Raw genomic sequence first — 57026 nt, 5'->3', positions numbered from 1 at the left:
CCCCAGCCCAACAGGCCGAGCGCCTGACGGTTGAAGTGCTGCCGAAGAAACTCGACGAAGAAGTGGCCCTGGAAATGGTCCGCGGCTTCGGCGGCGTGGTCACCCAACTGACCTCACAGCAAGCCGAATACATCGGCGTGACTGTCGAAGGGCCGTTCAAGCCACACGCCTACCGCTACTGATGGGCCAGAGCCGGTGACGCCACACAGCGTCACCGGCTTTTTTCTGTGTATTCGGTTTACCAGGATTTCGTTATGTCTCAGGAACGTCGCTACAGCTTCGAGTTCTTCCCGACCAAGACCGATGCTGGACATGAAAAACTGCTCGCCACCGCCCGTACGCTGGCCAGCTACAACCCGGATTTCTTCTCCTGCACCTACGGTGCCGGTGGCTCGACCCGCGACCGCACGCTGAACACCGTGCTGCAGCTGGAGAGCGAAGTGAAAATCCCTGCTGCCCCGCACCTGTCGTGCGTCGGTGACAGCAAGGAAGACCTGCGCAGCCTGCTGGCCCAATACAAGGCCGCCGGGATCAAGCGCATCGTCGCCCTGCGCGGCGACCTGCCATCGGGCATGGGCATGGCCAGCGGCGAGCTGCGCTACGCCAATGACCTGGTCGAGTTCATCCGCCAGGAAAGCGGTGATCACTTCCATATCGAAGTGGCCGCCTACCCGGAGATGCACCCGCAGGCGCGCAACTTCGAAGACGACCTGCGCAACTTCGCGCGCAAGGCCAACGCCGGCGCCAACAGCGCGATCACCCAGTACTTCTTCAACGCCGACAGCTATTTCTACTTTGTCGAGCGCGTGCAGAAGCTGGGCGTGAACATCCCGGTGGTGCCCGGCATCATGCCGATCACCAACTACAGCAAGCTGGCACGCTTCTCCGACGCCTGCGGCGCCGAGCTGCCACGCTGGATCCGCAAGCAGCTGGAAGCCTACGGCGACGATGTGCAGAGCATCCAGGCCTTTGGCGAAGAAGTGATCAGCACCATGTGCGAGCAACTGCTGCAAGGCGGCGCACCGGGCCTGCACTTCTACACCCTGAACCAGGCCGATCCTAGCCTGGCGATCTGGAACAACCTCAAGCTGCCACGCTGACGGTTGCGGCACTGCCCCGCTTTTTTTGCCGGGGCAGTCGCCACTTCTCCACCGCAGCACTAGCCTTGGCGCAGTGCTCCGTCGTACTCTCCCGCCATGCCCGATTTCGCTCGTCTGCTGACAGCCCTGCTCTTCACTTGCCTGAGTACCTTCGCTCATGGCGAGAAGCTGCGCATCGTTACCGATGCCTGGCCGCCGTATGTCTACGAAGAACTCGGCGAGGTCAAAGGCATCGACTACGAAGTCACCGCCGAGGTGTTCCGTCGTTTGGGTGTCGAGGTGGACTGGCAACTGCTGCCGTGGAAGCGCTGTCTGGCGATGCTCAACCAGGGCCTGGCCGATGGCGTGCTGGACATCTTCCAGACCGAGGAGCGCGATAGCCAGCTGTTCTACCCCAACGAGCCGCTGTCCGAGGTCGAGTTCGTGCTGTACCAGGCCACTGCCCGGCCGCACCCGGTGAAAACCCTGAGCGACCTGGACAACCTTACCGTCGGCACCTCGCCCGGCTACACCTATGACCCGGCCTTCAGCGAGTCCAGCGCGTTTCGCCGCGAACCTGCCCCTACCCATGAAGCCAACTTCGGCAAGCTGCTGCTGGGGCGCATTGACCTGTTGATCACCGACCGCCGCGTCGGCCGCTACCTGATCAAGCAACTTGGCCTGCAAGGCCAGGTCACTGAGCTACCCTTGGTGGTAGACAGCAAGAGCCAGTACCTTGCGGTGCGCCGCAATGTCGCCATGGACCTGCTGGCCCAGCGATTCGCCGCCGAGCTCAAGCGCTTCAAGCGTGAGCCGGCCTATGCAGAGCTGAGCGCACGCTATGCCAATGCCGATATTGCCTTTCCACGCACCGTTGAGCAGCAGGAAAGCAGCACGCCCTGAATGCTCTGTTATACTCCGGCCTTCCCGCCAGGCTTACGCCCGGACGCTCGGCCTTGCAAAAGGCATCCTGACAGGCAGGAGCGCGTGCCAAGAGCCCGCCCGCCACCCCCGGATGCGCATTGAAAGCCCAGCTGGACCGGACGCGATAGCATCAGCCGATGCCCGTCGCGCCAGGCAAGATCATCCCATAGGGCAAAGCCCCCATTAGAACAGGATTACTCATGTCCTTTGCTTCCCTCGGTCTCTCCGAGGCTCTAGTCCGCGCTATTGAGGCGGCGGGCTATACCCAGCCTACTCCGGTGCAACAGCGGGCCATTCCCGCCGTGTTGCAAGGTCGCGACCTGATGGTCGCGGCACAGACAGGTACTGGTAAAACCGGCGGTTTCGCGCTGCCGATCCTTGAACGCCTGTTCCCCGGTGGTCACCCAGACAAATCCCAGCGTCACGGCCCGCGCCAACCGCGCGTGCTGGTCCTGACGCCGACCCGCGAGCTGGCTGCCCAGGTGCACGAAAGCTTCAAGGTCTACGCCCGCGAACTGAAGTTCGTCAGTGCCTGCATCTTCGGCGGCGTCGGCATGAACCCGCAGGTTCAGGCCATGTCCCGTGGTGTTGACGTGCTGGTGGCCTGCCCGGGCCGCCTGCTCGACCTGGCCGGCCAAGGCAGTGTCGACCTGAGCCACGTCGAGACCCTGGTACTGGACGAAGCCGACCGCATGCTCGACATGGGCTTCATCCATGACGTGAAGAAGGTCCTCGCGCGCCTGCCAAGCAAGCGCCAGAACCTGCTGTTCTCGGCGACGTTCTCCAAGGACATCACCGACCTGGCCGACAAGCTCCTGCACAACCCGGAGCGCATCGAGGTCACGCCGCCGAACACCACGGTCGAGCGCATCGAACAGCGTGTCTATCGCCTGCCATCCAGCCACAAGCGTGCCCTGCTCGCTCACCTGATCACTCAGGGTGCCTGGGAGCAAGTGCTGGTCTTCACCCGCACCAAGCACGGCGCCAACCGCCTGGCCGAGTACCTGGAAAAGCACGGCCTGACCGCTGCTGCGATCCACGGCAACAAGAGCCAGAACGCCCGCACCAAAGCCCTGGCCGACTTCAAGGCCGGCACTGTGCGGATCATGGTTGCCACCGACATCGCCGCCCGTGGCCTGGACATCGACCAACTGCCGCACGTGGTCAACTTCGAGCTGCCGAACGTCGAGGAAGACTACGTTCACCGTATCGGCCGTACCGGCCGTGCCGGTCGCTCGGGTGAAGCCATCTCGCTGGTAGCCCCGGACGAAGAGAAACTGCTCAAGAGCATCGAGCGTGTCACCCGCCAGAAGATCCCGGATGGCGACCTGATGGGCTTCGATTCCTCGGCAGTAGAAGCCGAGAAGCCGGAAACCCGTGAGCCGCGTCCGCAGAACAACCCGCGTGGTGGCCGTGGCCAGCGCGCCGATGGCGGAAGTGCCGGCAGCGGTGGTCGCAAGGACAAGGGCAAAGACAAAGGTAAGGAAAAGGACAAACCGGCAGGCGATAAGTCTTCTGAAAAGGCCGCAAGTGGCCGTCAGGAGCGCAAGCCGCGTGACAATAAGCCTCGTCAGCCCCAGTCTGCCCAGGCCGCTACCAACCCAGCACAAGGCGCTCGCGCGTCGGGCAATCGTGATCCGGAAGAATTCCTGGATGACGACGTCGACAACTTCGGCAACCGTGCCGACTACGTCAGCCCTTACCAAGGTAAAGGCGGCCAGGGCCGCAACCGCCGTCCGGGCGCACCTGCCCAGGCCGGTGCTGGCAGCCAACCTGCCGCTGGTCAACCGCCACGTGCGGGTCAACCGCGCAGCAACGGCGGTGGCGCCCCACGTGGCGGCGCTGGTGCTGCTGGCAGTACTGGCGAGAAGCGTGGTGGTGGCGGTGCTCGCAATGGCGGCGCCGGTGGCGCACGCGATGGCCAGCCACGTCGCGAAAGCAGCAACAACCGCAATCGCCGCCCGGCCCGTGACGACCAGCCGCGTCAGGAGCCAGCGGTGCGCAATCCGCGTGAAGGCCAGCCGCAGCCGAAGATCATGCACAAGGAATCGAAGATCGACCGGTTCCCGACTGCTGAGCAACTCGAGCAGTTGCCAAGCCGCCCACGCGGCGAGAAGCCTGCATTGCTGACCCGCAACCGCTGATTCCAGTGATTGCGTAAACGACAACGCCGCCCCTAGGGGCGGCGTTGTCGTTTGTGGCAGCACTGTCTTCACAATTTTGTAGCCGCTGCCGACAGGCTGCGCTGGAGCCCGTGAGGGCTCCCAAAAACGGCGCCTGCTGTGCAGGCGAGCGCAGCCTGGCGGCAGCGGCTACGTGGATCAAGTGCACAGCACTTGCATGACGCTCTCGGCCGCATCGCCGGCAAGGCCGGCTCCCACAAGATCAGCTACAGCTGGGTGTTACTTCTGCTTCACGCCTTCCAGCGAGATGTCCAGGTCCAGGGTCTGCGAAGCAGGGCCTGGGCCTTTGATGCCGAAGTCGTTCAGGTTCAGCGTGGTGGTGGCGTTGAAGCCAGCGCGCTCGCCACCCCATGGGTCCTTGCCTTCGCCAACGAAGGTTGCCTTGAACACTACCGGCTTGGTCACGCCGTGCAGGGTCAGGTCACCGCTCACATCAGCCGTCTTCTCGCCAGTCGTCTTGACGCTGGTGGAGACGAACTTGGCCTCTGGGTACTTGCTGACGTCCAGGAAGTCCTTGCTGGCGATGTGCTTGTCACGCTCTGCGTGGTTGGACCAGACGCTGGCGGTCTTCAGGTCGACAGCGATCTTGCTGGCTTCAGGCTTGGCCGCATCCCAGCTGAAGGAGCCGTCGAAGTCCTTGAAGGTACCGTGGATGAAGCTGTAGCCCAGGTGGCTGATTTTCCAGTCAACGAAGGCGTGTTGGCCTTCCTTGTCGATCTTGTAGTCTGCCGCCATCGCCTGACCGGCCGAGAACAGTGCGGTACCGAGCGCCAGCGCGGCAAAAGTCTTTTTCAACATGCGTCTATTCCTTTGAAGTTGAGGTTGAACATCAAGCTTTGCGGCCCAGCATGCGGGTCAGGGTCGCGTCACGGTCGATAAAGTGGTGCTTCAATGCTGCCAGGCCATGCAGGCCGGCGAAAATCACCAACCCCCACGCCAGGTAGAAATGGACTTCCCCGGCAACGTCTGCCTGGTCAGGCAGGTTGCTGATCAGTGCCGGTACTTCGAACAGGCCGAACACCGGAATACCGGCACCGTCGGCGGTGGAAATCAGGTAACCGGCGATCATCACGCCAAACAGGCCCAGGTACAGTAGCCCATGGCCCGCCTTGGCGGCGAAACGGGTGAAGGCGCCATGGTTGGCGGGCGCGGGTGGCGGCGGGCTGACAAAGCGCCAGAGCAGGCGCAGCAGCATCACGGCCAGCAGGGTCAGGCCAATGCTCTTGTGCAGGTCAGGTGCGGTGTGGCGCCACGAGCTGTAGTAGTCCAGCCCGACCATCCACAGGCCCACGCCAAACAGACCGAACACTACAAGGGCCACGCCCCAGTGCAGGACGATACTGACCAGACCGTAGCGAGAAGAAGAGTTGCGCAGTTGCATAGCCGTGTTTCCCTGTAAGACCTGTGCTCAAGACTAACGACTTATCTATCGAATTAAAGCGGAAAATTTCGCTTTGAAGTATCGAGAAATATGATGATAAGTGTGCTGCGAACGGGTTAAGGAAACATTAACGGCGATGGGAAGGTGGTAATGGGGCTGCTGCGCAGCCCTTCGCGGGACCAGCCCGCTCCTACAGATGATGCCTGTGGGAGCGGGCTGGTCCCGCGATGAGGCCTTGGACTATTGCGCCTTGGCCTGAGCATCAGCCGCCGGTTTTTTCACCGGCTGCGCTTTTACCTGAGCCTTGGCCGGGGCTGGCTTGGCCGGGGCCTTTTTCGCCGGTTCAGCCTTGGCGACCGGCTTCTTCACGGGTGCGGCCTTGGCTGGCGCTGCCTTGACCGGCGCAGCTTTCACCGGCTCCTCTTTCGCCACAGGAGCCACTGGCGCCGCAGGTACTGGCGCTGGTGCCGGCGCAACTGCCGCTTCAGCCGGTTTCACCGCGGCCTTGGCAGGCTGCTCATCGCCACCGCCAAACAGCCGCGAGAAGAAGCCTGGCTTGCTTTCCTGTGCTTTCGCTTCGGTCTTCACCGGCTCCGCCTTGGGCTTGTCGGACGAGCCGCCGAACAGGTTGGAGAAGAACCCGCCCTTGTTCGCCGCCACTGCGCCAGCAGCCGCTGCTGCTGCAACCGGTGCCGCCTTGGCCACGTCGAACGACTTGCCAGCGGCCATTTCCTGTACCTGGATGGCCGCACGCTGACCGCTGCGCAGCGCGCCTTCGAGGGTGCCTGGGTACAACGCATCGGTGTGTTCGCCAGCGAAGGTAACGCGCTGCACCGGGCGCTCCCACAGGCGCCAGAACTTGCTGATCTGCCCTGGGCCGTAAGCCAGGTAAGCACCGCCAGTACCCGCATCGGTGCTGTAGCGGCGCACTTCATAACCGGTAAACGCACCACGTGCCTGCGGGTAGAACGCATGCAGGCGGATCAGCACCTGATCGACCATCTGCTTATCGCCGAAGGCCTGCAGCAGGCGCGCATTGTCACCCGACAGGTTGATCACCACGTTGGCGCCACCCTTGAGTGCAGGCTCGATCCACAGCATGCCCAGGCCGGTGTTGCTGTAGATCTCCCCGGACATCCGCGCGCGGCTTTCCCAGACCGGGGTCTTGAACTTCAGCATCAGCTGGTCGCGCCAGCCGTAGTTGGTGCCCTTCAGCGCCGCCAGGTGCTGGTTGTCCAGGCCCGGGGTCATCTGGATCTTCGACAGTGCGCGCAGCGGCACGGCCATCACCAGGTAATCCGCCTGGTAGCCGACACCACCGACCTTGACGGTGACGCCGTCCTTGTCCTGGACGATGGCGGTGACCGGCGAGCTGGTCTTGATGGTTTTCAGCTGCTTGACGAAGGCCTGGGCCAGCACCGTGCTGCCGCCGGGCAGACGGGCGGCGCGCAGGTCACGGTCGTCGATGCCACGGTAGACGCGGGTCTGCTGGGCGAAGTAGAGCAGCGACAGACGCGATGGCTCGTCATAGCGCGTGCGGATCTGCTGGTTGACCAGCTGGCGCGCGGTGGCTGGCAGTTGCAGCTTGTCCAGCCAGTTGGAGACGTTGATCTGGTCGAGGGCGAACAGGGTGCTGTTGGCGGCCGGGTTTTCCGGGTCGCTGATCGAGCGGGCCAGATCGTCCAGGGTCTTTTCGTAGCGCTTGAGCGCTTCGGCGGTGGCCGGCTGCTTGGTGGCCAGGTCGCTGGCGCTGAAGTACTCGCCGTCGATCAGGTAGCCGGGGCTGCGGACAAATTCCGGGGCCGGCAGGGTGCTGAGCTTGAAGGTGTCGAGGTACTTGTTCAGGACCGGTTGGGTCTTGCTGTTGCCGATCCATTCGCTGGTGGCCAGGCCGGAACGTCCGCCCATGCCCGGCTTGGCTTCCAGCAGGGTGACCTGCCAGCCCTTGTTCTGCAGCTCATAGGCCGCCGTAAGGCCGGCCAGGCCGCCGCCGATGACGATGGCCGTTGGTGGCTTGGAGGCCGCCATGGCCCCCGCGCTGAACAACCCTATTACAACCAGCGCACAGGCGCGTAGCCAACCAGCAGACATGGGGTGAACTCCGGATCAAAAAAGGGCAGATAACGCGGGGAAGAACACCCCGAAAAAAGCTGTGCGAAGAATACGCCAGGGCGGGCAACCCCGCCAGTAAGCTCAGCGCCCAAGCTGACCACCTGTTATTTCTACCAGGTAGTCACGGGCACTCATTTGGATAACTATCTCCCTGCATGCCGGCACCTTTTCACCAGGAGAGACGGAAATGGAAATTACCGGATTCGAAGGATTTGAAGGAAACGTAAAGACAAATTTCAACACAGGGGAGACCTACACTTCTCGCATTGGCTTGAAATACACCTTGACCACGGATACTGGGAATGGTGCCACCCCCTCGGGATTCCGCGACCCTGTCAAAGATGGCTTCGGTGATACTGAGCTAGTCGTTGGAGACCTGAGCAGGGTAAAAATAGGATTTGGCAGAAACGTAGAAAAATTCAGCCTTAAATACTATGTAATCACTGACTACACTGAAAAAGACCTAGCAGACGAGTTCCCCGATCAGGTAGGGAAAATTGACCTTAGTAAAATAACAACAAAAAATTTCGACTTATTCTACACCCTCAGATTTATTGGCAATAAAAACGATGAAACCTATACAGGCCCGATCGCAACATTACCCTCAGAAGTCACATTCAACGAATTCCCCTTTCATACACTTGAGATCAGCACAACACGCGCCGGCACTGCTCATTTCGATGTTTTGAGATGGACCCAATCGGCGAGTATCTGATGATGGAATTTCGAATGGCATGACATTACGTTCATGTACGCCACGCTGCCTTCTGCCTTGGCTATTTTAGGCATACCAGTGCTCTGGCTTCCACGACGCCCAAGCATGCGCTAACCGATGAGCACTGGCAATAACTAGGCACCTGGTATTTCTACCAGTAGCCGCAAAATAATTTCTGCGCAAATATTAACTCAGCCACTTACTTTCTCACCAATAGAAAGTAACGGCCACAAACGTGCAAGTACTCACCCTATTCTTAGCGAGAAATCAAACCATGATCGTTTCCTCTCCACGCTGTAACCAGCACCCGCACAACACCCCAGTAAAACGTGCCACCGCGATCTTTGGCAAAAAGTACAAGTTCAATGAAATCAACACCGATTTCGACATCGTCCGCGACACCATCTTTCTGACCCTCATCCTCGACGACTCGGCTGATGATATGGTTGAGCTCAGCTTTGACGCTAACAGCCGCAACGGTGCACCTCACTCCGTAGAGGACCCAGGTGTCGGTGTGTATGTAAGGGTCCGCAATGAGCGATGGGGCAACTTTGGCGGCACTGTCTCCTGCACCTACAACGCAGCAACTTCCCAGGCCAAAGGCACATTCAAACTCTTCAACAAAGACAGTACGCAACCGTATGACTTGATTGAAGGCGAGTATGATATTTTCGTGGCACGGTAAGATTAAACATTGGCCGTAGGTCTTTGTAAGTCTCGCCCATTTCACAACATCACCCCAGGCACTCATCGGTCCCTGGGGTGATGTTTTTAATAACCACGCCGCACACCATCCCTTGTCCTCTCCCCTCGCATTGCATAGGCTTGCCCGTTCAGCCAAACCCGCGTCACCAGGAGAGAGCCCATGGGCCTGAATCAACAGTGGATGCAGCGCGACCTCAAGGTCCTGTGGCACCCCTGCACCCAGATGAAAGACCACGAGCAACTGCCGCTGATCCCGATCAAGCGCGGTGAAGGGGTCTGGCTGGAAGATTTCGAGGGCAAGCGCTACCTCGACGCGGTCAGCTCCTGGTGGGTCAACGTGTTCGGCCATGCCAACCCGCGCATCAACCAGCGCATCAAGGACCAGGTCGACCAACTGGAACACGTGATCCTCGCAGGCTTCAGCCATCAACCGGTGATCGAGTTGTCCGAGCGCCTGGTGAAGCTCACGCCCGACGGGCTGACCCGGTGCTTCTACGCCGACAATGGCTCGTCCTGCATCGAAGTGGCGCTGAAAATGAGCTTCCACTACTGGCTGAACAAGGGCCTGCCGGAGAAGAAGCGCTTCGTCACCCTGAGCAACAGCTACCACGGCGAAACCATTGCCGCGATGTCGGTGGGCGACGTGCCGCTGTTCACCGAGACCTACAAGGCGTTGCTGCTCGACACCATCAAGGTGCCCAGCCCCGACTGCTATTTGCGCCCCGAAGGGGTGAGCTGGGAAGAACACTCGCGCACGATGTTCCTGGCCATGGAACAGACCCTCGCCGAACACCACGACACCCTCGCTGCGGTGATCGTCGAGCCGCTTATCCAGGGCGCTGGCGGCATGCGCATGTACCACCCGGTGTACCTCAAGCTGCTGCGCGAGGCCTGCGACCGCTATGGCGTGCACCTGATCCATGACGAGATCGCCGTCGGCTTCGGCCGTACCGGCTCGATGTTCGCCTGCGAACAGGCCGGCATCCGCCCGGACTTCCTGTGCCTGTCCAAGGCCCTGACCGGTGGTTACCTGCCACTGGCTGCGTGCCTGACCACCGATGACGTGTACAACGCCTTCTACGACGACTATTCGACCCTGCGCGCCTTCCTCCACTCGCACAGCTATACCGGCAACCCGCTGGCCTGTGCGGCGGCGCTGGCGACCCTGGATATCTTCGAGCAAGACAACGTCATCGAGAACAACAAGGCCCTGGCCCAGCGCATGGCTACGTCCACCGCGCACCTGGTGGACCATCCGCATGTCGCCGAAGTGCGCCAAACCGGCATGGCCCTGGCCATCGAGATGGTTCAGGACAAAGCCAGCAAGACCGCCTACCCGTGGCAGGAGCGCCGCGGCCTGAAGGTCTTCGAGCATGCATTGACGCGCGGCGCGCTGCTGCGCCCGCTGGGCAGCGTGGTGTACTTCCTGCCGCCGTACGTAATCACCCCGGAGCAGATTGATTTCCTGGCTGAAGTGGCCAGTGAGGGCATCGACATCGCGACACGCACCAGCGTGAGCGTGGCGGTGCCGAGTGATTTCCACCCCGATTTTCGCGATCCGGGCTAGAAGCATCGCCGGCAAGGCCGGCTCCCACAAGGAGCGTACTGTGGGAGCTGGCCTTGCCAGCGATGAGGCCCAACCTGACACACATTATCCAGAGCCTGCCATGAGACTTTCCCGCTTTTTCATCGATGCCCCGCTAAGCCTTGGCGAGCACGACCTGCCTGAAACCCAGGCCCACTACATTGGCCGCGTGCTGCGCATGGCCAGCGGCGATGCGGTGCAGCTGTTCGACGGCAGCGGCCAGGAGTTCCTCGGCCAACTGCTCGAAGTCGGCAAGAAGACCGTCCGCGTCAGCCTCACCCAAGCGCTGCCCGGCCAGGCCGACTCCAGCCTGAACATCCACCTCGGCCAGGGCCTGTCACGTGGCGAGCGAATGGACTGGGCGATCCAGAAAGCCACCGAACTGGGCGTCAACACCATCACCCCGATCGTCAGCGAGCGCTGCGAAGTACGCCTGAAGGATGAACGCGCCGACAAGCGCCTGGCCCACTGGCGCCAGGTCGCTGTCAGCGCCTGCGAGCAATGTGGCCGCTCGAGCGTACCGTTGATCAACCCGCCGGTAACCCTTGCCGAATGGCTCAAGGCTGCCGACGAGGAGCTGAAGCTGGTCCTGCACCCGGTTGCCGAGCCACTGGTCAGCCACGCCAAGCCCGCCAGCCTGGCCTTTCTGATCGGCCCTGAAGGGGGCTTGTCCGACGCGGAAGTCGAGCAGGCCAAGGCCGCTGGTTTCCATGCCGCCCGCCTCGGCCCGCGCGTGCTGCGCACCGAGACTGCGCCGGTGGTGGCACTGGCCGTGGCCCAGCAGCTATGGGGCGACTTCTAAAGCACGTAGAAGAACACCGCGATGAAGTGCAGCAGGCTGCCGGCGATCACGAACAGGTGCCAGATGCCGTGCCAGTGGCGAAAGCGGCTGTCATAGGCAAAGAAGATGATGCCGATGGTGTAGAACGCACCGCCCGCCGCCAGCCAGGCGAAGCCGGCGGTGCCCAGGCTGGCCAGCAATGGCTTGACCGCCACCAGCACGATCCAGCCCATCACTGCATAGATCACGATCGACAGCACCCGCGCTTCCGAGCGCGGCTTGATCTCTTGCAGCATGCCGATCACCGCCAGCCCCCAGACCACTCCGAACAGGCTCCAGCCCCACGGCCCACGCAGGCTGACCAGGCAAAACGGGGTGTAGCTGCCGGCAATCAACAGGTAGATCGACAGGTGATCGAGCTTGCGCATGATCACCTTCGCCCGGCCCCGCACGCTGTGGTACAGCGTTGAAATGCTGTAGAGCAGCAACAGGGTAAAGCCGTAGATGGACAGGCTGACGATCTTCCAGGGGTCGCCTTCGAAGCTTGCGACCACCAATAGCCAGACCGCGCCGATACTCGCCAATACCGCACCGACCAGGTGGGTCCAGGCGTTGAAACGTTCACCGTGATACATGCAGCAAAATCCTCCTGCGGGTTGCCTGGCGACCACCCTACAGCATGGACTGCGTCAGGTGCATTACGCGCCGGCGGTCTGCAACAGCTGTTCCAGCGCGACCAGGTCCGGCACTCGGGCCACCTGGTCACCCACCTGCACCGCCGCCAGCTCCAGCGCAGACAACGGCACGTCGACGTAATTGAGCTGGCTGTCGAGCTTGCAGGAGCGCGGGATGCCCTGCACCAGCAAGGCGAAGAAGCGCCGTGGCGTATCGCCCAGGGCATTGAGCACGACCACCCGGGCGCGCTCGCCAACCACGATCGGCTCGCCGCAGGCCGCCTCGAAGTTGAGCAGCGGCAGGCGCTGGCCGCGCCAGTCGATCCAGCCCATCAGCCACTGCGCCTGGTCCGGCGCCGCACTGCCCGGCGGATAACCGATCAGCTCGGCCACCGCAACATTGGGCAGCACCAGGCTGCGGTCACTCAAGGGCAACAGCAGGCCGGTGAGGCTGCTGCGACGGCCATAACGGGCCGGTTGTTCAAGCATGTGAAGTGCTCCAGCGGGCGATGCTCTCCAGCAGCACCGACTCGTGATACGGCTTGCCCAGGTAGTCGTTGACGCCAATGGCCATGGCCCGGTCGCGGTGCTTCTGCCCGGTACGCGAAGTGATCATGATGATCGGCAGGTCCTTGAGTTGCGGGTCCTGGCGCACCTGGGTGGCCACCTCGAAACCGTCCATGCGCGGCATCTCGATGTCCAGCAGCATGACGTCGGGGCGGTGCTCTTCCAGCACGGCCATGGCATCGACACCGTCCTTGGCGGTCAGCACGTTCATGCCATGGCGCTCCAGCAGGCGCCCGGTCACCTTGCGCACAGTGACCGAGTCGTCCACCACCAGCACCAGCAATGGCCGCGCCGGCCCGCTGCCCGGTTCATCGCCGCGCAAACGCGCCGCCTTGCCCTGCAAGGACAAGCGCAGGTGCAGGCTGCGCAGCTGGGTCAGCAGGTCCAGAATCAGCACCACCCGGCCATCGCCCAGCAGGGTCGCGCCGGCCAGCCCCTGCACGGCGGCGAACTGCGGGCCGAGGCTTTTCACCACGATCTCGCGGCTGGCGGTAAGGCTGTCGACCTGCACTGCAAACGACTGGTCGTGCGCATGCACCAGCAACACCGGCAACGGCAGGCTCTGCCCGAGCAGGCGTGGTTGCGCCTCCCCTTGCAGCATCTGGCCCAGGTAACGCAGTTCGTAGCGATGGCCCGCGTACTCGTAGCGCGGCGGGTCGAGTTGATAGCACGCCTCAAGCTCCGCCGGCAGCACCCGCACCACGCCTTCGATGGTATTGAGCGGCACCGCGTACTGCTCATCGGCGTAATGCACCATCAGCGCGCGGTTCACCGACACGGTGAACGGCAGGCGGATCAGGAAGCGCGCGCCCTTGCCCGGCACCGAGTCGATCACCATCGAGCCGCCCAGTTGCTTCACCTCTTCATGGACCACGTCCATGCCCAGGCCACGCCCGGAAATCTGGGTGATTTTCTCCGCCGTGGAGAAGCCCGGCTGAAGAATGAACTGCATGACTTCGTAGTCACTGAGCTCGCTGGCCGGGTCGAGCAGGCCACGCTTGATCGCCTTGCTGCGCACGGCCTCCAGCGGTACGCCGGCACCGTCGTCAGACATTTCGATAACGATGTCGGCACCTTCATGCAGCAGGTTCAGGGCAATCATGCCCTGCTCCGGCTTGCCGGCCTTGAGCCGCCCTTCGCGGCTTTCCATGCCGTGGTCGACGGCGTTGCGCAGCATGTGTTCCAGCGGCGCAACCATGCGTTCCAGCACGCTGCGGTCCATCTCGCCTTCGGCATTGCCGACCACCAGTTCAACCTGCTTGCCCAGCTCACTGGCCACTTGCCGTACCACCCGCTGCAAACGCGGCACCAGGCGCTCGAACGGCACCATGCGCGTACGCATCAAGCCTTCCTGCAACTCGCTGTTCACCCGCGCCTGCTGCTGCAACAGGCTGTGCGCGTCATGGGTGCGCACGCTCAGGGTTTCCTTCAGGTCGAGCAGGTCGGAGGCCGATTCGAACAACGCGCGTGAAAGCTGCTGCAACTGCGAATGGCGGTCCATCTCCAGCGGGTCGAAATCGTCATAGCCCAGGGCATCGCCTTCGCTCTGCTGGCGGCTGAGGATGCGCCCCTGGGTTTCGGTGTCGAGCCGGCGCAACTGGTCGCGCATGCGCTCCAGCGTGGTTTCCATCTCGTTCAGGGCGACCTGGGCATCGTTGACCTGCTGCTCGATGCGCCCGCGAATGATCGAGTCTTCACCTGCCAGGTTGCCCAGATCATCCAGCAACTCGGCGGCCACCTTGACCATGTCTGCCGGGGCGCGCTCCGGCGCCGGGGTCAGCGCTTCGGGCAAGGCGCTTTCGTTGCTCGGCACGGTAGCCGCCGTGTCGCTCAGGGCAGCACTGCTGAAATTGCGGATGTAGTCGATCAGCGCCGTGGCCGCATGCAACGGCTGGTGCAGGCGCACCGCGTCGAGCATGTGGGCCAGGCGGTCGTGGCAGTTCTGCAGCAGGCTGAACAGCGCGGAGCTTGGCTGCAACTGGCCCGCCGCCAGGTGTTCGTAGAGGAATTCCAGTTCGTGGGCCAGGTCGCCGATGGGGGCGATCTCGACCATCCGCGCGCCGCCCTTGAGGGTGTGCAGGTCGCGCAGCAGGTTTTCCACTTCAACCGTATTGCGTGGCTCGGCCTGCCAACGTATCAGCGCGGCGCCGGTGCTTTCGACAATGTCGAAACCTTCTTCGAGGAAGATTTCCAGCAGTTCCTTGTCCGCCTCCTGGGCGGGCGCGATGGTCGCTTTTTCCTGCACGGCGGGCGCCGCGTTGTGGCGGAACTCACGCAGTACGGCAAGCTGCTCAACCACCGGGGAAGGAGCTTCGTCGCGCTGCAACTGGCCGAGCAGACGCGCCAGCAACTGGTGGCTGCCCTTGAGCAGGGTAGCGAGGGCCGGCGACAGGCTGTAGCGCCGATCCACCAGCCCGGCATAAAGGATTTCCAGCTCCTGCGACAGCACCTCGATCGAGCCGATGCCGGCCATCTGCGCGCCACCCATGAGGGTGTCCAGCTCGCGTTGCAGCGACGACAGCGCCGAGGCGTTGTCGGGCTCCTCCAGCCAGCGGGCCAGCGCCTGATCGGCGTTTTCGAGGATATCCACCGCCTCTTCGAGGAACAGCAGCTCCATCTCCCGGTCAGGTGCCGGTTGCGCCAGCTCACGGGTTGCCGCCGCCAGCTCGGTAATGCTCAGCGGCTGTGCACCCTGGCTGCGCACCAGGCCAACGGCCGACGGGTCGAGGCTTTCCCCGAGCAGGTCGCGCAGCGCTTGCAGGCGCTCCGGGCAGGGGTCGACCTCCTGCCCGGCAGCGATCTGGTCGAGCATGTCTATCAAGGCTTCATGGGCCTGCTGCGCTTCCCTGAAGAAGCGCTCGCTGACCGCCAGGCTGCTTTCCTCGACGGCGCCGTACAAATCGAGCAGCGCCTCGCACAGCTCGTCGACCTGCCACAGGTCGGCCAGGTGCGCGCTCTGCCCCAGGGTGGTCAATTCATCCAGCAGGGCGGTAAGTTCCTGACGCTCGCCCGGGTGTTCCTGCCAGCGCAGCAGCAACGACTCGGCATCCAGCAGGATGTCCATGCCCTGGGCCAGGAAACTGGCGATCAATTGCGGGTCGCGCTTGATCCGCAGGCCCTGGGCCGGCGCATCGTGCAGGGCCTGCAAGCGGGCGCTGACCACCTGATCGACCTGTTCGATCAGGATGTCTGCACCGGAAATCGCCGCCTGCGGCGTGGCGCCCATCTGCTCGAGGCCTCGGCGCAGCAGCGGCTCGGCCATTTGCAGCAGGTAGATCTCATCAAGGTCGAAGCCCAACTGGTGGGCCTTGAACTCGCGCGCCAACAAATCGAGTGCCGAGGCCAGCTCGGCAATCGCCGTGACCCCGGCCATGGCCGCGCTGCCCTTGAGGGTGTGCAAGGCCCGTTGCAGGTTGTCGCTGACCGGCAGGGGCAGGTGCTCTTCTGCGCCCAGCAGGAACTCGTCCAGGGTCGCCAGGTGGCTGTGCGCCTCGTTGCGGAAAATCTCCAACAATTGCGGGTCGATGGCATCGCTCGGCGTGCTGGCAGCGCTCGGGTCGCTCATCGCCAGGGCATGCAGGTGGCTTGCCAGGCGCTCGACCTCGGCATGTGGCTGCACCCGCGCGGCGGCGAATTCCAGCAACAGCGGCGGCAACAACACCAGGGCCTGCTCCAGCCCGTCGAATACATCCGGCCCGGCCTCGACCCGGCCTTCGAGCATGCGGTTGAGCAGGTGCTCGGCAGCCCAGGCCAGTTCGCCCAGCACATGCGCGCGGACCATCCGGCCACTGCCCTTGAGGGTGTGGAAGCCCCGGCGCAGCTCGACCAGCGCCTCGCGCAGACGGGTGTCGGCGCGCCAGCGGGTCCAGTGTTCGTCCAGTTGCTGCAGCACTTCCTCGGCTTCTTCGAGGAAGATCTCCCGCAATTCATCGTCCAGCGGCGCGTCTTCCAGGGCCTCGACCTTGGGCTCGATAACCGGTGCCGGCAAGGTCGGGAAGCCCAGTGCCGCCAGGGCTGTCTCGGCACGCAGCAGCAAGCTGTCGAAGTCGGCCTGCGGGTCGACACTCATGCCTTGCAGGTAAATTTCCAGGCTGCAGATGGCATCGGCATAGTGGTCCAGGGCGAGCGCATCGGGCAGCCCTTCGGCGTACAGCAGGTGGCGTTGCGCAAAGTCGTGGCAGCGCAGCAACAGGGCCGCCGGGCGCGGCAGCATAAGCATCGCCAGCGCCCCGCGAATCTGGTTGAGCAAGGCTGGCAGCGACTGCAAGCGCTGGCGGTCCCAGCCCGCTTCAAGGCAATCGGCGATCAGGTCCTTGGCTTGCAGCAGCACACCGTGGCACTCATCGAGGACCAACTGGCGGATCTCGGCCAGGTCGGTTCCCGGCAAGGGGCTCTGGTTGACCGTCTCCATGGAGCCGACCATGCCGCCCAGCGTGGCCTCGACGTACAACAACGCCCCCGCCACATCCATCAGCAGGGCATCTTCCGGGGCACGTTGCCCCTGGGCCAGGCCATGCAAGACCGCAACCTGGTCGAGAATCACCCGACGTGGCTGGGCAAAACCCAGGACGGCGAGGGTGTCGGCGATCTGGCGCAATGGCGCGAGCAGGGTGTCCAGTTCATCGACCTGGTCGCGGTTGCCGCGCACGAACAGGTCGAGACGTTCCTTGATACGCACCAGGTCATCGCGCAGTGCGGCGACGACCGAGCGCATGGCATCGCGGTCGGGGCCGGCGTGCAGTTGATCGCGCAGGGCACCCAGTGAGCGGTCGAGGTTGGCCAGTTCGGCAGCTGCCGGGACGAGCTGATCGGCGGCCCCGGCATCGAGCAGGTTGACCTGCGCTTCAGCGCCACGCGCTACCCGCAATTGATTGAGCAGCGGCAAGGCCACCAGCGGCAGATCGCGGCGGGCACTGCGCAGGCGCTCGAGGTACATCGGCAGTTGCTCAAGCCCACGGAACAGCGCACCCAGCGCTTCCCCGCGCGGGTTTGCCTGGCCCTCGCGCAAGGCCTGCGCCAGTTGCTCCATCTCGCTGGCCAGCAGGGCTGCACCATTGAGTTCGAGCATCACCAGGCAACCGTGCACCTGGTGTAGCAGCTCGATAACCCCCAGCAAGGCGCTGGTGTCACCGGGTTCGCCAGCGAACTGTTCAAGGGCCTGGCGTGCCAGCCCGAGGCTGTCATCGATGGCGCCCTTGACCCAGGCCAGGGCGACAGTGTCGTGCCGGTCAGCCATACCCACTCCAGTAGCCAAGTTGCCCGCGCGCCGAAATCAGCGCGCCTCCGGTGTCGGAGGCAAGGTGAAGCCCGAGACCGAGCGACGCATCTCGCTGGCCATGCGTGCCAGGTCGCCGATGCTTTCGGCCGTGGCGGTCGAGCCGGACGAGGTTTGTGCAGTGATCTGCTGGATCACCGACATGGTATGGGAAATCTGCCCAGCCGATGAGGTCTGCAATTGCGCCGCGTCGGAGATGCTGTGGATCAGGTCGGCAAGGGTCTGCGAGACCCCCTCGATCTCGGCCAGGGCCACCCCGGCATCCTGCGCCAGTCGTGCGCCACGCACCACTTCGGCGGTGGTTTGCTCCATGGAGATGACCGCCTCGTTGGTGTCTGCCTGGATCGCCCGCACCAGCGCCTCGATCTGCCGCGTGGCCGAGGACGAGCGTTCAGCCAGGCGTTGGACTTCGTCGGCCACCACCGCAAAACCGCGCCCGGCCTCGCCCGCCATCGAGGCCTGGATCGCCGCATTGAGGGCCAGGATGTTGGTCTGGTCGGCAATGTCGTCGATCAGGCTGACGATATCGCCGATTTCCTGGGACGACTCGCCCAGGCGCTTGATGCGCTTGGCGGTGTCCTGGATTTGCTCGCGGATGTTGTCCATGCCGTGGATGGTGTTGTGCACCACCTCGTTGCCCTTGTTGGCAATCGCCACCGAACGCTCGGCAACCTTGGCCGATTCATAGGCGTGGTTGGACACCCGGTCGATGGACTCGGCCATATCACCGACCGCCACCGAGGCATCGGCGATCTGCTCGGCCTGATGGCCGGAGGCCTTGGCCAGCTGGGCGGCGGTGGCCTGGGTATCCTGTACCGCAGCGGCGACTTCCTCGGCGCTGAGGTTGATGGTCGCCACCAGGTCGCGCAGTTGGTCGATGGAATAGTTGATCGAGTCGGCGATGGCCCCGGTGAAGTCTTCGGTCACCGAGGCGGTGACCGTCAGGTTGCCATCGGCAAGGTCTTCGATTTCGTCCAGCAGGCGCATGATCGCCTGCTGGTTGCGTTCGTTCTTTTCCGCGGTTTCACGCAACTGACGGTTGGTTTCCCGGACCATCACCGAGCCGATCAGGATGATCGAGGCCAGCGCCAGCAGGCCCAGCACATAGCCACCAACGGTATCCAGGGTACGACCACCAGCGAGGTTTTCAAAACCGTTGGCCAGGTGCGAGGCTTCGTCGAGCAGGGTCTGCGACAGGTTGAAGATGCTCCCGGCCGCTTCGCGCACGCGAAACAGCTCGGGCGAGGTCTCAAGAATCTCGTCCACCGAACCGGCAACGAACTGGAACAGTTCGGCGATGTCCGCCAGGCGGGCGCGGGCGTCAGGGTCTTGTACGCGGGTCACCTGGATCGCCGGGTTGCCGCCGAGCATGCCCTCGAGTACCTGGCCAAAACGGCTGGCGTCACGGCCAAAGGCATCAGCGGCCTGCACGGCGGTTTCGTCGCCGGCCAGCACGGTGTTGACCGAACCGAGGATTCGCTCGGCCAGCAGCGACTGGCGCTGCGCCACCGCGACCTGATTGGCCGGCGCACCGCTTTGCAGCAGGATCTCGACGACCTTTTCATATTCGACCTGCAACTGCGGCACGGTCTCGGCCAGGGTCGCGGCCACCTGGTGAAGTGACAGCACGGTCTGCTCGCTGGCGAGGATCGCGTCGGCGTTCTTGCGCAGGTTTTCCCAGTCGCGCTGCACGGCGTCCATTTCCACCCGCACGGCCGGCGGCGCCGCCGGCAGGCCGGTGCTCGAGTCGCCCTTTTTCAGGTAGCCCCAGCGCTGCTCGAAATCGTTGCGTGCCTCGCTCAACAGCTTGAACGCACGCGGCTTGCCGGCCGCCGCCTCAGTGGCGTTCTTGGCGATGCGCTGCGACAGCACGCGCAACTCGCCGGCATGGCCGATGTACTGCTTGTCGTAGTTGGCCTGGGTGTTCAGGTAGGCAAAGTTGGCGAACAGCAGGACGATCGACAGGATCAGCACGACGAACAACGCCGTGATCTGCGCGCTGCTGCGTGAGCTGTGCACCGCCTGGGAGCTCTTGAGCTTGGTCACTGGACTGTCATTCCTTTACAGCGCCACATCGAGAAAGCCCGGCGCCTGGGCCAGGGCAAACGGACTGAAGATCCCCCAGCAGCGCTCACGCTGGAAATGCCCCTGAAGAAACGGTCGGGCGGCGTCGAGCAGCGGCTCGGGCGGCGACAGTTCGAGGCTGTGCAGGGGGAAGTGCTGCAAGCCGACGACCTCATCGACCAGCAGCCCGGCAAACAACTCTTCATGATCAAGCACCAGCACCCGGCGCTGCTTGCGCACCACCGACAGGCCCAGGCCGAGAAAACCGCACAGGTCCATCACTGGCAGCAAGCGCCCGCGCAGGTTGGAGACCCCGGCCACCCAGGGCTTGACCCCGGGGATACGGCTCAGGCGCTGCTCCTGCAGCACCTCGGCGATTTCCCCCATGGGTGCCACGAACCAGTGCGCGCCCATGCGAAAGCCGATGCCGCTCCAGGTTTGCAGGCGGGTTTCCTGCAGCGGCAGGTCCGCCGCCAACAGCCGGCAACGCCGGTCGATGTCCAGCAGCAGCTCGAACGCCGTCAGCGACTCGCCCATGGGCCGCGTGGTCAACCTTTGAGGACGCCGTTGAGCACCTTGATCAGGGTGTCTTCGTCCACCGGCTTGGTCAGGTAGTCACGGGCGCCCTGGCGCGTGCCCCAGACCTTGTCGGTCTCCTGGTCCTTGGTGGTGACGATGATTACCGGGATAGCGGCGGTTTCCGGGTTCTTGCTCAACTGGCGGGTGGCCTGGAAGCCGTTCACGCCCGGCATGACGATGTCCATCAGGACCGCGTCGGGCTTTTCTTCGGTGGCCAGGGCCACGCCGTCGGCGCCATTGACCGCCTTGAGTACCTGATGCCCGTGTTTTTCGAGCATTCCGGTGAGTTTGTACATTTCAGTCGGCGAGTCGTCGACGATCAGAATTCGGGCCATGCTGTTCCCCATTTAAAGGAAAGACGCCGCGTCCAGGGGACACGGCGTCAGGGTGCGTGTTGTTCTTCTGCGGCGAAACCCGGCACATGGGCGCGGATCGCGTCGAGCAGTTCTTCTTTGCTGAAAGGCTTGGTCAAAAATTGATCAGAGCCGACGATCCGGCCCCGGGCCTTGTCGAACAGGCCGTCACGCGAAGAGAGCATGATCACCGGCGTGTCCTTGAAGGCGCTGTTCTGCTTGACCAGCGCGCAGGTCTGGTAGCCGTCGAGGCGCGGCATCAATACGTCGACAAATATGATGCCGGGGCGCTGATCGACGATCTTGGCCAGGGCATCGAAGCCGTCGATGGCCGTGATGACCTCGCAGCCGGCTTCGCTGAGAAACATTTCGGCGGTGCGGCGAATCGTCTTGGAGTCGTCGATCACCATGACCTTCAAGGCCGTGTCGGGCTGTCCCATGATTGCTCTACCATTGCCTGTAAGTAGCGCCGTGCAGGCCACGTGCCAGGCCTTTTTAGCACACTCCGGGGGGTGCATTCCATCGACCCGCGCGGCGGCCCGGCCAGGCTGCGTTTTTCCCTTGACCGACGACGCTGCGAGCGCCACCCTGACGCCACTTTTCATTTGCGCACTGCGGCCCCCTGCCGCCGAGAGGATATACCCCATGAGCGTTCGCCTCGGGATTGTCATGGACCCTATCGCGTCCATCTCCTACAAGAAGGACAGCTCGCTGGCCATGTTGCTGGCAGCCCAGGAACGCGGCTGGTCGCTGTTCTACATGGAACAACAGGACCTCTACCAGGGCGCCGGCACGGCCCGTGCGCGCATGCGCCCGCTGACGGTGTTCGCCGACCCGGCACGCTGGTTCGAGCTGCAGGATGAAGTCGACGCGCCGCTGAGCGACCTGGACGTGATCCTGATGCGCAAGGATCCGCCGTTCGACATGGAGTTCGTCTACAGCACCTACCTGCTGGAGCAGGCCGAGACCGCCGGCGTGCTGGTGGTCAACAAGCCGCAGAGCCTGCGTGACTGCAACGAAAAACTGTTCGCCACGCTGTTCCCGCAGTGCACCCCGCCGACCCTGGTCAGCCGCCGCCCGGACATCATCCGCGAATTCGCCGCGCAGCATGGCGACGTGATCCTCAAGCCGCTGGACGGCATGGGCGGCACCTCGATCTTCCGCCACCGCGTGGGCGACCCGAACCTGTCGGTGATCCTTGAGACCCTGACCGCGCTGGGCACCCAGCAGATCATGGCGCAAGCCTACCTGCCGGCCATCAAGGACGGCGACAAGCGCATCCTGATGATCGACGGCGAGCCGGTGCCGTACTGCCTGGCGCGCATCCCGGCCAGCGGTGAAACCCGTGGCAACCTGGCTGCCGGCGGGCGTGGCGAAGCCCGCGAGCTGACCGAGCGTGACCGCTGGATCGCCGCCCAGGTGGGCCCGACCCTGCGTGAGAAGGGCCTGCTGTTCGTCGGCCTGGACGTGATCGGCGAGCACCTGACCGAAATCAACGTCACCAGCCCGACCTGCATCCGCGAAATCGACAATGCCTACGGCACCAACATTGGCGCCCAATTGATGGATGCCATTGATCGCAAGCTCAAGGCACGCTGACCGCCGACGCGGGGAAACCGTGCAGAGTGGGTTATCATGCCGGTCCTTTTTTGAACCGGGCACCCCGCTCTGCCGGCCTTGCCCGGCTGCTGGATAATCGATGACGCTTCCTGCCGACATTCCCGCCGACTTCTCCCCGCCTCGCGTTCGCCCGGCGGACCGGCTGGGTTTTACCCTGTTCGTGGCGGCCCTGGCACACCTGGCGCTGATCCTCGGGGTGGGTTTTACCTTCGCCAAGCCTGAAGAAATCCGCCGGACGATGGAAATCACCCTGGCCCCGTTCAAAAGCGAAACGGCGCCGAAAAAAGCCGATTTCCTTGCCCAGGACAACCAGCAGGGCAGCGGCACGCTGGACAAGAAGGCGGTGCCCAAGACCACCGAACTGGCGCCGTTCCAGGACAGCAAGATCAACAAGGTCACGCCACCGCCTGCGCCCAAGCAGGAGGTACCGCCGCAGCCGGCCCCGCCGAAAGCCGCGATCACCACCCAGGTGCCCAAGGCGCAGAAGGTCGAGACCCGGCCCAAGGAAGTCAAACCGCAGGAAAAACCCAAGGCCGTGACCCCGGAGTTCGACAGCTCGCAGCTGTCCAGCCAGATCGCCAGCCTTGAGGCGGAGCTTTCCAACGAACAGCAGATGTACGCCAAGCGCCCGCGTATCCACCGTTTGAGCGCCGCCTCGACCATGCGTGACAAGGGTGCCTGGTACAAGGATGAGTGGCGCAAGAAGGTCGAGCGCATTGGCAACCTGAACTACCCGGATGAAGCGCGGCGCCAGCAGATCTACGGCAACTTGCGCCTGCTGGTGTCGATCAACAGCGATGGTTCGCTGTATGAGGTGCTGGTACTGGAATCGTCCGGGCAGCCGGTGCTGGACCAGGCGGCGCAGCGCATCGTGCGGCTGGCAGCGCCGTTTGCCCCCTTTACCGGTGACCTGGCGGACATCGACCGCCTGGAAATCGTCCGCACCTGGCGCTTTGCGCGGGGTGACCGCTTGTCGAGCAACTGACCGCGTCCACTACGGTGTGGATGCAATTGCCCTGCACAAGACCTTGTGGGAGCCGGCCTTGCCGGCGATCGACCGGGCACCGGTCGCATACCGCGCCGACCTTATCGCCGGCAAGCCCGGCTCCCACAGAAAATCAGTGCAAGACAGTTGCGTCCACAGGCTTGTCAGTACCGCGCCCCGCCGCCACACTAATAGCCATGAAAAACCTCAGCCCGAGTTACCTCAAGCATCAGTTCCTGATCGCCATGCCGCACATGGCGGACCCGAATTTTGCACAGACCCTGACCTACATCGTCGAGCACAACGCCAACGGTGCCATGGGTCTGGTGGTCAACCGTCCCCAGGAGCTGAACCTGGCCGATATCCTCGAACAACTGCGCCCCGACGTCGAACCGCCCGCCCGCTGCCTGCAGGTGCCGATCTACATCGGCGGCCCGGTGCAGACCGACCGCGGCTTCGTCCTGCACACCAGCGACAAGACCTTCCAGGCCACCGTTGCCCTCGACGGGCTGTCGTTGTCCACCTCGCAGGACATCCTGTTCGCCATCGCCGACGGCGCCGGCCCGGAAAAAAGCCTGATCACCCTCGGCTACGCCGGCTGGGAAGCCGGCCAGCTGGAAGCGGAACTGGCCGACAACGCCTGGCTCAACTGCCCCTTCGACCCCGAGATCATCTTTGACATGGCCAGCGACAAGCGCCTGAACCAGGCCGCGAAAAGCCTGAAAATCGACCTCAGCCTGCTGACCAGCCAGGCAGGGCACGCCTGATGGCCGCGATCCGCCTCCTGCTGGGCTTCGACTACGGCAGCCGCCAGATCGGCGTCGCCGTTGGCCAGGTGATCACCGGCCAGGCCCGCGAGCTGTGCACCCTCAAGGCCCAGAACGGCACGCCGGACTGGACCCAGATGGAAAAACTGATCAAGGAATGGAAACCCGACGCCCTGGTCGTCGGCCTGCCGTTGAACATGGACGGCACCCCGAGCGAAATGAGCGAACGCGCCGAAAAGTTCGCCCGCCGCCTGAACGGTCGTTTCAACCTGCCTGTGCACACCCACGATGAACGCCTGACCACCTTCGAAGCCAAGGGCGAGCGCATGGCCCGTGGCGGTCAGCGCGGCAGTTACCGCGACAACCCGGTCGATGCCATCGCCGCCGCCCTGCTCCTGCAAGGCTGGCTGGAGGCCAATGCCGGGCAGTTGCAATCCTGATCACCGGTTTTACCGCCGGGCCAGCCCAGTGCTCCCGGCCCTTTGAGGAGCAAGCATGAGCTTACCCAATCCCGCCGAACTGATCCGGCAGATGGCCGTCGACCTGCGCGCCCACCTGGCCCGCCGCAACATCAGCGAGCCGCGCTTCATCGGCATTCACACCGGCGGTATCTGGGTTGCCCAGGCGCTGCTGGCCGAACTGGGCAGCGACGCTGCCCTCGGCACCCTCGACGTATCGTTCTACCGCGATGACTTCAGCCAGAACGGCCTGCACCCGCAGGTGCGCCCGTCCTCGTTGCCGTTCGAGATCGAAGGCCAGCACCTGGTGCTGGTGGACGACGTGCTGATGAGCGGGCGGACCATCCGCGCCGCCCTCAACGAACTGTTCGATTATGGCCGCCCGGCCAGCGTGACCCTGGTGTGCCTGCTCGACCTGGACGCCGGCGAACTGCCGATCCGGCCGAATGTGGTCGGTGCCACCCTGTCGCTGGCTGCCCATGAACGGGTAAAATTGCTCGGCCCCGCCCCGCTCGCCCTCGAGCGCCAGGACCTCGCTTCCGCTTCCGCCCTTTAAGAGTCCCCCGCGATGACGCCAATCGACGCCAAGCGCCCGCTGCAGCTCAATGATCAGGGCCAGCTACGCCACTTCCTCTCGCTCGACGGTTTGCCCCGCGAGCTGTTGACCGAAATCCTCGACACCGCCGACTCGTTCCTTGAAGTCGGTGCCCGGGCGGTCAAGAAAGTCCCGCTGCTGCGCGGCAAGACCGTGTGCAACGTGTTCTTCGAAAACTCCACGCGTACCCGTACCACTTTCGAACTGGCGGCCCAGCGGCTGTCGGCCGACGTGATCACGTTGAACGTGTCGACCTCTTCGACCAGCAAGGGCGAGACCCTGTTCGACACCCTGCGCAACCTTGAGGCCATGGCCGCCGACATGTTCGTCGTGCGCCACGGCGACTCGGGTGCTGCGCACTTCATTGCCGAGCACGTGTGCCCGGAGGTGGCGATCATCAACGGCGGCGACGGCCGCCACGCCCACCCGACCCAGGGCATGCTCGACATGCTCACCATTCGTCGGCACAAGGGTGGCTTCGAGAACCTCTCGGTGGCCATCGTCGGCGACATCCTGCACTCGCGGGTGGCACGTTCGAACATGCTCGCGCTGAAGACCCTGGGTTGCCCGGACATCCGCGTGATCGGCCCGAAAACCCTGCTGCCGATCGGTATCGAGCAGTACGGCGTGAAGGTCTACACCGACCTTGAGCAAGGCCTCAAGGACGTCGACGTGGTGATCATGCTGCGCCTGCAGCGCGAGCGCATGGCCGGCGGCCTGCTGCCGAGCGAAGGCGAGTTCTACCGCCTGTTCGGCCTGACCACCGCACGCCTGGCCGGCGCCAAGCCGGACGCCATCGTCATGCACCCGGGGCCGATCAACCGGGGGGTGGAGATCGAATCGGCGGTAGCCGACGGCCCGCACTCGGTGATCCTCAACCAGGTCACCTACGGCATCGCGGTGCGCATGGCGGTGTTGTCCATGGCCATGAGCGGGCAGAACGCCCAACGTCAATTCGAGCAGGAGAACGCCCAGTGACCCTCAGTATCCTCGGCGCCCGGGTCATCGACCCCAGCAGCGGCCTGGACCAGGTCAGCGACCTGCATATCGATGCCGGCAAGATCATCGCCATTGGCGCAGCGCCTGCCGGCTTCACGCCTGCGCGCACGCTGCAAGCCGACGGCCTGGTGGCCGCACCGGGCCTGGTCGACCTCAACGTCGCCCTGCGCGAGCCGGGCTACAGCCGCAAGGGCAGCATCGCCAGCGAAACCCGCGCCGCCGCTGCCGGTGGCGTCACCAGCCTGTGCTGCCCACCGCAGACCAAGCCGGTGCTGGACGTGTCGGCAGTGGCCGAACTGATCCTCGACCGTGCCCGCGAAGCCGGGCACAGCAAGGTGTTCCCGATCGGGGCACTGAGCAAGGGCCTGGAAGGCGAGCAACTGGCCGAGCTGATCGCCCTGCGCGACGCCGGCTGCGTGGCCTTCGGCAATGGCCTGAAGAGCTTTGCCAACACCCGTACCCTGTGCCGGGCGCTGGAATACGCTGCGACCTTCGACCTGACGGTGATCTTCCACTCCCAGGACCGTGACCTGGCCCAGGACGGCCTGGCCCACGAAGGCGCCATGGCCAGCTTCCTCGGCCTGCCGGGCATTCCGGAAACCGCCGAGACCGTGGCCCTGGCCCGTGACCTGCTGCTGGTTGAGCAGACCGGCGTGCGCGCGCACTTCAGCCAGCTGACCAGTGCCCGTGGCGCCAAGCTAATCGAACAGGCCCAGGCCCGCGGCCTGCCGGTCACCGCCGATGTGGCGCTGTATCAGTTGATCCTCACCGACCAGGCGCTGGTGGACTTCTCCAGCCTGTACCACGTGCAGCCGCCGCTGCGCACCCAGGCCGACCGTGACGGTCTGCGTGAAGCGGTGAAGTCGGGCGTCATCCAGGCCATCTCCAGCCATCACCAGCCGCACGAGCGCGATGCCAAGCTGGCACCGTTCGGCGCCACCGAACCGGGTATCAGCAGCGTCGAGCTGTTGCTGCCGCTGGCGATGATCCTGGTGGAAGACGGCCTGCTCGACCTCGCGACTTTGTTGCAACGTTTGTCCAGCGGCCCGGCCGATGCGCTGCGTTTGCCGGCGGGTCAGTTGAAGGTCGGCGGTGCGGCGGACCTGGTGCTGTTCGACCCGAAAGCCTCGACGGTGGCGGGTGAGCAGTGGCGCTCCAAGGGCGACAATTGCCCGTTCATCGGCCACTGCCTGCCGAGCGCAGTGCGTTATACCTTGGTCGACGGGCACATTTCCCACGAGGCCTGATCCACAGCCAAAGGGAGTGGCCCGACCCCCTCACTGTGGGAGCCGGCCTTGCCGGCGATGCAAGGCACAGCCTTGCCAATGGGGCCGCCAAGCGGCCCATCGCCGGCAAGGCCGGCTCCCACAGGGATCGGTGCTGAGCATTTGCCGTCTGTCCATCACGGTTGAAATCTTCCCTACCACCCCCATATGAGTCTGCATCAGGCATTTTCGCCCCGCTGCGTGGAGACTCTCCCTTGACCACCATCGTTTCAGTTCGTCGCCACGGCAAAGTCGTCATGGGTGGCGACGGCCAGGTTTCCCTCGGCAACACCGTGATGAAAGGCAACGCCAAAAAGGTTCGTCGCCTGTACCACGGCCAGGTCATCGCCGGCTTCGCCGGTGCCACCGCCGACGCCTTCACCCTGTTCGAACGTTTCGAAGGCCAACTTGAAAAGCACCAGGGCCACCTGGTCCGCGCCGCCGTCGAGCTGGCCAAGGAATGGCGTACCGACCGTTCCCTGAGCCGCCTGGAAGCCATGCTGGCCGTCGCCAACAAGGACGCCTCGCTGATCATCACCGGCAACGGTGACGTCGTCGAACCCGAAGACGGCCTGATCGCCATGGGCTCCGGTGGCGGCTACGCCCAGGCCGCAGCCCGCGCCCTGTTGCAGAAAACCGACCTCTCGGCCCGTGAAATCACCGAAGCCGCCCTGAACATCGCCGGCGACATCTGCGTGTTCACCAACCACAACCTGACCATCGAGGAGCAGGACCTGGCCGAGTAATCAGCTGTTCTGGCGCCCGACCCCGACGGTCGGGCTTTCCCACGCTGATCCACCCGTGCCCACAGGACCGACATCACCATGTCCATGACCCCCCGCGAAATCGTTCACGAACTCAACCGCCACATCATCGGCCAGGACGATGCCAAGCGCGCCGTCGCCATCGCCCTGCGCAACCGCTGGCGCCGCATGCAGCTGCCGGCCGAGCTGCGCGTGGAAGTGACCCCGAAGAACATCCTGATGATCGGCCCGACCGGCGTCGGCAAGACCGAAATCGCCCGGCGCCTGGCCAAACTGGCCAACGCCCCGTTCATCAAGGTCGAAGCGACCAAGTTCACCGAAGTCGGCTATGTCGGCCGTGATGTCGAGTCGATCATCCGTGACCTGGCCGACGCCGCGATCAAGCTGCTGCGCGAGCAAGAGATGGTCCGCGTGCGTCACCGCGCCGAAGACGCCGCCGAAGACCGCATCCTCGACGCCCTGCTGCCACCGGCACGCACCGGCTTCAACGAAGACACGGTCAGCAGCAGCGACTCCAACACCCGTCAGCTGTTCCGCAAGCGCCTGCGCGAAGGCCAGCTGGACGACAAGGAAATCGAGATCGAAGTCGCTGAAGCCGTTGGCGTCGACATTTCCGCGCCTCCGGGCATGGAAGAGATGACCAACCAGCTGCAGAACCTCTTCGCCAACATGGGCAAGGGCAAGCGCAAGAGCCGCAAGCTCAAGGTCAAGGAAGCGCTCAAGCTGGTGCGTGACGAAGAAGCCGGGCGCCTGGTCAACGAGGAAGAACTCAAGGCCAAGGCCCTGGAAGCGGTCGAGCAGCACGGCATCGTGTTCATCGACGAAATCGACAAAGTGGCCAAGCGTGGCAACGTCGGCGGCGCCGATGTCTCCCGTGAAGGCGTACAGCGCGACCTGCTGCCGCTGATCGAAGGCTGCACGGTGAACACCAAGCTGGGCATGGTCAAGACCGACCACATCCTGTTCATCGCCTCCGGTGCGTTCCACCTGAGCAAGCCGAGCGACCTGGTGCCCGAGCTGCAAGGCCGTCTGCCGATCCGTGTCGAACTCAAGGCGCTGACCCCTGAAGACTTCGAGCGCATCCTCAGCGAGCCGCATGCTTCACTCACCGAGCAGTACCGCGAGCTGCTGAAAACCGAAGGCCTGAACATCGAGTTCGCCCCGGAAGGCATCAAGCGCCTGGCCGAGATCGCCTGGCAGGTCAACGAGAAGACCGAGAACATCGGTGCCCGTCGCCTGCACACCCTGCTCGAGCGCCTGCTCGAAGAGGTGTCGTTCAGCGCCGGCGACCTGGCCAGCGCGCACAGCGAGTCGCCGATCCGCATCGACGCCGAGTACGTCAACAGCCACCTCGGCGAATTGGCGCAAAACGAAGACCTTTCTCGTTATATTCTGTAAGTCATCACTGACTACGGCAGGGCCGCGCAAGCGGCCCTGAACTTTATGGCTCGTCTTCCTACCGGCATCAACCTGCACAAAGCCTCCAAGACCCTGAGCCTGACCTACGGGCCCGACGAGGTCTACCACCTGCCCGCAGAGCTGCTGCGCGTGCACTCCCCTTCCGCCGAGGTCCAGGGCCATGGCAACCCCATCCTGCAATACGGCAAGCTCGGCGTCGGCCTGACGCAGATCGAGCCCGCCGGCCAGTACGCACTGAAACTGACCTTCGACGACGGCCATGACAGCGGCCTGTTCACCTGGGAATACCTGGAGCAGCTGTGCCTGCGTCAGGAGGAACTGTGGGCCGACTACCTCGACGAGTTGCGCGCGGCAGGAAAATCCCGCGATCCGTCCGAGTCTGTCATCAAGTTGATGCTCTAGCCCGCTACTCTTCCTGATTAGAGCGCATTTTCTAAATCAATCTGCTTGAATGCCACTGGCACCGGCCAATGATTGGCCGGCTTGCGCAACACTGGAAAGTCGGGTAACCAATGGATATGGCAAGCTCCCTGCATTGTCAGCACGCAGGGATCTGGCCGGAATGTAGAGGTCGCGAGCGAAAGCAGGCTGTCTTCACACGCAGAACAACCCCGCAATGCTCATCGTCGTTTGCATCCGGCCGCAGGACCGCAGTTCGTTATCACTGGTCACCCGAGCAGTAGTACCGGGCATTCGTCTGTGTATCGCCCACAGCACAACCGGTACTCGTCTCAGGACAACGGAGCGTCGTAGATGAGTAACAAGAATAACGATGACCTGCAGCGCCAAGCCTCGGAAAACACCCTGGGTCTGAACCCGGTCATAGGCTTGCGCCGCAAGGATTTGCTGACTTCTGCTCGAATGGTGCTGCGCCAGGCCATTCGTCAACCGCTGCACAGTGCCAAGCATGTCGCGCATTTCGGCATGGAACTCAAGGATGTGATCTTCGGCAAGTCCAGCCTGCAACCCGAGGGCGACGACCGTCGCTTCAGCGACCCGGCCTGGAACCAGAACCCCCTGTATCGCCGCTACCTGCAGACCTACCTGGCCTGGCGCAAGGAGCTGCATGACTGGATCGGCAGCAGCAACCTGTCCGACCAGGACATCAGCCGCGGCCACTTCGTCATCAACCTGATGACCGAGGCCATGGCGCCGACCAACACGGCGGCCAACCCGGCGGCGGTCAAGCGCTTCTTCGAGACCGGCGGCAAGAGCCTGCTCGACGGCCTGTCGAACCTCGCCAAGGACATGGTGCACAACGGCGGCATGCCCAGCCAGGTGAACATGGAGGCCTTCGAGGTCGGCAAGAACCTGGGCACCAGCGAAGGTTCGGTGGTGTTTCGCAACGACGTGCTGGAGCTGATCCAGTACCGCCCGATCACCGAACAGGTGCATGAGCGCCCGCTGCTGGTGGTGCCACCGCAGATCAACAAGTTCTACGTATTCGACCTCAGCCCGGAGAAGAGCCTGGCGCGCTTCTGCCTGCGCGCCACGGTGCAGACGTTCATTGTCAGCTGGCGCAACCCGACCAAGTCGCAGCGCGAGTGGGGGCTGTCGACCTACATCGATGCGCTGAAGGAAGCCGTCGATGCAGTGCTGGCGATCACCGGCAGCAAAGACCTGAACATGCTCGGCGCCTGCTCCGGCGGCATCACCTGCACCGCGCTGGTGGGCCACTATGCGGCGCTGGGTGAGAAGAAGGTCAACGCCATGACCCTGCTGGTCAGCGTGCTCGACACCACCCTGGACACCCAGGTCGCGCTGTTTGTCGACGAACAGACCCTGGAGGCCGCCAAGCGCCACTCCTACCAGGCCGGGGTGCTCGAAGGCCGCGACATGGCCAAGGTGTTTGCCTGGATGCGGCCCAACGACCTGATCTGGAACTACTGGGTCAACAACTACCTGCTGGGCAACGAGCCCCCGGTGTTCGACATCCTCTACTGGAACAACGACACCACGCGCCTGCCGGCCGCCTTCCACGGCGACCTGATCGAAATGTTCAAAAACAACCCACTGATCCGTTCCGATGCACTGGAAGTGTGCGGCACGCCGATCGACCTCAAGCAGGTGACCGCCGATATCTTCTGCCTGGCGGGTACCAACGATCACATCACCCCGTGGCAGTCGTGCTACAAGTCGGCCCAGCTGTTTGGCGGCAAGGTGGAGTTCGTGCTGTCCAACAGCGGGCATATCCAGAGCATCCTCAACCCGCCGGGCAACCCCAAGGCGCGCTACATGACCAGCACTGAAATGCCGGCGCTGGCCACCGACTGGCAAGAGAACTCGACCAAGCACACCGATTCCTGGTGGCTGTACTGGCAAACCTGGCTGGAAGAACGCTCGGGCAAGCTGAAGAAAGCCCCTGCCAGCTTCGGCAACAAGGCCTACCCGGCCGGCGAAGCCTCGCCAGGGACCTACGTTCACGAACGTTGATAACGGCTCGCCGCGCCCTGTTTGCCAGGGTGCGGTGCTTCACGGACTACAGGGCACGCGCATGCCGCAACCGTACATCTTTCGAACCGTCGACCTGGATGGCCAGACCCTCCGCACCGCGGTTCGCCCCGGCAAGCCGCACTTGACGCCTTTGCTCATTTTCAACGGCATCGGCGCCAACCTGGAGCTGGTATTCCCGTTTATCCAGGCACTCGACCCGGACCTGGAAGTCATTGCCTTCGATGTGCCGGGGGTCGGTGGCTCGTCCACGCCGCGTCACCCGTACCGGTTTCCCGGCCTGGCCAAGCTGACTGCACGCATGCTCGATTACCTCGACTATGGCCAGGTCAACGTGATCGGGGTGTCCTGGGGCGGGGCGCTGGCCCAGCAGTTCGCCCATGACTACCCCGAGCGCTGCAAGAAGCTGGTGCTGGCGGCCACCGCCGCCGGTGCGGTGATGGTGCCGGGCAAGCCCAAGGTGCTGTGGTTGATGGCCAGCCCGCGACGCTATGTGCAGCCGTCGCATGTCATTCGCATCGCCCCGCAGATCTACGGCGGCAGCTTTCGCCGCGACCCGGACCTGGCGCTGTCGCACGCCTCCAAGGTGCGTTCCGGCGGCAAGCTCGGCTATTACTGGCAGCTGTTCGCCGGCCTCGGCTGGACCAGCATCCACTGGCTGCACAAGATCCAGCAACCGACCCTGGTGCTGGCCGGCGACGACGACCCGTTGATCCCGCTGATCAATATGCGCCTGCTGGCCTGGCGAATTCCCAATGCCCAGCTACACATAATCGACGATGGTCATCTGTTTCTGATTACCCGGGCCGAGGCTGTAGCCCCGATCATCATGAAATTCCTGCAGCAGGAGCGGCAACGCGCCGTCATGCACCCACGGCCCGCCCCGAGCGCCTGACCCCACCGCCCATCACTTGCACCCCGGCAGGATCGCCAGGTATTGCGAGTGCGCTGGCCGGGGTTGGTGTCGCTCTTGCATTGAACAGTTTGTTGATGGCTCGACGACGGAGTGTTGCCTGATGAAAGACAAACCCGCGAAGGGAGTGGTTTCGGCCCCCGCCACCTATATCGATGTGCAAAGCGCGATCACTGGCCTGCGTGGTCGCGACCTGGTCTCGACCTTGCGCAGTGTCAGCCGTCACAGCCTGCGCCACCCCCTGCACACGGCCAAGCACCTGTTGGCGTTCGGCGGGCAACTGGGGCGCGTGTTGCTCGGCGACGTGCCGCACCAGCCCAGCCCGCGCGACAACCGCTTCAATGACCCGGCCTGGAGCCAGAACCCGTTCTACCGGCGCAGCTTGCAGGCCTACCTGAGCTGGCAGAAGCAGACCCGCCAGTGGATCGATGAAAGCCAGATGAAGCCTGACGACCGGGCACGGGCACACTTCCTGTTCTCGCTGCTCAATGACGCCCTGGCGCCGAGCAACACCCTGCTCAACCCGGTGGCGCTCAAGGAGCTGTTCAACTCCGGTGGCCTGAGCGTGGTGCGCGGCTTCAGCCACCTGCTCGATGACCTGCGCCACAACGACGGCATGCCGCGCCAGGTCAACGACAATGCTTTCGAGGTGGGTCGCAACCTCGCCACCACCCCGGGTGCGGTGGTGTTTCGCAACGAGCTGCTGGAGCTGATCCAGTACAAGCCGATGAGCGAAAAACAGTACGCGCGCCCGGTGCTGGTGGTGCCGCCGCAGATCAACAAGTTCTACATCTTCGACCTCAGCCCGCAGAACAGCTTCGTCCAGTACATGCTCAAGAACGGCCTGCAGACCTTCATGATCAGCTGGCGCAACCCCGACCCGCGCCACCGCGAATGGGGGCTGTCGACCTATGTCGCCGCGGTCGAGGAAGCCATGAACGCCTGCCGCTCGATTACCGGCAGCCGCGACGTCAACCTGCTTGGCGCCTGCGCCGGTGGCTTGACCATGGCCGCCCTGCAAGGGCACTTGCAGGCCAAGCGCCAGCTGCGTCGGGTGCACAGCGCAACCTACCTGGTGAGCCTGCTCGACAGCCAGCTGGACAGCCCGGCGACCCTGTTTGCCGATGAGCAGACCCTGGAAGCGGCCAAGCGCCGCTCCTACCAGCATGGCGTGCTGGATGGCCGGGAAATGTCGAAAGTCTTTGCCTGGATGCGCCCAAACGATTTGATCTGGAACTACTTCGTCAACAACTACCTGCTCGGCAAGGCGCCGCCGGCGTTCGACATTCTCTACTGGAACAACGACAACAGCCGCTTGCCTGCGGCGCTGCATGGCGACCTGCTGGACTTCTTCAAGTACAACCCGTTGGCGCATGCCTCCGGGCTTGAGGTGTGCGGTACGCCGATCGACTTGCAGAAGGTCACGGTGGACAGTTTCAGCGTGGCCGGCAGCAACGACCACATTACCCCGTGGGATGCGGTGTATCGCTCGACCCTGCTGTTGGGCGGCGACCGGCGTTTCATCCTGTCCAATGCCGGGCATGTGCAGAGCATTCTCAACCCGCCGGGCAACCCCAAGGCGCATTACGTCGACAACCCTCGGCTGAGCAGCGACCCGCGTGCCTGGTATTACGATGCCAAGCAGGTGGACGGCAGTTGGTGGCCGCAGTGGTTGAGCTGGATTCAGGAGCGCTCTGGCGTTCAACGCGACACCCAGGCCACCCTGGGCAGCGCGACTTACCCTCCCATGGACCCCGCCCCCGGAAACTACGTCCTGGTGCGCTGAGCAAGAAGTGATGGATGAAAACCCGCGACCGTATTCTCGAGTGCGCCCTGCAGCTGTTCAACCAGCAGGGCGAACCGAATGTCTCGACACTGGAAATCGCCAACGAAATGGGCATCAGCCCAGGCAACCTGTACTACCACTTCCATGGCAAGGAGCCGCTGGTATTGGGCTTGTTCGAGCGTTTTGAGGATGAGCTGACGCCGCTGCTCGACCCGCCGCTGGAGGTGCAGCTGGACGCCGAGGATTACTGGCTGTTCCTGCATTTGATTGTTGAGCGGATGGCGCAGTACCGGTTCCTGTTCCAGGACCTGTCGAACCTCACCGGGCGTTTGCAGAAGCTGGCGCGCGGGATGCGCAACCTGATCAATGCCCTCAAGCGTACGTTGGCCTCGTTGCTGGCCAGCCTCAAGGCGCAGGGCCAGGTGACCAGCGGGACGCAGGCGCTGGGGCAGTTGGTGGAGCAGATCACCCTGACCTTGCTGTTTTCGCTGGATTACCAGCGGGTGCTGGCCAAGGACGGGGAAGTGGGGATTGTTGTGTACCAGGTGATGATGCTGGTGGCGCCACACCTTGAAAGTGGCTCGCGGCAGGCAGCCGAGCGGTTGGCCTTGCGGTATCTGGAGGCCTAGTCGGCAAGACACCACCCTAACCCTGTGGGAGCCGGCCTTGCCGGCGATGAAGCCAGTGTTGAGCCCATCGCCGGCAAGGCCGGCTCCCACGGGGATGTATGCCACCTGCAGAGGGGGGATGCCTGAAAACAAAACGCCCGGCACATGGCCGGGCGTTTTGATTACAGCCAGGTCAATCAAACCTGACTGATCGGGCTCACCGGTGCCGACGGCGCTGGCGCTGCGGGTGCCGCGCTTGGCGCCGGGGCGGCCGAGGCGGCCGGTGCTGCCGGCTTGGCAACAGCCGGCTTGGCCGGAGCCTTGCGCACCGCTGGCTTCTTCGGCGCAGCCGGTTTGGCTGCTGGCTTGGCTGCTACCGGCTTGGCAGCAGGTTTCGCCGCTGCCGCTTTGGCTGCAGGCTTGGCCGCCGCCGTTTTAGCCGCTGGCTTGGCCGCCGCTTTTGGCGCCGCCTTGGCCAGTGGCTTGGCTGCGGTTTTGGTCGCTGCCGGTTTGGCCGAAGCAGGCTTGACCGAGGCGCCGGTCAGCTTCTCGATCTGCTTGGTCAGGGTGTCGACCTGCTGGTGCAGTGCCTTGACCTCGTTGCGGCTCGGTACGCCCAGACGCGAAATAGCGCTGTTCAGGCGCTTATCAAACGCCTCTTCCAGCTCGCTCCACTTGCCCAGCGCGCGGTCCTTGACGTCGCCAACACGCGACTTCGCCGACTTGGCGGACGCCTTGGCCGAATCGACGGTGTCGTCGACTGCGGACTTGGCCTGCTTCTCGGCTTTTTCGCCGTCCTTGACCAGGGTGTCGAACAGCTTGTTGCCGTCGTTGCTGATCTTGGAGTATGCCCCCAGGCCTGCCAGCCAGATCTGACGCGAATATTTCTCGACCTCGCCGACCCAGGAGCTGCCTTCCTTCTCTACTTTCTTCTTGCCAGCCATCCCGCTCTCCTTATTGTTTGCGTGCGACACGTTCGAGCAACGCCGTCAGCTCTTCGAGCTTGGCAGAAAGTGCCTCCACGTCATGTTTAGACGGAATGCCGATACGATTCAAGGCGCTGGCGACCCGTGTGTCGAAAGCCTTTTCGATTTTATCGAGTTGAACTTCGACCTTGCCCTTCACGCTGGTGAGTTCTTGCTTCACCGAGACGATCTCGCTGTTGGCGGCATCCAGTTCGGCATCGAGGCGTTTCTTGCCACGTTTTTCGATGGACTCGCCAGCCTTGACCAGGTCTTTCAGGTAATCGGCGCCTTCCTGACCGACACGGGTGTAGGCACCCAGGCCTGCCAGCCAGATCTTGCGTGCGTAGCCACGCACTTCGCCGAGCGTGCTGCCCGGGGCGTCGTCTTTTTTCTTCAGGGTCACTTTAGCCATGCTCTGCACCTCACACTCATGAATGGGATGTAGGAACTGCCCGAGAATGTCGGGCCTGAGCACAGGGTAGGGAGGAAAATTAGAATCCTCACCCTAAGGCAGGATTTGTGGCGGGTTCATCGCCGGCAAGGCCGGCGCCCACAAATCCTGTGGGAGCCGGCCTTGCCGGCGATTGCAGGCGACGCGTAATCAAGCCAGGGCCTTGTCCAGGGCTCGCTCGATCTCACCCTTGATGGTACCGCCCATCATCGACAGCATCATGCCCAGCTTGAGCTCCACCCGAATGGTGTCCTCGCCGATCTGGATGCTGCCATTGGCGCCGCTGCGCTTGACCTCGACCCGGTCGCCGTTCCAGCTGGCCTTGAGGTCGTACTCGCGGGCCAGCTTGTCGACCAGGGCCTCGGCTTTCTGCCGTGCGGCTTCACGCCCCAGGTTGTGTTTACGTTCGACGCTGATCTGGGTCATTCAATCAATCCTGGCAAGAAGGGCATACTCCTATTATGCCCCTGCCCCACCTGCGACACACCCCGCCAAGACAAATGCAGCCGTACGCCCTAGAATGGCCAGTAATTTTTTCCGGTGAAGCGATATGAACGACCAGCGCAAAGGCGACCACGCCGAACCCACCACCCACTTCGGCTACACCAACGTGCCGGAAAGCCAGAAGGCCGAAAAAGTCGCCGAGGTGTTCCACTCCGTCGCCGCCAAGTACGACCTGATGAACGACGTGCTGTCCGTCGGCATGCACCGTCTGTGGAAACGTTTTGCAATCGAATTGTCCGGTGTGCGCAGCGGCAACCGCGTGCTGGACATCGCCGGCGGTACCGGTGACCTGGCCGCCAAGTTCTCCCAGCTGGTCGGCCCGACCGGCCAGGTGGTACTGGCCGACATCAACGAGTCGATGCTCAAGGTCGGTCGCGACCGCCTGCTCGACCGTGGCGTGGCCGGCAACATCGAGTTCGTCCAGGCCGACGCGGAAAAACTGCCGTTCCCGGACAACCACTTCGACTGCGTGACCATCGCCTTCGGCCTGCGCAACGTGACCCACAAGGACGACGCCATCCGCTCGATGCTGCGCGTGCTCAAGCCGGGCGGGCGCCTGCTGGTGCTGGAGTTCTCCAAGCCGACCAACGCGCTGATGTCCAAGGTCTACGACGCCTACTCGTTCGCCTTCATGCCGCTGGCCGGCAAGCTGATCACCAACGACTCGGAAAGCTACCGCTACCTGGCCGAATCGATCCGCATGCACCCCGACCAGGAAACCCTCAAGGCCATGATGGTCGACTCCGGCTTCGACCGCGTCACCTACCACAACATGACCAGCGGTATCGTCGCCCTGCACCGCGGCATCAAGCCCTGATGCTGCTGGCCGGCCTTCTCGCCAGCGTCGAACACGGCCTCAACCGTGTGCTGCGCCTGGACAGCACTGCGCTGCCGCGCCTGGCGCCACTCGAAGGCAAGGTAATTGCCATCGACTGCCGCCAGCCCGCCCTGCAGCTGTTCATCCTGCCCAGCGATGAAGGCCTGCTGCTGGCCAGCCAGTGGGGCAGCGACGCTGACTGCACCCTGCGTGCGCCAGCCTCCAGCCTGATGCAACTGGCCCTGAGCAAGGACAAGACCGCCGTGCTGCACAGCCCGCAGGTCGAGCTTGAAGGCGACAGCGCGGTGCTCCTCGACCTGGTCGGGGTACTGCAGGACCTGGAGCTGGACTGGGAGTACGAACTCTCGCGCTGGCTCGGCCCGGTGGCTACCCAGCTGATCAGTGGTCATTTGAAAAGCCGTGCCCGCTGGACCCGCGAAGGCTTCAGCAGCCTGAACCGCAATTTGTCCGAATACCTGGCCGAAGAAGCCCGCACCCTGGTCGGCCAGCGTGAAGCCGAGGCCCGCTTCAGCGAACTCGACGCGCTAAAAGTCGACATAGAACGCCTTGAGGCGCGCATCGAGCGCCTTGCCCGATCCCTTGATACCAGCGATAACGCATGAAGCTGCTTGCCGTCCGCCGTCTGTTGCGCATCCAGCGCGTCGTGATTCGCTACCGTCTCGATGACCTGCTGTTCGACCTGCCCCTGCCCTGGTGGCTGATGGCCCTGCGCTACGCCATGCCGTGGCGCTGGTTCCCGCGCAAGCCGCTGGAACTCAGCCGTGGCGCGCGCCTGCGCATGGCCTTGCAGGACCTGGGGCCGATCTTCATCAAGTTTGGCCAGTTGCTGTCCACCCGCCGCGACCTGCTGCCCGCCGACATCGCCGATGAGCTGATGCTGCTGCAGGACCGCGTGCCGCCGTTTGACCCGCAAAAAGCCGTGGCGCTGATTGAGGAGCAACTGGGTGCCAAGGTCGGCGAGGTGTTCAGCCGTTTCGACGTCGAACCGCTGGCCTCGGCCTCGGTGGCCCAGGTGCATGCGGCCAAGCTCAAGAGCGGCGAAGAAGTCGTGGTCAAGGTGGTGCGCCCAGGTCTCAAGCCGGTGATTGCCCAAGACCTGGCCTGGCTGTTCCTGATCGCCCGTGGCGCCGAGCGGGTGTCGGCCGATGCGCGCCTGCTGCACCCGGTGGAAGTGGTCGGTGACTACGAGAAAACCATCTACGACGAGCTCGACCTGCTGCGCGAGGCGGCCAACGCCAGCCAGCTGCGACGCAACTTCGAAGGCTCGGAAATGATGTACGTGCCCCAGGTGTACTGGGACCTGTGCCGGCCGAAAGTGCTGGTGATGGAGCGCATCTACGGCATCCAGGTCACTGACCTGGCCACCCTCGCCGACCAGCGCACCGACATGAAGATGCTCGCCGAGCGCGGCGTGGAGATCTTCTTCACCCAGGTGTTCCGCGACAGCTTCTTCCACGCCGACATGCACCCGGGCAACATTTTCGTCAGCACCGTCAAGCCGTGGAGCCCGCAGTACATCGCGATCGACTGCGGCATCGTCGGCAGCCTGACCCCGGAAGACCAGGATTACCTGGCGCGCAACCTGTTTGCCTTCTTCAAACGCGACTATCGCCGCGTGGCGCAGCTGCACATCGATTCCGGCTGGGTGCCGGCGCATACCAAGCTCAACGAGTTCGAAGCGGCGATCCGTACCGTGTGCGAGCCGATCTTCGAGAAACCGCTCAAGGACATCTCCTTCGGCCAGGTGCTGATGCGCCTGTTCCAGACTGCCCGGCGCTTCAACATGGAAGTGCAGCCGCAGTTGGTGCTGTTGCAGAAGACCCTGCTCAACATCGAAGGCCTGGGCCGCCAGCTGTACCCGGACCTGGACCTGTGGAGCACCGCCCAGCCGTTCCTCGAACGCTGGATGCGCGACCGCGTCAGCCCCAAGTCGCTGCTGCAGAACCTGCACAGCCAGGTCGAGCAGGTGCCGCACCTGGCCGGCATGACCCGCGACCTGCTCGAGCGCCTGTCGCAGCCCCACCTCAACGACCCCGCGCCGTCCTGGAAGCACAGCGACAGCTGGGCCCTGCGCCTGCTCGGTGCCAGCCTGCTGGCCGGTGGCGCGACCCTCGCTGCCGGCGCCGTGAGCCTCAGTGCCCCGGCTGCCTGGCCCGCCTGGCTGATGCTGGCGGCCGGTCTCTACCTGGTCGTGCGTCGATAGCCAGCCGCGCCCGGCGCTGGCACACTAGCACGTGGCATCGGCGCGGGACCGTGGCCATTTTTGGAGTCGAACATGAAAGACTGGCTGGACGAGATCAACTGGAACAGCGATGGCCTGGTACCTGCTATCGCCCAGGACCACAAGACCGGGCGCGTGCTGATGATGGCCTGGATGAACCGCGAGGCCCTGAGCCTGACCGCCGCCGAGCAGCGCGCCATCTACTGGTCACGCTCGCGTGGCAAACTGTGGCGCAAAGGCGAAGAATCCGGGCACGTGCAAAAACTGCATGAAATGCGCCTGGACTGCGATGCCGACGTGATCATCCTGATGGTCGAGCAACTGGGCCATATCGCCTGCCACACCGGCCGTGAAAGCTGCTTCTATCGCGTCTTCGAGAACGGCGACTGGAAAACCGTCGACCCGGTACTCAAGGACCCGCATGCCATCTACAACGCAGGACACTGACATGAGCGATACCCTGACCCGTCTGGCCGAAGTACTGGAGGCCCGCAAAGGCGCGGCCCCGGACAGCTCGTACGTTGCTAGCCTTTATCACAAGGGCCTGAACAAGATTCTGGAAAAGGTTGGCGAGGAATCGGTAGAAACCATCATCGCCGCCAAGGATGCCGCTCACAGCGGTGATTACAGCGATGTCATCTACGAGACCGCCGACTTGTGGTTCCATAGCCTGGTGATGCTCAGCGCCCTTGGCCAGCACCCACAGGCGGTGCTGGATGAACTGGACCGCCGTTTCGGCCTGTCCGGCCACGACGAAAAAGCGGCGCGCCAGCCATCGGCGTAACTGAAATCATTCGAGGGATTGCACCATGGGTATTTTTGACTGGAAACACTGGATTGTCCTGCTGGTCGTGGTGGTACTGGTGTTCGGCACCAAGAAGCTGAAGAACTTCGGCAGCGACCTGGGCGAATCGATCAAGGGCTTCAAGAAGGCCATGAACGAAGAAGAAGACAAGCCCGCCGAACCTACCGTGCAGCCGGTCCAGCCGGCCCAGCCGCAAGCCAGCGCACCGTTGAACCAGCCGCAGACCTTCGAAGGTCAGGCGCACAAGGTCGAAGAGCCGACCAGGAAAGAGTGAGCACATGTTCGGGATCAGCTTCAGTGAGTTGCTGCTTGTCAGCCTGGTCGCCCTGCTGGTGCTCGGCCCCGAGCGCCTGCCTGGCGCCGCACGCACCGCAGGCCTGTGGATCGGCCGGCTGAAGCGCAGCTTCAACGCGATCAAGCAGGAAGTGGAACGCGAGATCGGCGCCGACGATATCCGGCGCCAGCTGCACAACGAGCACATCCTCTCCATGGAGCAGGAAGCCCGGCGCATTCTCAACCCGGAAACCGTCAAGCCAGAGCCGGCGACCACGCCTGGCAGCGAGCCGCTTGCCGCCATGCCGGCAGAACCGGCACCTGTGGTCACGCCGCCGGCCACCTCTGAAGCGCCAGCGCCCAGCCCTGCCCCGACCTCCACCGAACCGACACAGCCGCCGCGAGCCCCATGAGCGATATTCCGGAACACGACCAGCCGATGCCGCTGGTTTCGCACCTCACCGAGTTGCGCACGCGCCTGTTGCGCTGTGTCGCGGCCATCTTCCTGATCTTCGCCGGGCTGTTCTCTTTCGCGCAGCAGATCTACACCCTGGTGTCGGCGCCGTTGCGCGCGCACCTGCCGGCCAATGCCACGATGATCGCCACCGACGTGGCCTCGCCGTTCCTCACGCCGTTCAAGCTGACCATGATGGTCTCGCTGTTCCTGGCGATCCCGGTGATCCTGCACCAGATCTGGGGCTTCATTGCGCCGGGCCTGTACCGCCATGAAAAACGCATTGCGGTGCCGCTGCTGGTATCGAGCATCATGTTGTTCTACGCCGGGATGGCCTTTGCCTACTTCCTGGTGTTCCCGCTGATCTTCGGCTTCTTCGCCAGCGCCACGCCGGAAGGCGTGTCGATGATGACCGACATCGCCAGCTACCTCGATTTCGTCATGACGCTGTTCTTCGCCTTCGGCGTGGCCTTCGAGATCCCGGTGGCGGTGATCCTGCTGATCTGGATCGGCGTGGTCGACGTGAAGTACCTGAAGAAGATCCGCCCATACGTGATCATCGGCTGCTTCGTGGTCGGCATGGTCCTGACCCCGCCGGACATCTTCTCGCAAACCCTGTTGGCCGTGCCCATGTGGCTGTTGTTCGAGATCGGCGTGCTGTTCGGCGGCTTGATCCGCAAGCGCAGCCAACGTGACGACGAAGCGGCGGATGACCACAACGACCAGCCGCCAGCGACCCAGGCGTGAACCTGCTGCTGCTCGAGGAGGCCGACTTTGTCGCAGCCGACCGTGTGGTGCTGGGCGATCGTCGCTTCACCCATATGCAGGAAATCCACCGCGTAGCGGTGGGTGACACGCTGCGCGTCGGCCGCCTCGGCGGGCTGATGGGCCAGGCCACGGTGCTGCGCCTGGAAGGCCATGAGGCGGAGCTGGGTGTCAGCTTCGACCAGCCACCACCGGCCAAGCTGCCGCTGACCCTGATACTCGCCCTGCCGCGCCCGAAGATGCTCCGCCGGGTGTTCCAGACCGTCGCCACCATGGGCGTGCCGAAGGTCATCCTGGTCAACAGCTACCGGGTGGAAAAGAGCTTCTGGCAAACCCCCTTCCTCGAACCCGAGGCGATTCGCGAGCAACTGATCCTCGGCCTTGAACAGGCCCGCGATACCGTGCTGCCCGAGATCATCATCGAGAAGCGCTTCAAGCCCTTCGTCGAAGACCGCCTGCCGGCCATTGCCAGCGGCACCCTGGGCCTGGTCGGCCACCCCGGCAACCACCCGCCGTGCCCGCGCGGGCTGGATGAGCCGGTGACCCTGGCAATCGGCCCGGAAGGCGGCTGGATCCCCTACGAGGTCGATTTGCTGGGCAAGGCAGGCCTGGCCCCGGTGCAACTGGGCGAACGCATCCTGCGTGTGGAAACGGCGGTCACCGCCCTGCTCGCGCGATTGTTCTAGGGCTTCAGTTTCCGCGATCGACGCCGATGCAGTTGGCAACAAAATAAAAACATCCTGCCTCTGCCGATCGCTATGGAGTCCCACCATGTACCGTTGGTTAGCCCAGCACCTGGGTAATGTGAGCGTCAACCTCAAACTCGGCATCGGCTTCAGCCTGGTCCTCCTGCTGACCCTGGTCATTACCCTGACCGGTTGGCAAGGCCTGGATGGGATCATCAACCGGGGCGACACCCTGGGTGAGATCTCCCAGGCGCACCAGACCACCCAGGACTTGCGCATCGCCCGCCAGGAATACGAGCGCACCCGTGACAGCGCCTCTGCCGACAAGGTCGAGAAGGCCCTGAACACCCTGGACCAGCAACTGCTGGTGGTGCAAAAACGCATTGGCGTGGGTAACGAAAGCCAGCGCCTGCAACAGCAAATCGATGCCGTACGTGCCTACCAGCGTGCCTTTGCCGACCTCAAGCAAGCGGCCCAGGCCCGTGAAACCGCCCGCGAAAACCTCGGCAACACCGCCGACAAAGCCGTTGCGCTGATCAGCAAGGTCGAAGACCAACTGCTGCAAGCCGGCGATATCAACACCTTCGACAGTGCCGTGGATGTCAGCAAGCTGTTGCAGCAGGCGCGCTTCCAGGTGCGCGGCTACACCTACAGCGGCAAGGCCGAGTTCCAGCAGGACGCCCTCACCGCCATCGACCGGGCGCTGGGAATGCTCAAGGCCCTGCCAGGCAAAGTGCCCGAGGAACATGCCGCCAGCCTGGGTGACGCCTGGGCTGCCGTGGGCGGTTATCGCAGCGCGGTCAATGCCTTCGCCGACGCCCAGGCCGCCAGCGAGCGTGCCCTGCAAAGCATGACGGTACACGGCACTACCCTGCTGGACCTTAGCGAGCAACTGACCCTGGCACAAACCGTGATGCGTGACGAGGAGTCCGCCCACGCCAAGTCCATGCTCGCGCTGGCCACCGGCCTGGCCCTGCTGTTCGGCATGATTGCCGCCTGGGCGATTACCCGGCAGATCGTCATTCCACTGCGCCAGACCCTGAGCGCGGTCGACCGTATCGCCAGCGGCGACCTGCGCCAGAACCTCAACACCGAACGCCGCGACGAAATGGGCCAGCTGCAACGCAACGTGCAGCGCATGACCGTGAGCCTGCGCGAGCTGATCAGTGGCATCGGTGACGGCGTCACGCAGATCGCCAGTGCGGCCGAGGAGCTGTCTGCCGTTACCGAGCAGACCAGTGCCGGGGTCAACAATCAAAAGGTCGAGACCGACCAGGTCGCCACCGCCATGAACGAAATGGCCGCCACCGTGCAGGAAGTCGCGCGTAGCGCCGAGGAAGCTTCGGAAGCCGCCGTGATGGCCGACCAGCAGGCCCGCGAAGGTGACCGCGTGGTGGCCGAAGCGATTGCCCAGATCGAGCGCCTGGCCGCCGAGGTCGAGCACTCCAGCGGTGCCATGAACCAGCTCAAGTCCGAAAGCGAGAAAATTGGCAGCGTGCTCGACGTGATCAAGTCGGTGGCCCAGCAAACCAACCTGCTCGCACTCAACGCCGCCATCGAGGCCGCACGTGCCGGTGAAGCCGGGCGCGGCTTTGCCGTAGTGGCCGACGAAGTGCGCAGCCTGGCCCAGCGCACCCAGCAGTCCACCGAGGAAATCGAAGAGCTGATCGCCGGCCTGCAGAACGGCACCCAGCAGGTCGCCAACGTCATGGACAACAGTCGCAGCCTGACCGGCAGCAGCGTCGAGCTGACCCGTCGCGCAGGCACTTCGCTTGAGACCATCACCCGCACCGTGTCGTCGATCCAGGCGATGAACCAGCAGATCGCGGCCGCCGCCGAGCAGCAGAGCGCGGTGGCTGAAGAGATCAACCGCAGCGTGATGAATGTGCGCGACGTGTCCGACCAGACCAGCGCCGCCAGTGAAGAAACCGCCGCCTCCAGCGTCGAGCTGGCGCGCCTGGGGACGCATTTGCAGACCCTGGTCGGTAAATTCTCGCTGTAGGCAAACAGCGCGTTTAACCCACGCACCGCGACACCGCTGGCCTCACGCTGCAATAGCGAATTTGAGGTCAGCGGCTTCTGTCAGATCTAAGCAATTTCAACGATTTTTCCCGCAATTTCGACTGACTTTTCCTACGACAGTTAGAGGTCCAGCTTTGCACGCTGCGGCCGATGGGACTCATGGCGCGCCGGGTATCGTCCTGGCGCTACAGTCCTCACCCCGTAGGAGAACCGCCGTGTTCGGACCCTTGTCGCGCATGCTTGGCAATATCAGTGTCAGGCTCAAACTTACCCTCGGCTTCGCCATCGTGCTGCTGCTCACCCTGGCCAGCACGCTGGGTGGCTGGCGTGCGCTGAACGACTCGATCATCAGTTCCGAGCGGCTCTCGGATATCGCCCTGCTCAACGAAATCGCCAACGAACTGCGCGCCGAGCGCATCACCTACCGGGTGCTGGGCGACGATGAAAGCCGCAATGACGCGCAACGGGCGCTGGCCCGCCTGGACGCGCTGCTGCAAACGATGCAGCAGAACTTCAAGGTGGCCGCCGACCTTGAGGTCATCGATAGCAATCGGCAGAAGGTGGGCCTGTTCACCAGCGGCTTCGAGCGCTTGCAGCAGGCCATGGCGCTGCGCAAGCAACGCCTGGGCACCTTGCGCGACGAGCACAAGCGCTTCGGCACCGCCCTGGAGACCCTGGAAGCGAGCATGGTGCGCAGCACCGACGACGGCCTCAATAGCGAGCAGCAAAGCCGCGCACTGGGCTTGATGTCATCGCTGGACCACTACGTCGATGTGGCCACCCAGCAGGTGGAAACGCCCGCCTACACCTATACCCCTTTGGACGACTACCAGCGCGTCGGCACGCCCTCGCTGGCCGCCGCCGAGCTGACGCTCAAGCCGCTGGCCCTGAGCCTGGGCACTACGCACAAAGCCGAGCAACTGGCCATAATCGATACCCTGAAAGACTACCGCGAGCGCCTGGAGCAGTACCGCAACAGCGCCATCGACGTGGAGCAGCAACAGGACGCACTTGAGCTGATCGGCAACCAGCTGCGCGACACCAGCCGCACCCTCAATGATCACCAGATCGAAAAACGTGATCGCCAGGCCCAGGCGGCGCGTTCGCTGATTGCCAGCCTCGCGGTGCTGGCGCTGGTGATCGGCATGTTAGCGGCCTGGCTGATCACCCGGCAGATCACCGTGCCGCTCAAGGAGACCCTGGACATGGCCCGCAGCATCGCCCAGGGCGACCTGCGCAGCGAGTTCAAGGTGACGCGGCGCGACGAGCTGGGTGAGCTGCAGCAGAGCATGCGCGAGATGACCTTGAGCTTGCGCGAGCTGATTGGCGGCATCGGCCAGGGCGCCACGCAACTCAATAGCGCAGTCGGCCAGCTGTCGGCGGTGGCCGAGCAGACCCAGACCGTGCTCAGCAACCAAAGGGATGAAACCGACCAGGTGGCCACGGCGATGAACCAGATGGCCGCGACCGTGCTGGAAGTGGCACGCAATGCCGAGCTGGCCTCGGAGGCGGCCACCACCGCAGACACCCAGGCGCGTGAAGGGGACCAGGTGGTGACGGCGGCGATCATGCAGATCGAGCAGTTGTCCGGGCAGGTGCAAAGCTCGATGCAGGCGATGCATCAACTAGCCCAGGAGAGCGGGCGCATCGGCAGCATTCTCGACGTGATCAAGTCGGTATCAGAGCAGACCAACCTGCTCGCGCTGAATGCCGCCATCGAGGCGGCGCGGGCTGGGGAAGCCGGGCGCGGCTTTGCCGTGGTGGCCGATGAGGTGCGCGGGCTGGCCCAGCGTACCCAGCAGTCCACCGAGGAAATCGAGGAACTGATCAGCAGCTTGCATGGCGGCACGGCGCAGGTGGTGAAGTTGCTGGAGAGCAGCCAGCTGTTGAGCACCGACAGCGTTGACCTGAGCCGGCAGGCCGGGGTGGCGCTGGGGCAGATCACGGAGACGGTGTCGGCGATCCAGGCCATGAACCAGCAGATTGCCACGGCGAGTGAAGAGCAGAGTTCGGTGGCGGAGGAGATCAACCGCAATGTGATGAATGTGCGCGACATCTCGGACCAGACGGCGACGGCGAGCAATCAGACGGCGGCGTCCAGCGTGGAGTTGGCGCGGTTGGGGGGGCAGTTGCAGACGCTGGTGGGGCGGTTCAGCCTGTAGGGCCCTATCGCCGGCAAGGCCGGCTCCCACAGGGTTTGAGGTGACGCTATTCCCGTGGGAGCCGGCGTTGCCGGCGATGGCGTCAGAGCACCTGGCGCAGGAACGCCTGCGCACGCGGGTCCTTCGGCGAGGTAAAGAACGCCTGCGGTGGCGAGTCTTCCAGCAACTTGCCATGGTCGAAGAACAACACCCGGTGCGCCACCTCACGAGCAAAGCCCATCTCGTGGGTCACGCAGACCATGGTCATGCCTTCCTTCGCCAGGGTCTTCATCACGTCGAGCACCTCGCCGACCATCTCCGGGTCCAGCGCCGACGTCGGCTCATCGAACAGCATCACCTTCGGGTCCATTGCCAGCGCCCGGGCAATCGCCACGCGCTGCTGCTGCCCACCGGACAAGCGCGACGGGTACTCGTTGGCCTTCTGCGCAATACCGACCTTCTCCAGCAACGCCCGAGCCTTGGCTTCACGCTCGGCCTTGCCACGCTTGCGCACGACCTTCTGCGCCAGGCACAGGTTCTCCAGCACGGTCATGTGCGGGAACAGGTTGAAATGCTGGAACACCATGCCGACTTCACGCCGGTAGGCGTTCACATCGGTCTTCGGGTCGGCCAGTTGCAAGCCATTGATCGCCACGGTGCCTTCATCGAACGACTCCAGGCCGTTCAGGCAGCGCAGGAAGGTCGACTTGCCCGAGCCCGAAGGCCCGAGCACCACCAACACTTCACCCTTGGCCACGTTGGTGCTGACGTTATCCACCGCCCGTACCACCTGGCCACGGGTGTCGAAGACTTTTACCAGATCACGGACTTCAATCACTTTGCGCAAGCCTCCGCTCAAGCCGGCTGGCGAAATGCGACAGCGGCAGGTTGATCACCAGGTACAACCCGGCAACGCAGAACCAGATTTCAAAGGTCGAGAACGACGTGGTGATCGCCTCGCGGCCACTCTTGGTCAGCTCGGTAATGGCAATCACCGAAACCAGCGAGGTGTCCTTGACCAGGCTGATGAACTGCCCGGCCAGCGGCGGCAGCACGCGCTTGAACGCCTGCGGCAAGACCACGTGGCGCATCGACTGGCCAGCGCTCAGGCCCAGCGAACGCGCCGCCTCGCCTTGGCCCTTGGCAATCGATTGCACCCCGGCGCGCACGATCTCGGCCACGTAGGCGCCGGTGAACAACGCCAGCGCCGCAACCCCGGCGAATTCACGCGACAGGTTGAGCACGGTGCCGATGAAGAAGTAGAAGATGAAGATCTGCACCAGCAGCGGCGTACCGCGCACCAGCTCGACGTAGACCGTGGACAGGTCACGCAGGGTCGGGTTGCTCGACAACCGGCACAGGCCGGCGAACAGGCCGATCAGCAGGCCCAGCACCCCCGAGGCAACCGAGATCCAGATCGTCGTCCACAAGCCCCAGGCCAGCGGCCCGGCAGCCCAATGGTGGGTCACGCCGACCTGGTCGCCTTCGGCGACATCGTCACCCTTGGACAGGTGCAGGCTGCTGCGCTCGACGTTCAGCACCTGCTCATCACCGGCCTCGTCACGCAGGGTGACGCGGGCCATGTCGCCTTGCTCGACGACGCTTTCGACTGTGCCGTAGGCGGCCGCACGCTGCGGCTCTTCAGCCTGGTAGGCGAAATATTGCGGCACCCGGTTCCAGCGCCACTCGTAGTCGATCATCGAGGTGGCGAAATACAGGCTTATCGCCAGGCCGACCAGCACCAGGGCAGTCAGCCCGTGCCAGGGCCATAGGGCTTTCTTGTGTTTGATCACGTTGGGGGGACTTCCGTAAAAGCGAACGCGCAGGGCCAGCCTGCGCGTCAGGTTTCAAGCCTGGCGTGGTGCCGAGGGCCTTATTCCATTTCCTTCAACCAGTCGGTCTTCTTGAACCACTTGTCGTGGATGCGATCGTAGGTGCCGTCGTGCTTGATCTGGTGCAGGAAGTTGTTGATGAAGTTGATGCTGTCGTAGTCGCCCTTCTTCAGGCCGAACGCCAGTGGCTCGTAGGTGAAGGGTTCCTCGAGGAACAGCAGCTTGCCGGCGCCGGCCTTGTTCACCGCCACCACGTTGTACGGGGCGTCGTAGACGAAGGCGTCGGCCTTGCCGTTGACCACGTCCATCACCGCTTCCTGCTCGTTGTCGTAGCCGTGGTACTTGGCTTTGCTGATCAGCTTCTTGGCGACCATCTCGCCGGTGGTGCCGAGCTTGGAGGTGATGCTGTACTCAGCGCTGTTGAGGTCTTTGTAGGACTTGACCTTGTCTGCCAGCTCCTTGCGGATCAGCAGGGTCTGGCCGACCACGATGAAGGGTTCGCTGAAGTTCAGGCGCAGGTTGCGTTCCTGGGTCAGGGTCATGCCGGAGCCGATCATGTCGAACTTGTCGGTGAGCAGGGCCGGGATGATGCCGTCGTAAGCGGTGGAGACCGTCTCCAGCTTGACGCCCATGGACTTGGCCATGGCCTTGAGGAGATCGACTTCGAAGCCGATGATTTCGCCGCGCTTGTTGGTCATCTGGAACGGCATGTAGGTAGGGTCCATGCCTACCCGCAAGGTGCCACGCTTGACCGCGTCATCAATGGCGCCAGCCTGGGCAGTGGCCACGCTGGCCAGTGCAGCAACGCCGACCATCAGCATCGACAGGTACTTCTTCATCATCACCAAGTCCCCTAGCAAATAAGCTTCGAATTTTATTGTTGTGCGAAAGGCCTGTAGGACCTGCACTGTATTCGGGGAGGGATGCTAACGCATGAAGGGCGTGGACCCTAGAGTCCGTGACGACTTTGTTACTTAATTCGCAGCAGAAACGGCATCGCCGGCAAGGCCGGCTCCCACAGGGTCTGTTGTACACAAGACCTTTGTGGGAGCCGGCATTGCCGGCGATTGTTTCACCGCGATCTGAAGATCAGGCGCCAGCCATCAAAGGCTGTGCCTCATGCTCCGGGTGCAGCGGCAACAGTGGCGCATGCGGGTCGTTGGCTTTCGACTGACGCCAGACCTCCAGCCACGCGACATTCTGCTCAGCCCAGATCTTGCCATGCAGGCGGCTCAGGGCAACCGGATCGCTCAGCAACGCCAGGCGCGTGTTGCCATCCAGGCCCTGCGGCCCGACTTCCAGCGCCTTGGCGATACGCTCGGCACGCAGTGCCTCGATCGGTGCAGCCACGCCGTGACGCGCTGTCGCCAGGGCACACGCCAGGGCGTTCTGCTGCGGATCAACCACGGCCCGCACGAAACCGTCGTGCAGTGCATGCCAGCGGAACTCGTGGGTGTACTGATCGGTTGCCAGCAGCTCCTTGGGCGTCGCGTATTCCTCAGGAATCAGGAACAGGCTGTCATCCTTGGCACGCAGGCCGAGGTTGGTGCGGCTGGAAATCACCGACACCGGGATCGACAACATCAGCGAACCCACGATCGGCACCAGCCACCACAGGAAGCTTGGGTTCAACCACGCCACCAGCAGCGCCCAGCACAAGCCCAACAGGGTTTGCGGACCATGGCGACGTACCGCTTCACTCCACGGCGTGGAGTCGTCGTCACGTTGTGGCGAGTTCCAGGTCGCCGCCCAGCCGAGGAACGCGGCCAGCACGAAACGGGTGTGGAAGATCATCCGCACCGGCGCCAGCAGCATGGAGAAAAGCATCTCCAGCAGCATCGACAGGGTCACCTTGAAACGCCCGCCAAACTCTTTCGCGCCCTTGGCCCAGATCAGGATGATGCTGAGCAGTTTAGGCAGGAACAGCAGCACGATGGTCGTGGAGAACAGCGCGATGGCCTTCTCCGGGTGCCATTGTGGCCACAGCGGGTAGAGCTGACGCGGTTCGAGGAAGTACTGCGGCTCCATCAGCGTGTTGGTCGCCAGCAAGGCCGTCGACAGCACCAGGAAGAAGAACCACAGCGGCGCCGACAGGTACGACATCACGCCGGTGAGGAACACCGCGCGGTGCACCGGGTGCATGCCTTTGACCAGGAACAGGCGGAAGTTCATCAGGTTGCCGTGGCACCAGCGCCGGTCGCGCTTGAGCTCATCCAGCAGGTTCGGCGGCAGTTCTTCATAGCTGCCCGGCAGGTCATAGGCAATCCACACGCCCCAGCCGGCACGGCGCATCAGCGCAGCTTCGACGAAGTCGTGGGAGAGGATCGCACCGGCGAAGGCGCCTTTACCGGGCAACGGCGCCAAGGCGCAGTGCTCGATGAACGGCTTCATGCGGATGATCGCGTTGTGGCCCCAATAGTGCGATTCACCCAACTGCCAGAAGTGCAGGCCGGCAGTGAACAACGGGCCGTAGACGCGGGTAGCGAACTGCTGCATGCGCGCATACAGGGTGTCCATGCCCGAGGCTCTCGGCGCGGTCTGGATGATGCCGGCGTCCGGGTTGGCCTCCATCAGGCGCACCAGGCTGGTCAGGCAGTCACCGCTCATCACGCTGTCGGCATCGAGCACGACCATGTAGCGGTAATCGCCGCCCCAGCGACGGCAGAAGTCGTCGAGGTTGCCGCTCTTGCGCTTCACCCGACGACGACGGCGACGGTAGAAGATCCGCCCGAAGCCCTTGGCTTCACGGCAGACTTCCAGCCAGGCCTGTTGCTCGGCCACGGCGATGTCGGTGTCGTTGGTGTCGCTGAGCACGAAGAAGTCGAAACGGTCGAGGTCACCCGTGGCGGCCACCGATTCGAAGGTCGCGCGCAAGCCGGCAAATACCCGTGGCACGTCTTCGTTGCAGATCGGCATGACGATCGCGGTGCGCGCACCGGCTTCAATCGGCTCATTGCCGGCACTGCTACCGGAGATCTTGTACTTGTCGCGCCCGGTCAGCAGCTCCAGGAAGCCCATCAGGGCGGTCCAGAAGCCGGCCGAAACCCAGCAGAACAGAATGCCGAACAGAATCAGGATGCTGGTCTGCAGCGCATACGGCCAGACCTGCGTCGCGGTTTGCAGGAACGGCTGGTGCAGGACTTCGTCGAGGTCGACGAACGACCAGCCCTGGTACGGCAGGATGCCCTTCATGTACCAGCCGGCGACGATGGTCTGACCGACCATCAGGGCCAACAGGATATAGCGGCGCATCGAACCGACCCAGCGCCAGCGTGCCTTGGGCAGCTCGCGTTTTTCCGGTGGCGGCGCGTTCTTGCGGCCGGTCAGGCGGCGCCAGCCGCGAACCAGGATGTTGGTCCGCCATGGCTCCGGGATCACCCGGGTACGCCGGATCGGCGGGGTGGCCTTGAGGCAGACGCGGCCGGCCTCGTCGAGGCCGAGCATTTCGGCCTCTTCCAGGTCGGCGGCGCTGTCCAGGGTCAGCCGGCTGCCGACCGAACCCTGGGCGGGTTCGGCGTCGGCGGCCAGCGGTTGTGCAGACAAACGCTGGTGCAACTCGCTGAACGAGGTGCAGCTGGCGAGATCCGCGCGCTGCTCATCGCTCAGGGGTAGATGGGCCAGGTACTCGCTGAGCGATTCTGGCCGTTCTGAAGAGTTACTCATCGGCAGGCAACTGGTAGCTCCAGGTCTCGGTCAATACCTGTTCGGTAGTGGCCGGTGCCCCGGTGGTGGGTGCCGCTTCGGCGGCAGGCTGCTCGGCAGGTTTTTCCTGCTTGGCGTGCTTGGTGGCTGCCTTGTCCTGTTTAGCCGATTTCTCGGTTTTTTCCTGCTTGGCCGGCTCGACCGGTACGTCACGTACCAGCGCAGCGCGCATTTCCACGGCTTTGCTCTGGTCTTTGACCTTGAACCGCAGGGTCAGGCGCCAGCCTTTGATTTCCGGGTTGTAGCGCAGGTTGTTCTCAACCAGCTCGGCGTTGTCGCCCAGGCTGACCTGGCTGCGTACGGCCGTTTCTTCTGGCAGCTTGGCCAGGACCGGGCCTTCGAAATCGATCAGGAAGGCCACGCTGCCGTCTGGCTGACGGATCAGGTTGGACTGCTTCACGTCACCGGTGGAGCGCAGGGTCTGCTTGACCCAGCCCAGGTCCGGCGAGTGGAAGGCCGACTCGTCGATGGTCCAGTGCAGGCGATAGTCGTACTCGAACGGTACGCCTGGCTCAGGCAGTTTTTCCGGGCTCCAGAAGGCCACGATGTTGTCGTTGGTTTCGTCGGCAGTCGGGATCTCGACCAGGTCGACGGTGCCTTTGCCCCAGTCGCCTTTAGGCTCGATCCAGGTGCTTGGACGCTTTTGGTAGTTGTCGTCGAGGTCTTCGTAGTAGCTGAAGGCGCGGTTGCGCTGCAGCAGGCCGAAACCACGCGGGTTCTCGACGCTGAAGTTGCTCACGGCCAGGTGTTTCGGGTTGTTCAGCGGGCGCCACAGCCACTCGCCATTGCCGGCGTGGATCGACAGGCCTTCGGAGTCGTGCAGGGCCGGACGGTAGTTCGGCACCTTGGACGGCTGGTTGCCACCGAACAGGAACATGCTGGTCAGCGGGGCGATGCCCAGGCGGCTGACGTGGTCACGCAGGTACACCCGCGACTTGACGTCGACAATGGTGTCGCTGCCCGGACGCAGGGTCAGGCGGTAGGCGCCAGTGGAACGCGGCGAGTCGAGCAGCGCGTAGATCACCAGGTGCTTGTCGTTGGCCTTTGGGCGCTCGACCCAGAACTCGGTGAAGCGCGGGAATTCTTCGCCGGACGGCAGCGCGGTGTCGATGGCCAGGCCACGGGCAGACAGGCCATAGACGTGGCCCTTGCCGACGACGCGGAAGTAGCTCGCGCCCAGCAGGGTCATGATCTCGTCTTGCTTGTCGGCCTTGTTGATCGGGTAGAGCACGCGGAAACCGGCGTAGCCGAGCTTCTCGGTGGCTTTAGGGTCGAACTGTACGTCGCCGAAATCGAAGCGGCTCGGGTCGTACTTGATCTCCTCGACGGTGGTCGCGGTGATCTCGTTGATTTTCACCGGGGTGTCGAAGTGCATGCCCTGGTGATAGAAGGACAGCTTGAACGGGGTCTTGTCATTGGCCCATTCGGCTTTTTCCGGCAGGAAGCGGATTTTCTGGTAGTCCGCGTACTTCATGTCACGGAACACCGCTGGCAGGTTGCTCTTCGGCGCTTCGTACTTCTGCCCGGCAAGATCCTTCGCCTTGGCGGCTACATCGTCAAGGTTGAACGCCCAGAGCTGGCCGGCGCTGAGCAGGCACACCAGTGCCGAACCTGCCAACAGAGCCTTGCGCAGCCGACTGGCGGGCATTCTTGGTGCATTACAGGGACTTACAATCACGAGCAACCCTCGCCGAAAATCAGATCAAAGAACCAACGGCCAGCGACGAATGCCGGGTTGGCGAGCACTGTTCGGACTCCGAAGGGGCGAAATGATTCCCCAAACGGTTCCGTTCACTACTCAAGTCAGGGTGAAACAGGCCAAACGAACGCCGGCCCACATAGCGCGCGATTATCCAGCAGGCCGCGTTACAACGCATCAGGCCGAACAAACTATTTATCGTACAAATCAGCTTGTTTTCGTGCAAACAGGGGTTTTTTGACCTCAGATTTGTAACATAAATGTTACGGGGCCATCATTGACCAAATGCACCTGCATGTCTGCACCAAATTGGCCGCTGGCGACGGTCGGGTGTTTTGCCTGGGCCTGGGCCAGCAGGTAGTCGAACAACTCGGCCCCGAGCGCCGGTGGCGCTGCGCTGGAGAAGCTTGGGCGCAGGCCGCTTTGGGTGTCGGCGGCCAGGGTGAACTGCGACACCAGCAGCAGGCCGCCGCCGATGTCGGTGAGCGACAGGTTCATCTTGCCCTGGGGGTCGCTGAACACCCGGTAGTTGAGCAGCTTGTGCAACAGCTTGTCGGCGTGGGCCGGGGTGTCGCCGGGCTCGACGGCGACCAGCACCAGCAGGCCCTGGTCAATCGCGCCGACGGTTTGCCCTGCTACATCGACCCGCGCACCGCGCACGCGTTGCAGCAGACCCTTCATGCTTCTTCCAGTGGCAGGTCGAGCAGGCGCCGGGCCATCTGGTCGGCGGCGCGTACCAGGGCATCGGTGATGCCCGGTTCGGACGCGGCGTGGCCGGCGTCGCGAATGACCTTCAGTTCACTGTTCGGCCAGGCCTGGTGCAGTTCCCAGGCGTTGTCCAGCGGGCAGATCACGTCGTAGCGGCCGTGCACGATGACGGCGGGCAGGTGGGCGATCTTGGCCATGTCGCGGATCAACTGGTCCTTCTCGAGGAAGGCGTTGTTCATGAAGTAGTGGCATTCGATGCGGGCAATCGACAGGGCGCGCTGCGGTTCGGAGAAGCGGTCGACCACCAGCGGGTTGGGGCGCAGCGTGGCGGTGCGGCCTTCCCAGGTGGACCAGGCTTTGGCGGCGTGCATCTGGGCGATCTGGTCGTTGCCGGTGAGGCGCTTGTGGAAGGCCTCGACCAGGTTGCCGCGCTCATCGGCCGGGATGGGCGCGATGTAGTCCTGCCAGTAGTCGGGGAACAGGCGGCTGGCGCCGGCCTGGTAGAACCAGTCGATCTCTTGCGGGCGGCACAGGAAGATGCCGCGCAGGATCAGCCCGTGTACACGCTCGGGGTGGGTCTGGGCGTAGGCCAGGGCCAGGGTCGAGCCCCAGGAGCCGCCGAACAGCACCCATTTGTCGATGCCCAGGTGTTCACGGATGCGCTCCATGTCCTCGACCAGGTGCCAGGTGGAGTTGTTTTCCAGGCTGGCGTGGGGGGTGGAACGCCCGCAGCCGCGTTGATCGAAGGTGATGATGCGGTAGAGGTTGGGGTCGAAGTAGCAGCGGCTTTGCGCGTCGCAGCCGGCACCGGGGCCACCGTGAATGAACACCACCGGCAGACCTTGCGGCGAGCCGCTTTCATCGACATACAGCACATGCGGTGCTTCCACGGCGAGATCGTGCCGGGCGTAAGGTTTGATCTGCGGGTACAAGGTCTGCATTACGCACTCCGTGTGGGGAATTATTCTGCCGTTGGGCATCATAAACCTGAATTGCGCTTTTGAGCATGTACCTGTGTCGAGACTTAGGGCCACATCGCCGGCAAGGCCGGCTCCCACAGAATCCGCGACACCGCCAATACCTGTGGGAGCTGGCCTTGCCAGCGACGGGCTGTGAAACAGCCCCAATAAACCTGCTATTTGCTGGCCACGACTTTAGGGCCCCATCGCCGGCAAGGCCGGCTCCCACAGAATCCGCGACACCGCCAATACCTGTGGGAGCTGGCCTTGCCAGCGACGGGCTGTGAAACAGCCCCAATAAACCTGCTATTTACTGGCCACGACTTTAGGGCCCCATCGCCCGAAGGCCGGCTCCCACAGAATCGCGACACGCTCCGATCACTTGGTCTCTGAT

53 protein-coding genes and 2 pseudogenes (1 of these 55 running past the window's edge) are annotated in these 57026 nt (G+C 63.6%); 35 read left to right on the top strand and 20 right to left on the bottom strand.

What is annotated here, in order from left to right:
• The 4 genes from ahcY to M5G11_RS04355 all read left to right on the top strand — a co-directional run.
• Positions 1–182, top strand: partial view of an adenosylhomocysteinase gene (gene ahcY / locus M5G11_RS04370; protein ID WP_273912434.1) — the 3' end only. It extends 1228 nt beyond the left edge of the window; 182 of the gene's 1410 nt are visible here — the last part of the coding sequence; its start codon lies off the left edge, out of view; its stop codon occupies positions 180–182.
• Between the two features lie 72 nt (positions 183–254).
• Positions 255–1100 (top strand): methylenetetrahydrofolate reductase [NAD(P)H], encoded by an 846-nt coding sequence (gene metF / locus M5G11_RS04365; protein ID WP_273912435.1) that lies wholly within the window; start codon positions 255–257, stop codon positions 1098–1100.
• A 96-nt stretch (positions 1101–1196) separates the two neighbouring features.
• Positions 1197–1982: a substrate-binding periplasmic protein gene (locus M5G11_RS04360; RefSeq protein WP_273912436.1), complete on the top strand. Its 786-nt coding sequence runs from the start codon at positions 1197–1199 to the stop codon at positions 1980–1982.
• Positions 1983–2203: 221 nt separating this feature from the next.
• Positions 2204–4147 carry an RNA helicase RhlE2 gene (locus M5G11_RS04355; RefSeq protein ID WP_273912437.1) on the top strand — a complete coding sequence of 648 codons (1944 nt, stop codon included), beginning with the start codon at positions 2204–2206 and terminating at the stop codon, positions 4145–4147.
• 258 nt (positions 4148–4405) lie between these two features.
• On the opposite strand, the gene M5G11_RS04350 is transcribed toward M5G11_RS04355, so the two are convergent.
• The 3 genes from M5G11_RS04350 to M5G11_RS04340 form a co-directional block, all read right to left on the bottom strand.
• Positions 4406–4984 carry a YceI family protein gene (locus M5G11_RS04350; protein WP_273912438.1) on the bottom strand — a complete coding sequence of 193 codons (579 nt, stop codon included), beginning with the start codon at positions 4982–4984 and terminating at the stop codon, positions 4406–4408.
• Positions 4985–5015: 31 nt separating this feature from the next.
• A complete protein-coding gene (locus M5G11_RS04345) occupies positions 5016–5567 on the bottom strand; it encodes a cytochrome b (protein ID WP_273912439.1) in 552 nt (183 codons plus the stop codon).
• A gap of 240 nt (positions 5568–5807) precedes the next feature.
• The gene (locus M5G11_RS04340; protein WP_273912440.1) at positions 5808–7658 is read right to left on the bottom strand and encodes a flavin monoamine oxidase family protein; all 1851 of its coding nucleotides are present in this window, start codon (positions 7656–7658) and stop codon (positions 5808–5810) included.
• Between the two features lie 208 nt (positions 7659–7866).
• On the opposite strand from M5G11_RS04340, the gene M5G11_RS04335 reads away from it, so the two are divergent.
• The 4 genes from M5G11_RS04335 to M5G11_RS04320 all read left to right on the top strand — a co-directional run bounded on the left by M5G11_RS04335 (position 7867) and on the right by M5G11_RS04320 (position 11486).
• The gene (locus M5G11_RS04335; RefSeq protein WP_273912441.1) at positions 7867–8394 is read left to right on the top strand and encodes a hypothetical protein; all 528 of its coding nucleotides are present in this window, start codon (positions 7867–7869) and stop codon (positions 8392–8394) included.
• 274 nt (positions 8395–8668) lie between these two features.
• On the top strand, positions 8669–9079 hold the full coding sequence (locus M5G11_RS04330; protein ID WP_273912442.1) for a hypothetical protein: 411 nt from the start codon (positions 8669–8671) through the stop codon (positions 9077–9079).
• A 180-nt stretch (positions 9080–9259) separates the two neighbouring features.
• Positions 9260–10666 (top strand): adenosylmethionine--8-amino-7-oxononanoate transaminase, encoded by a 1407-nt coding sequence (locus tag M5G11_RS04325; protein ID WP_273912443.1) that lies wholly within the window; start codon positions 9260–9262, stop codon positions 10664–10666.
• Between the two features lie 100 nt (positions 10667–10766).
• Complete coding sequence (locus M5G11_RS04320; RefSeq protein WP_273912444.1) at positions 10767–11486, top strand: 16S rRNA (uracil(1498)-N(3))-methyltransferase; 720 nt, start codon at positions 10767–10769, stop codon at positions 11484–11486.
• On the opposite strand, the gene trhA is transcribed toward M5G11_RS04320, so the two are convergent.
• From trhA to pilG, 7 genes are all read right to left on the bottom strand, one after another.
• A complete protein-coding gene (gene trhA / locus M5G11_RS04315; RefSeq protein ID WP_273912445.1) occupies positions 11483–12100 on the bottom strand; it encodes a PAQR family membrane homeostasis protein TrhA in 618 nt (205 codons plus the stop codon). The genes M5G11_RS04320 and trhA overlap by 4 nt on opposite strands.
• A gap of 63 nt (positions 12101–12163) precedes the next feature.
• Entirely contained in the window at positions 12164–12628 is a 465-nt protein-coding gene (locus tag M5G11_RS04310; protein ID WP_273912446.1) for a chemotaxis protein CheW, read from the bottom strand.
• The gene (locus M5G11_RS04305; RefSeq protein WP_273912447.1) at positions 12621–17942 is read right to left on the bottom strand and encodes an Hpt domain-containing protein; all 5322 of its coding nucleotides are present in this window, start codon (positions 17940–17942) and stop codon (positions 12621–12623) included. The genes M5G11_RS04310 and M5G11_RS04305 overlap by 8 nt, the downstream gene beginning before the upstream one ends.
• Before the next feature lie 36 nt (positions 17943–17978).
• Complete coding sequence (locus M5G11_RS04300; RefSeq protein WP_273912448.1) at positions 17979–20027, bottom strand: methyl-accepting chemotaxis protein; 2049 nt, start codon at positions 20025–20027, stop codon at positions 17979–17981.
• A 15-nt stretch (positions 20028–20042) separates the two neighbouring features.
• Positions 20043–20597, bottom strand: coding sequence for a chemotaxis protein CheW (locus M5G11_RS04295; protein ID WP_273912449.1), 555 nt, complete (start codon positions 20595–20597; stop codon positions 20043–20045).
• On the bottom strand, positions 20594–20959 hold the full coding sequence (gene pilH / locus M5G11_RS04290) for a twitching motility response regulator PilH (protein ID WP_273912450.1): 366 nt from the start codon (positions 20957–20959) through the stop codon (positions 20594–20596). Before pilH ends, M5G11_RS04295 begins: the two co-directional genes overlap by 4 nt.
• Before the next feature lie 47 nt (positions 20960–21006).
• Positions 21007–21417: a twitching motility response regulator PilG gene (gene pilG / locus M5G11_RS04285; RefSeq protein WP_273912483.1), complete on the bottom strand. Its 411-nt coding sequence runs from the start codon at positions 21415–21417 to the stop codon at positions 21007–21009.
• A 205-nt stretch (positions 21418–21622) separates the two neighbouring features.
• Here pilG and gshB point away from each other — a divergent pair, with 205 nt between their 5' ends.
• From gshB to M5G11_RS04215, 14 genes are all read left to right on the top strand, one after another.
• Entirely contained in the window at positions 21623–22576 is a 954-nt protein-coding gene (gshB, locus tag M5G11_RS04280; RefSeq protein ID WP_273912451.1) for a glutathione synthase, read from the top strand.
• 100 nt (positions 22577–22676) lie between these two features.
• A complete protein-coding gene (locus tag M5G11_RS04275) occupies positions 22677–23582 on the top strand; it encodes an energy transducer TonB (RefSeq protein ID WP_273912452.1) in 906 nt (301 codons plus the stop codon).
• A gap of 197 nt (positions 23583–23779) precedes the next feature.
• Positions 23780–24349: a YqgE/AlgH family protein gene (locus M5G11_RS04270; RefSeq protein ID WP_273912453.1), complete on the top strand. Its 570-nt coding sequence runs from the start codon at positions 23780–23782 to the stop codon at positions 24347–24349.
• Entirely contained in the window at positions 24349–24789 is a 441-nt protein-coding gene (ruvX, locus tag M5G11_RS04265; protein ID WP_273912454.1) for a Holliday junction resolvase RuvX, read from the top strand. The genes M5G11_RS04270 and ruvX overlap by 1 nt, the downstream gene beginning before the upstream one ends.
• A gap of 55 nt (positions 24790–24844) precedes the next feature.
• Positions 24845–25363, top strand: coding sequence for a bifunctional pyr operon transcriptional regulator/uracil phosphoribosyltransferase PyrR (pyrR, locus tag M5G11_RS04260; protein WP_273912455.1), 519 nt, complete (start codon positions 24845–24847; stop codon positions 25361–25363).
• 12 nt (positions 25364–25375) lie between these two features.
• Entirely contained in the window at positions 25376–26380 is a 1005-nt protein-coding gene (locus M5G11_RS04255) for an aspartate carbamoyltransferase catalytic subunit (RefSeq protein ID WP_273912456.1), read from the top strand.
• Positions 26377–27648 (top strand): dihydroorotase, encoded by a 1272-nt coding sequence (locus M5G11_RS04250; protein WP_273912457.1) that lies wholly within the window; start codon positions 26377–26379, stop codon positions 27646–27648. Before M5G11_RS04255 ends, M5G11_RS04250 begins: the two co-directional genes overlap by 4 nt.
• 233 nt (positions 27649–27881) lie before the next feature.
• Complete coding sequence (hslV, locus tag M5G11_RS04245; protein ID WP_273912458.1) at positions 27882–28412, top strand: ATP-dependent protease subunit HslV; 531 nt, start codon at positions 27882–27884, stop codon at positions 28410–28412.
• A gap of 78 nt (positions 28413–28490) precedes the next feature.
• Positions 28491–29828 (top strand): ATP-dependent protease ATPase subunit HslU, encoded by a 1338-nt coding sequence (gene hslU, locus M5G11_RS04240; protein ID WP_273912459.1) that lies wholly within the window; start codon positions 28491–28493, stop codon positions 29826–29828.
• Between the two features lie 45 nt (positions 29829–29873).
• Positions 29874–30251, top strand: coding sequence for a gamma-butyrobetaine hydroxylase family protein (locus tag M5G11_RS04235; protein WP_273912460.1), 378 nt, complete (start codon positions 29874–29876; stop codon positions 30249–30251).
• Between the two features lie 351 nt (positions 30252–30602).
• On the top strand, positions 30603–32282 hold the full coding sequence (gene phaC, locus M5G11_RS04230; protein WP_273912461.1) for a class II poly(R)-hydroxyalkanoic acid synthase: 1680 nt from the start codon (positions 30603–30605) through the stop codon (positions 32280–32282).
• A gap of 61 nt (positions 32283–32343) precedes the next feature.
• The gene (phaZ, locus tag M5G11_RS04225; RefSeq protein ID WP_273912462.1) at positions 32344–33195 is read left to right on the top strand and encodes a poly(3-hydroxyalkanoate) depolymerase; all 852 of its coding nucleotides are present in this window, start codon (positions 32344–32346) and stop codon (positions 33193–33195) included.
• A 121-nt stretch (positions 33196–33316) separates the two neighbouring features.
• The gene (gene phaC, locus M5G11_RS04220) at positions 33317–34999 is read left to right on the top strand and encodes a class II poly(R)-hydroxyalkanoic acid synthase (RefSeq protein ID WP_273912463.1); all 1683 of its coding nucleotides are present in this window, start codon (positions 33317–33319) and stop codon (positions 34997–34999) included.
• A 14-nt stretch (positions 35000–35013) separates the two neighbouring features.
• Positions 35014–35628 (top strand): TetR/AcrR family transcriptional regulator, encoded by a 615-nt coding sequence (locus tag M5G11_RS04215; RefSeq protein ID WP_273912464.1) that lies wholly within the window; start codon positions 35014–35016, stop codon positions 35626–35628.
• A gap of 176 nt (positions 35629–35804) precedes the next feature.
• Here the strand turns inward: M5G11_RS04215 and M5G11_RS04210 are convergent, their stop codons facing one another.
• From M5G11_RS04210 to M5G11_RS04200, 3 genes are all read right to left on the bottom strand, one after another.
• The gene (locus M5G11_RS04210) at positions 35805–36551 is read right to left on the bottom strand and encodes a phasin family protein (RefSeq protein WP_273912465.1); all 747 of its coding nucleotides are present in this window, start codon (positions 36549–36551) and stop codon (positions 35805–35807) included.
• A 10-nt stretch (positions 36552–36561) separates the two neighbouring features.
• A complete protein-coding gene (locus M5G11_RS04205) occupies positions 36562–36984 on the bottom strand; it encodes a phasin family protein (RefSeq protein WP_273912466.1) in 423 nt (140 codons plus the stop codon).
• A gap of 189 nt (positions 36985–37173) precedes the next feature.
• Positions 37174–37449, bottom strand: coding sequence for a polyhydroxyalkanoic acid system family protein (locus M5G11_RS04200; protein ID WP_273912467.1), 276 nt, complete (start codon positions 37447–37449; stop codon positions 37174–37176).
• Positions 37450–37573: 124 nt separating this feature from the next.
• On the opposite strand from M5G11_RS04200, the gene ubiE reads away from it, so the two are divergent.
• The 13 genes and pseudogenes from ubiE (at position 37574) to M5G11_RS27495 (ending at position 47753) form a co-directional block, all read left to right on the top strand.
• Positions 37574–38344, top strand: a complete 771-nt coding sequence (ubiE, locus tag M5G11_RS04195) for a bifunctional demethylmenaquinone methyltransferase/2-methoxy-6-polyprenyl-1,4-benzoquinol methylase UbiE (protein ID WP_273912468.1) — start codon at positions 37574–37576, stop codon at positions 38342–38344.
• Positions 38344–38967 (top strand): ubiquinone biosynthesis accessory factor UbiJ, encoded by a 624-nt coding sequence (locus M5G11_RS04190; protein WP_273912469.1) that lies wholly within the window; start codon positions 38344–38346, stop codon positions 38965–38967. The genes ubiE and M5G11_RS04190 overlap by 1 nt, the downstream gene beginning before the upstream one ends.
• Positions 38964–40568, top strand: coding sequence for a ubiquinone biosynthesis regulatory protein kinase UbiB (gene ubiB, locus M5G11_RS04185; RefSeq protein ID WP_273912470.1), 1605 nt, complete (start codon positions 38964–38966; stop codon positions 40566–40568). Before M5G11_RS04190 ends, ubiB begins: the two co-directional genes overlap by 4 nt.
• 72 nt (positions 40569–40640) lie before the next feature.
• Entirely contained in the window at positions 40641–41033 is a 393-nt protein-coding gene (gene hisI, locus M5G11_RS04180) for a phosphoribosyl-AMP cyclohydrolase (protein ID WP_273912471.1), read from the top strand.
• 1 nt (position 41034) lies between these two features.
• Complete coding sequence (locus tag M5G11_RS04175; protein ID WP_116551330.1) at positions 41035–41370, top strand: phosphoribosyl-ATP diphosphatase; 336 nt, start codon at positions 41035–41037, stop codon at positions 41368–41370.
• A gap of 25 nt (positions 41371–41395) precedes the next feature.
• Positions 41396–41665 carry a twin-arginine translocase TatA/TatE family subunit gene (locus tag M5G11_RS04170; RefSeq protein WP_273912472.1) on the top strand — a complete coding sequence of 90 codons (270 nt, stop codon included), beginning with the start codon at positions 41396–41398 and terminating at the stop codon, positions 41663–41665.
• Positions 41666–41669: 4 nt separating this feature from the next.
• A complete protein-coding gene (gene tatB / locus M5G11_RS04165; protein ID WP_273912473.1) occupies positions 41670–42077 on the top strand; it encodes a Sec-independent protein translocase protein TatB in 408 nt (135 codons plus the stop codon).
• Positions 42074–42865, top strand: a complete 792-nt coding sequence (tatC, locus tag M5G11_RS04160; RefSeq protein WP_273912474.1) for a twin-arginine translocase subunit TatC — start codon at positions 42074–42076, stop codon at positions 42863–42865. Before tatB ends, tatC begins: the two co-directional genes overlap by 4 nt.
• The gene (locus tag M5G11_RS04155; protein ID WP_273912475.1) at positions 42862–43569 is read left to right on the top strand and encodes a 16S rRNA (uracil(1498)-N(3))-methyltransferase; all 708 of its coding nucleotides are present in this window, start codon (positions 42862–42864) and stop codon (positions 43567–43569) included. Before tatC ends, M5G11_RS04155 begins: the two co-directional genes overlap by 4 nt.
• Positions 43570–43654: 85 nt before the next feature.
• Positions 43655–44716: pseudogene (locus M5G11_RS27510) on the top strand (methyl-accepting chemotaxis protein); the annotation flags it as partial.
• Entirely contained in the window at positions 44708–45571 is an 864-nt protein-coding gene (locus M5G11_RS27505) for a methyl-accepting chemotaxis protein (protein ID WP_420793883.1), read from the top strand. The pseudogene M5G11_RS27510 and the gene M5G11_RS27505, both read left to right, overlap by 9 nt.
• Positions 45453–46898 (top strand): annotated as a pseudogene (locus M5G11_RS27500) (methyl-accepting chemotaxis protein); the annotation flags it as partial. The gene M5G11_RS27505 and the pseudogene M5G11_RS27500, both read left to right, overlap by 119 nt.
• Positions 46881–47753 (top strand): methyl-accepting chemotaxis protein, encoded by an 873-nt coding sequence (locus M5G11_RS27495; protein ID WP_420793882.1) that lies wholly within the window; start codon positions 46881–46883, stop codon positions 47751–47753. The pseudogene M5G11_RS27500 and the gene M5G11_RS27495, both read left to right, overlap by 18 nt.
• A gap of 82 nt (positions 47754–47835) precedes the next feature.
• On the opposite strand, the gene M5G11_RS04140 is transcribed toward M5G11_RS27495, so the two are convergent.
• The 7 genes from M5G11_RS04140 to pip form a co-directional block, all read right to left on the bottom strand.
• Positions 47836–48570: an amino acid ABC transporter ATP-binding protein gene (locus M5G11_RS04140; RefSeq protein ID WP_273912484.1), complete on the bottom strand. Its 735-nt coding sequence runs from the start codon at positions 48568–48570 to the stop codon at positions 47836–47838.
• The gene (locus tag M5G11_RS04135) at positions 48563–49525 is read right to left on the bottom strand and encodes an amino acid ABC transporter permease (RefSeq protein ID WP_273912478.1); all 963 of its coding nucleotides are present in this window, start codon (positions 49523–49525) and stop codon (positions 48563–48565) included. Before M5G11_RS04135 ends, M5G11_RS04140 begins: the two co-directional genes overlap by 8 nt.
• An 80-nt stretch (positions 49526–49605) precedes the next feature.
• Positions 49606–50403: a transporter substrate-binding domain-containing protein gene (locus tag M5G11_RS04130; protein WP_273912485.1), complete on the bottom strand. Its 798-nt coding sequence runs from the start codon at positions 50401–50403 to the stop codon at positions 49606–49608.
• Between the two features lie 250 nt (positions 50404–50653).
• On the bottom strand, positions 50654–53227 hold the full coding sequence (gene mdoH / locus M5G11_RS04125) for a glucans biosynthesis glucosyltransferase MdoH (RefSeq protein WP_273912479.1): 2574 nt from the start codon (positions 53225–53227) through the stop codon (positions 50654–50656).
• Positions 53220–54944, bottom strand: coding sequence for a glucan biosynthesis protein G (locus M5G11_RS04120; RefSeq protein WP_273912480.1), 1725 nt, complete (start codon positions 54942–54944; stop codon positions 53220–53222). Before M5G11_RS04120 ends, mdoH begins: the two co-directional genes overlap by 8 nt.
• Before the next feature lie 264 nt (positions 54945–55208).
• Positions 55209–55646 carry a D-aminoacyl-tRNA deacylase gene (gene dtd / locus M5G11_RS04115; protein WP_273912481.1) on the bottom strand — a complete coding sequence of 146 codons (438 nt, stop codon included), beginning with the start codon at positions 55644–55646 and terminating at the stop codon, positions 55209–55211.
• Entirely contained in the window at positions 55643–56614 is a 972-nt protein-coding gene (gene pip / locus M5G11_RS04110; protein WP_273912482.1) for a prolyl aminopeptidase, read from the bottom strand. The genes dtd and pip overlap by 4 nt, the downstream gene beginning before the upstream one ends.
• Positions 56615–57026: the final 412 nt, after the last annotated feature.

Source organism: Pseudomonas fontis, from assembly GCF_028656955.1.
Taxonomy (GTDB): Bacteria; Pseudomonadota; Gammaproteobacteria; order Pseudomonadales; family Pseudomonadaceae; genus Aquipseudomonas; species Aquipseudomonas fontis.
This window is presented reverse-complemented; position numbering and strand designations above follow the sequence as displayed.

Coding starts and splice junctions, on each gene's coding strand:
- metF (WP_273912435.1), top strand. CDS start 255: ATGTCTCAGGAACGTCGCTACAGCTTCGAGTTCTTCCCGACCAAGACC.
- M5G11_RS04360 (WP_273912436.1), top strand. CDS start 1,197: ATGCCCGATTTCGCTCGTCTGCTGACAGCCCTGCTCTTCACTTGCCTG.
- M5G11_RS04355 (WP_273912437.1), top strand. CDS start 2,204: ATGTCCTTTGCTTCCCTCGGTCTCTCCGAGGCTCTAGTCCGCGCTATT.
- M5G11_RS04350 (WP_273912438.1), bottom strand. CDS start 4,984: ATGTTGAAAAAGACTTTTGCCGCGCTGGCGCTCGGTACCGCACTGTTC.
- M5G11_RS04345 (WP_273912439.1), bottom strand. CDS start 5,567: ATGCAACTGCGCAACTCTTCTTCTCGCTACGGTCTGGTCAGTATCGTC.
- M5G11_RS04340 (WP_273912440.1), bottom strand. CDS start 7,658: ATGTCTGCTGGTTGGCTACGCGCCTGTGCGCTGGTTGTAATAGGGTTG.
- M5G11_RS04335 (WP_273912441.1), top strand. CDS start 7,867: ATGGAAATTACCGGATTCGAAGGATTTGAAGGAAACGTAAAGACAAAT.
- M5G11_RS04330 (WP_273912442.1), top strand. CDS start 8,669: ATGATCGTTTCCTCTCCACGCTGTAACCAGCACCCGCACAACACCCCA.
- M5G11_RS04325 (WP_273912443.1), top strand. CDS start 9,260: ATGGGCCTGAATCAACAGTGGATGCAGCGCGACCTCAAGGTCCTGTGG.
- M5G11_RS04320 (WP_273912444.1), top strand. CDS start 10,767: ATGAGACTTTCCCGCTTTTTCATCGATGCCCCGCTAAGCCTTGGCGAG.
- trhA (WP_273912445.1), bottom strand. CDS start 12,100: ATGTATCACGGTGAACGTTTCAACGCCTGGACCCACCTGGTCGGTGCG.
- M5G11_RS04310 (WP_273912446.1), bottom strand. CDS start 12,628: ATGCTTGAACAACCGGCCCGTTATGGCCGTCGCAGCAGCCTCACCGGC.
- M5G11_RS04305 (WP_273912447.1), bottom strand. CDS start 17,942: ATGGCTGACCGGCACGACACTGTCGCCCTGGCCTGGGTCAAGGGCGCC.
- pilH (WP_273912450.1), bottom strand. CDS start 20,959: ATGGCCCGAATTCTGATCGTCGACGACTCGCCGACTGAAATGTACAAA.
- pilG (WP_273912483.1), bottom strand. CDS start 21,417: ATGGGACAGCCCGACACGGCCTTGAAGGTCATGGTGATCGACGACTCC.
- gshB (WP_273912451.1), top strand. CDS start 21,623: ATGAGCGTTCGCCTCGGGATTGTCATGGACCCTATCGCGTCCATCTCC.
- M5G11_RS04275 (WP_273912452.1), top strand. CDS start 22,677: ATGACGCTTCCTGCCGACATTCCCGCCGACTTCTCCCCGCCTCGCGTT.
- M5G11_RS04270 (WP_273912453.1), top strand. CDS start 23,780: ATGAAAAACCTCAGCCCGAGTTACCTCAAGCATCAGTTCCTGATCGCC.
- ruvX (WP_273912454.1), top strand. CDS start 24,349: ATGGCCGCGATCCGCCTCCTGCTGGGCTTCGACTACGGCAGCCGCCAG.
- pyrR (WP_273912455.1), top strand. CDS start 24,845: ATGAGCTTACCCAATCCCGCCGAACTGATCCGGCAGATGGCCGTCGAC.
- M5G11_RS04255 (WP_273912456.1), top strand. CDS start 25,376: ATGACGCCAATCGACGCCAAGCGCCCGCTGCAGCTCAATGATCAGGGC.
- hslU (WP_273912459.1), top strand. CDS start 28,491: ATGTCCATGACCCCCCGCGAAATCGTTCACGAACTCAACCGCCACATC.
- M5G11_RS04235 (WP_273912460.1), top strand. CDS start 29,874: ATGGCTCGTCTTCCTACCGGCATCAACCTGCACAAAGCCTCCAAGACC.
- phaC (WP_273912461.1), top strand. CDS start 30,603: ATGAGTAACAAGAATAACGATGACCTGCAGCGCCAAGCCTCGGAAAAC.
- phaZ (WP_273912462.1), top strand. CDS start 32,344: ATGCCGCAACCGTACATCTTTCGAACCGTCGACCTGGATGGCCAGACC.
- phaC (WP_273912463.1), top strand. CDS start 33,317: ATGAAAGACAAACCCGCGAAGGGAGTGGTTTCGGCCCCCGCCACCTAT.
- M5G11_RS04215 (WP_273912464.1), top strand. CDS start 35,014: ATGAAAACCCGCGACCGTATTCTCGAGTGCGCCCTGCAGCTGTTCAAC.
- M5G11_RS04210 (WP_273912465.1), bottom strand. CDS start 36,551: ATGGCTGGCAAGAAGAAAGTAGAGAAGGAAGGCAGCTCCTGGGTCGGC.
- M5G11_RS04205 (WP_273912466.1), bottom strand. CDS start 36,984: ATGGCTAAAGTGACCCTGAAGAAAAAAGACGACGCCCCGGGCAGCACG.
- M5G11_RS04200 (WP_273912467.1), bottom strand. CDS start 37,449: ATGACCCAGATCAGCGTCGAACGTAAACACAACCTGGGGCGTGAAGCC.
- ubiE (WP_273912468.1), top strand. CDS start 37,574: ATGAACGACCAGCGCAAAGGCGACCACGCCGAACCCACCACCCACTTC.
- M5G11_RS04190 (WP_273912469.1), top strand. CDS start 38,344: ATGCTGCTGGCCGGCCTTCTCGCCAGCGTCGAACACGGCCTCAACCGT.
- ubiB (WP_273912470.1), top strand. CDS start 38,964: ATGAAGCTGCTTGCCGTCCGCCGTCTGTTGCGCATCCAGCGCGTCGTG.
- hisI (WP_273912471.1), top strand. CDS start 40,641: ATGAAAGACTGGCTGGACGAGATCAACTGGAACAGCGATGGCCTGGTA.
- M5G11_RS04175 (WP_116551330.1), top strand. CDS start 41,035: ATGAGCGATACCCTGACCCGTCTGGCCGAAGTACTGGAGGCCCGCAAA.
- M5G11_RS04170 (WP_273912472.1), top strand. CDS start 41,396: ATGGGTATTTTTGACTGGAAACACTGGATTGTCCTGCTGGTCGTGGTG.
- tatB (WP_273912473.1), top strand. CDS start 41,670: ATGTTCGGGATCAGCTTCAGTGAGTTGCTGCTTGTCAGCCTGGTCGCC.
- tatC (WP_273912474.1), top strand. CDS start 42,074: ATGAGCGATATTCCGGAACACGACCAGCCGATGCCGCTGGTTTCGCAC.
- M5G11_RS27505 (WP_420793883.1), top strand. CDS start 44,708: ATGACCGTGAGCCTGCGCGAGCTGATCAGTGGCATCGGTGACGGCGTC.
- M5G11_RS27495 (WP_420793882.1), top strand. CDS start 46,881: ATGCGCGAGATGACCTTGAGCTTGCGCGAGCTGATTGGCGGCATCGGC.
- M5G11_RS04130 (WP_273912485.1), bottom strand. CDS start 50,403: ATGAAGAAGTACCTGTCGATGCTGATGGTCGGCGTTGCTGCACTGGCC.
- mdoH (WP_273912479.1), bottom strand. CDS start 53,227: ATGAGTAACTCTTCAGAACGGCCAGAATCGCTCAGCGAGTACCTGGCC.
- dtd (WP_273912481.1), bottom strand. CDS start 55,646: ATGAAGGGTCTGCTGCAACGCGTGCGCGGTGCGCGGGTCGATGTAGCA.
- pip (WP_273912482.1), bottom strand. CDS start 56,614: ATGCAGACCTTGTACCCGCAGATCAAACCTTACGCCCGGCACGATCTC.